The following is a 57,671-nucleotide window of genomic DNA, read 5'->3' on the forward strand; positions in this document are numbered from 1 at the left end:
GAACGAGGTCATCGTGACCCGTTGCGCTGCAATGACATCGGCGAGGTACTGCGGGTCGCGGTGCCCGTCGGGGCTCGCGACGACCAAGCTGCCACCGGTGCTCAGCGGGCCGAACAGCTCCCACACCGACACGTCGAAGGTGGCGGGCGTCTTGAACAGCACCACGTCGTCGGCACAGATGCCGTATTCCGCGGTGATCCAACGGATCTGGTTCACCACCGCCGAGTGCGGCACCGCCACACCCTTCGGGCGACCGGTGGAACCGGAGGTGAAGATGACGTAGGCCGGGTGCTGCGGGCGCAGCGGTGCGATGCGTTCGGCATCGGTGACCGGGGTGTCGGAGTAGGCGGACAGGTCGATCGCGTCGATGACCAGTGTGGTCGGCTCGTCGACGGCGAAACCGTCGCGGGTCGTGGTCAGGACGACGACGGGATCGGCGGTTTCGAGCACGTAGGCGATGCGGTCGGCGGGCTGGTCCAAGTCGAGCGGGACGTAGCCGCCGCCTGCTTCCTGCACCGCGTACGCCGCGACCACGAGGTCGATGCCGCGGCGCAGGCCGAGGGCGACCAGCTTCTCCGGGCCGACACCGGCCTCGATCAGGCGGTGCGCCAAACGGTGTACGCGCGAGGCGAATTCGGCGTAGGTGAGGGTTTCGCCGGTGGCCGGGTCGATGAGGGCGACCGCGTTCGGGGTGGCCGTTGCCTGGCGGGCGAACTCGTCGACGAGGGTGCCCGCGCCGGGCAGCTCGTGGGCGGTGTCGTTCCAGCCGCGAACGGCCAGCTGCACCTCGGCGGCATCCAGCAGTGGGATGTCGCCCACGGCGCGGTTCGGGGTGGCCGCGATGGCATTGAGCAGGCGGGTGAAGCGGGCGCCGAAGCGGTTCATGGTCGACGCGTCGAACAGGTCGGTCGCGTAGATCAGCTCGGCGACCATGCCGGCGGTGTCACCGGGCTTCTCGGTGAGCACCACCTGCAGGTCGAACTTGGCGACGTCGATCGGCAGGTCGACACCGCTGGCGGTGAGGCCGGGCAGTTCGAGGCTGGTCTGGCCGGTGTTCTGGAAGGCCAGCATCACCTGGAACATCGGGTGGCGCGCCTGCGAGCGGGCCGGGTTGATGATCTCGACCAACCGCTCGAACGGCAGATCGGCGTGGCCGAACGACGCGATGTCGCTCGTGCGCACCTGGGCGAGCAACTCGCTGAAGCTCGCCGCCCCGTCGACCTCGGTGCGCAGCACGAGGGTGTTGACGAACATGCCGATCAGGTCGTCGAGCGCGCGTTCACCACGGCCCGCGATGGGCGTGCCGATGGCGATGTCGGACTCACCGGACAGGCGTGCGAGCAGCAGGGCCAGGGCCGCGTGCGTGACCATGAACAGAGTGGCGCCACGGGTGCGGGCCAGCGCGGCCAGCGCGGCGTGGGTGCGGGCGTCGATCTCGAAGGTGTGGGTGGCGCCGCGACCGCTGGCGACGGCCGGACGTGGCCGGTCGGCGGGCAGGTCGAGCTGCTCGGGCAGGCCGCGCAGGTGCTCGCTCCAGAACGAGATCTGCTTGGCGATCACCGATGCGGCGTCGTCCTCGTCGCCGAGCACGGCACGCTGCCAGAGCGCGAAGTCGGCGTACTGGACCTCGAGGGGTCGCCAGGCCGGTTCGGCGCCTTCCACGCGGGCGCTGTAGGCGGTCATCACGTCGCGGGTGAGCGGGCCCATGGAGAAGCCGTCGGCCGAGATGTGGTGCACCACGAGGGCGAGCACGTGTTCGGTGGGGCTCACCTCGAACAGGGCGGCGCGGAACGGCACCTCGGCGGTGACGTCGAACGCGGTCAGCACCAGCTGCGAAAGACGCTGCGGCAGTTCGGCTTCGGTGGTCTCGATCGGGGCGAGGTCGGGGATGACCTTGCCGGTCGCGACGATCACCTGGTGGGCGGCGCCATCGGCCTCCGGGTAGTAAGTGCGCAGCGACTCGTGGCGGGCGAGCACGTCGGCCACGGCCACCTGCAGTGCCTGGCGGTCGAGCAGACCGGACAGGCGAACGGCGGCGGGGATGTTGTCGACGGCCGACTCGGGGTCGAAGCGGTTGAGGAACCACATGCGCTGCTGGGCCAGCGACAGCGGCACCCGCGCGGGGCGCTGCTGCGGAACCAGCGGCGCGCGCCGCTCGTCACCGGAATGCGTCTCGGCCCGCGCGGCCAGCGCGGCGACCGTGGACGCCTCGAACAGTTCGCGCACGCCGATATCGGATTCCAGGGCGGCCGACAGGCGCGCGGCGACCTGGGTGGCGGTCAGCGAGTTGCCGCCGAGGGCGAAGAAGTCGTCGTCGAGGCCCACCCGGTCCAGGCCGAGCACATCGGCGAAGGTGGCGGCGACGATCTCCTCGACCGGCGTGGTCGGCGCGCGGAACACCGCGGCCTCGAACACCGGGGCGGGCAGGGCCTTGCGGTCGAGCTTGCCGGAGGCGTTGAGCGGGAACTCGTCGAGGACGATGATCACCGACGGCACCATGTAGGCGGGCAGGTTGTTGCCCAGTTCCTCGCGGGCGTCCTCGATGTCGACCGTGCGGCCGACGGCGGGGATGACGTAGGCGACCAGCTGGTCGCCGGTGTGCTGGTCGCTGCGGACCACCACGACCGACTGGGCGACCTCGTCGAGGCCGGTGAGGGCCGACTCGATCTCGCCGAGCTCGATGCGCAGACCGCGCAGCTTCACCTGGAAGTCGGTGCGGCCCAGGTACTCCAGCTCGCCTTGCTCGGTCCAGGTGACGAGGTCACCGGTGCGGTACATGCGCTCGCCGTTCGCACCGAACGGATTCGCGACGAAGCGGTCGGCGGTGAGGTCGGGGCGGGCGACATAGCCGCGGGCCAGCTGGGTGCCCGCGAGGTAGAGCTCACCCGCTACACCGACCGGGACGGGCCGCAGGCGCGCGTCGAGGACGTAGACCTCGGTGTTGAACACCGGGGCGCCGATCGGCACGGTGTCGGTGTCGGTGTCGACGACCTCGTGGAAGGTGACGTCGACCGCGGCCTCGGTGGGGCCGTACAGGTTGTGCAGCGCCGCACCGGTGAGCTCGCGCAGGCGGTGCGCGGGCTTGGGCGGCAGCGCCTCACCGGAGGCGAACACCAAGCGCAGCGAATCACACTGCGCGGCAGCGGCATCGGCGACGAACACAGCGAGCATCGACGGCACGAAGTGGGTGACGGTGACGCCTTCGGCCGCGATGATCTCGGCCAGGTAGGCGGGATCACGATGACCGTCCGGCTTGGCAACGACCAGGCGCGCACCGATCTGCAAGGGCCAGAAGAACTCCCACACCGACACGTCGAACGTGGCGGGCGTCTTCTGCAGGACGACATCGGCCTCGGTCAGGCCGTACTGCGTCTGCATCCACACGAGGCGGTTGACGATCGCGCCGTGGCCGACGGCAACACCCTTCGGGCGGCCCGTCGAACCGGAGGTGAAGATCACGTACGCGGTGTTCGACGGACGCAGCGGGGAGGTGCGTTCGGCGTCGGTGAGGCGGGTGTCGGCGTAACCGGACAGGTCGAGCAGGTCGATGCGGACCTGCGCGGTGTCGATCTCCAGATCGGTGCCCGAGGTGAGCACACACACCGGGTCCGCCGTCGCCAGAATGTATTCCGTGCGCTCGGCCGGATGATCGGGGTCCAGCGGCACATAGGCGCCACCGGCCACGCTCACCGCGTACATGCCGACAACCAGGTCCAGCGAGCGGCGCATGCCGAGGGCCACATAGGTTTCCGGGCCGACACCACGATCCACGAGCCAGCGGGCCAGGCGATACACCTGTGCCGCGAACTCGGCGTAGGACAGACTCGTCCCCTCGAAGGTGAGGGCGGTGGCCTGCGGGGTACGGGCCAGCTGCTGCTCGAACATCGAGACCAGGGTGGCGCGCTGATCCACCTCGTGCGCGGTGGCGTTCCAGTCGCGCACGACGAGTGCGCGTTCGGCGGCGTCGAGCAGTTCGATATCGCCAACGGCCACCGTCGGTTCGGCGGTGATCGCGGTGAGCACCCGGATCAGGCGCTCGGCGATGCGGTGCACGGTCGCGGCGTCGAACAGGTCGCTCAGGTAGCCGGCGCGGATGCGCAGCTGGGTGTCGAGCTGAGCGATGAGCGAGAGCGGGTAGTGGGTGGCGTCGGCGGCGTCCAGGCCGGTGACGGCCATGCCGTCGATGTCGGCGGCCTGGGCCTTGATGCCCTCGGCGTCGACCGGGTAGGACTCGAAGACCACCAGCGAGTCGAACAGGCCACCGATCCCGGCGGCCGACTGGATCTCGGCCAGGCCGATGTAGTGGTGGTCGAGCAGGTCGGCCTGCTCGCCCTGGGTGCGGGTCAGCACGTCGCGCACCGATTCGGCGGCGTCGAAGCGGACGCGCACCGGCACGGTGTTGATGAACAGGCCGACCATGGATTCCACGCCCGACAGCTGCGCGGGGCGGCCGGAGACGGTGGTGCCGAAGAGCACGTCGTCGCGACCGGTCATCCGGCCGAGCACGATCGACCAGGCCACCTGCAGCACGGTGTTCGGGGTGACGCCGAGGTCGGCGGCCAGCGCGACCAGGCGGCCGGTGGTGATCTCGTCCAGATCGAACAGGTACTCGTCCGACAGGGCGGTGATCTCGCGGCTCGCGTCCGGGCGGGCGAGCAGCGTGGGCTCGGTGACCCCACGCAGCGCATCGGACCAGACGGCCACGGAAGCCGAATGATCCTGCTGGGCGACCCATTCCAGGAAGTGACGGTAGGAGCGGACGGCGGGCAGCGCGCTCGCGTCACCGTGCAGGGCGTAGAGCGCGAGCAGGTCGCGCATCACCAGCGGCATCGACCAGCCGTCGAGCAGGATGTGGTGGTTGGCCACCACGAAACGCCATTCGTGCTCGCCCACCTGGATCAGGGTGAAGCGGATGAGCGGCGGCTCGGCCAGGTCGAAGCGGGCGTTGCGGTCGGCCTCGACGAGGTCGGCGAACTCGCCCGTTTCGGTGCGGTCGTGTTCGGCCCAGACCACGCGGGCGTTGTCGAGGACGATCTGGACGGCGTTGCCGTCGTGATCGGTGACGAACGCGGTGCGCAGGGTCTCGTGCCGGTCGAGCAGTGCCTGGGCAGCGGCGCGCAGACGGGTGGCGTCGACATGACCGGTGAGTGTGAGCACGGCCTGGGCGGTGTAGACGTCGACCGAGCTCGCGGCGAGGCGGGCGTGGAAGAACAGGCCGGCCTGCAGCGCGGCCAGCGGCCACACCTGGGTCAGCTCGGGGTAGCGGCGCTCCCAGACGTCGATGTCGCGCTGGGTGGCGCGCACGAGCGCGAAGTCGGACGGCGTATGGCCGCCCGCGTCGGCGGAATTGGCATGCCGGGCAACGGCTTCCAGGGCAGTGACCCACAGGTCGGCGAATTCGCGGACCTCGGCCTCGCCCAGCAGGGTGCTCGGGTAACCGATATTGGCGCTGAGCTTGTCGCCGACGACGATCGCGTTGACATCGAGCGGTGCCATGGCGGGCATGTCGGCGTCGTAGGCACCGCCGAGGGAGGCCAGCTCCGCGGCCGGGATCCAGCCGAAACCGCGCAGCGCGTCGGGGACATCGCTGTCGGCGACCCGGCCGAGGTAGTTGAAGCTGATCTGGCCGGGCAGCTCGGTGGGCAGTTCGGCGGCGGTGTCGGCGTTCATGTACCGCAGCAGGCCGTACCCGATGCCCTTGTCGGGCACCGAGAGCAGCTGTTCCTTGACCGCCTTCACGGCTTGGCCGATCGCCGGACCACCGGCCAGGGCGGCGTCGAGATCGATGCCGGTCAGGTCCAGACGCACCGGGAAGATCGCGGTGAACCAGCCGACCGTGCGGGACAGGTCGGCGCCGGGCGCGACCTCTTCCTCGCGACCGTGGCCTTCCAGGCGAACCAGCAGGGCGTCGTTCGAGTCGTCCGACTTGCCCGCGACGCGACGGGTGCGCCACTTGGCGGCGGCCAGGGCGAGCGCGGTGAGCAGACCGTCGTTCACGCCGCCGTGGAACAGGGCGGGCACGGTGGTGAGCAGGGCCTTGGTGACCTCGGCGGACACCTCGACCGGCAGCTTCTCGATCACACCGGAGACGTCGACGGCCGGGTTCATCGGCCGCTCGGTGAGCAGCGGGTCCGGTGTTTCGACGACCTCACGCCAGAAGTCGAGCTCGGCGAGGCGGTCGGGGTTGCGTGCCTCGTCGGCCAGGGCGTGCGCCCAGGCGCGCATGGACGTGGCGGGGGCGACCAGCTCCGGTTGCTGGCCCGAGGACAGCTGACCCCAGGCGGAGACGAAGTCGGGCACCAGGATTCGCCACGACACACCGTCGACGACGAGGTGGTGGGCCACCACGATCAGTCGACCCGCACGGCGCGCGGACCTGTTCCCGGCGTCGGCGGACGAGGTTGCGCCACCAGCCGACGCGGTGCCGGGCAGCGAGATGGTCGGGGTGACCGGCTCGGTGGGTTCGAGCCACACGAAACGCACCACGACACCGGCGGCCGGGTCGAGCCGGTCCAGACTGGAGTCCAATGCGGCCGAGGCGATCTCGAACAGTTCGGCGTCGGAGACGTTCGGGTCGAAGGTGGTGTGGTCGATCAGGGTGTCGGCGTCCACGCTGCCCGCGGGGGCGGTGGTGACGACCCAGCGGCCGTCGACCTGGTGCAGACGCGAGCGCAGCATGTCGTGGCGGTCGACGACCGCGCCGACGGTGGCCGCGATCCCCGCCCGGTCGATGCCGACGGGCAGTTCCAGGGCCATGGTCTGGTTGAACCGGTCGAAGGAACCGGAGCGCTCGGCCATGAACCGCACCACCGGGGTCAGCGGCATCTCACCGACACCGCCACCGGGCAGCTCCGCCAGCGTCACGGCGGAAGCCGCAGCGACATCGGCGGTTTCGGCGACCGAGGCCAGACCGGCGACGGTGCGCTGTTCGAACACGTGGCGCGGGGTGAACAGCACGCCACGGGCCTTGGCCCGGGAGACGAGCTGGATGGAGACGATCGAGTCACCGCCGAGGGCGAAGAACGAGTCGTCGACACCGACGCGCTCCACACCGAGGACCTCGGCGAACACCTCGGCGATGGTCTGCTCGACCGGGGTGCGCGCGGCCCGGAAGGAGACCTCGGTGGCGAACACCGGCTCCGGCAGGGCCTTGCGGTCGAGCTTGCCGACCGGGGTGAGCGGCACCCGGTCGATCACCATGATCGACGACGGCACCATGTAGGCGGGCAGGCGTTCCTCGACTTGCGCGGTGAGTGCGGCCACATCGAGCGAACGGCCCGGCGCGGCAACGACATACGACACCAGCGAGACGGCGCCCGCGCTGCTCTTGTGGCCGAGGGTGACGGCGAAGTCGACGGTGTCGTGGGAGGCCAGCGCGGAGTCGATCTCGCCCAGTTCGATGCGGAAGCCGCGGATCTTCACCTGGAAGTCGGAGCGGCCCACGTACTCGACGGTGCGTTCCGGCGTCCAGCGCACGACGTCACCGGTGCGGTACATCCGCTCCCCCGGGACGAACGGGTCGGCCACGAACCGGTCGGCCGTGAGACCCGGACGGGCGTGGTAGCCGCGCGCCAACTGGATACCGGACAGGTACAGCTCACCAGCGACACCCACCGGAACTGGCTGGAGCTGGGCGTCGAGGATCAGCGAGCGCATGCCGCGCGTAGGGCCACCGATGGTGACCAGCTCGCCCGGCGCCAGCGCATCGCTGATGTTCGTCATGATCGTGGTCTCGGTCGGACCGTAGCCGTTGTGGAACGCACGAGTCGTGCCGTCCGCCAACGGAACCGCCCACTTGTGCACCAGGTCGGCAGGCACCGCCTCACCACCGGCAACCAGCACCCGCAGCGAGTCGAGCCCGCTCGGGTCGAAGGTGGCCAGGGCGGCGGGGGTGATGAAGGCGTGGGTGACCCGCTCGCTGCGGATCAGCTCGGACAGCTCGTCGCCGCCGTACACACCCGGCGGGACGACGACAAGCGCACCGCCACGTGCCAGGGCGAGCAGCAGTTCGAGGATCGACGCGTCGAACGAGGGCGACGCGAAATGCAGTGCGCGCGTGGACGAGTCGAGGTGGTAGCGCTTCGCCTGCTCCTCACCGAAGTTGGCGAGACCGGCATGGGTGACCACGACGCCCTTGGGCACACCGGTCGAACCGGAGGTGTAGATGACGTAGGCGGGCTGCTCGGGAGTTGTCGCCCGGACCAGCTCGCCGTCGGCGATCGGGCCGCCGTCGAAGCGACCGAGGTCGAGTTCGTCGAGCACCAGCCAACCGGCCGCCTTCGCGTCGGCGCCTGCCCCATCCGCGGCGATGTCGGGCAGACCGTCGGCCACCGACGCCACGGTGATGCCCAGCGGCGAACCGGAGTCGGTGACCATGTGGGCGATGCGGTCGGCGGGGTAGGTCGGGTCGACCGGGACGAAGGCGGCGCCGGTCTTGGCGACGGCCCAGGCGGCGAGGACCGAGTCGGCCGAGCGGGGGACGCCGATGGCGACGAGGTCCTCGGCGCCGATGCCGCGCTCGATCAGCAAGCGCGCCAAGCGGTTCGACCGTTCGTCGAGTTCGGCGTAAGAGAGAGTCGTCCCCTGGAACACGACGGCGTCGCCGGTCGGGTTCTGGGCGACGGCGGCGGACAGGAGTTCGCGCAGGGTGCGGGCGGGCACGGGGGGTTCGCCGACGCGGAACACGAGGTCGGCCCGCTCGGCGGCATCGAGGACGTCGATGGCACCGATGGTCACCGCGGCATCGGCGGCAACTGCCTCGAGCACGCGCTCCCAACGGGTCGCGATGGTGTCGACGGTGGTCTCGTCGAACAGTTCGGTGGCGTAGTTCAGCGACAGCGCCATCCCACCGTTGCCGGGCTCACCCAGCTCCGACAGGGTGAACTGCAGGTCGAAGCGGGCGACGCTCTCGTCGAGATCGAGCGCCGACACGGCCAGACCGGGCAGTTCAAGGGTGGTGCGGTCCAGGTTCTGGAAGGCCAGCATCACCTGGAACAGCGGGTTGCGGGCCTGCGACCGCTCGGGTGCGAGCAGTTCGACCAGGCGCTCGAACGGCACGTCGGCATTGCCGTAGGCGTCGAGGTCGGTCTTGCGGGCCTGCTCGAGCAGGTCGGTGAACGACTCACCGGGGCGCACACCGGTGCGCAGCACCAGGGTGTTGACGAACATGCCGACGAGGTCGTCGAGGGCCTGCTCACCACGACCGGCGATGGGGGTGCCGATGGCGATGTCGTCGGAACCGGACAGGCGGGCCAGCAGCACCGCGAGCGCGGTGTGCATGACCATGAACAGCGAGGCACCCTGCCGTCGGGCCACCTCGTCGAGGCGGGCGATCAGCTCGGGCGAGAGCTCGCGGTGCACCGACGCGCCGCGCAGCGAGGCGACGGCCGGTCGCGGCCGGTCGAAGGGCAGGGTCAGTTCGTCGGGGACACCGGCGAGCTGACGCTGCCAGTAGGCCACCTGACGCGCCATCAGCGATTCGGTGTCGTCCTCGGTGCCGAGGACGGCGCGCTGCCAGATCGCGAAGTCGGCGTACTGCACCGGCAGCGGCGCCCAGCCGGGCGCGGTGCCCTGGGCGCGAGCCGTGTAGGCCAGCATCACGTCGCGAGTCAGCGGGGCGATGGAGAAGCCGTCGGCGGCGATGTGGTGGACCACCACGACAAGCACGTGCTCGGCGGCCGCACCGGAACCGGCGAGCTGGGCCGCGCTCGGGGCGTGCGCACCGTCGCGGGCGGACGCGGCGCCGTTCGCGTGCGCACCGTCGTTCCCGGGCGCGACGCGGAACAACCGGGCGCGCAACGGCACCTCTTCCGCCACATCGAATCCGGTGGAGACGAACTCGGTGACAGTCTCGAAGAGCTGATCGGCAGCGACGGTGACCGGGCGCAGGTCCAACGAAATACGTTCGGCCGCAACGACTTGCTGCACCGGCGTGCCGCCGTGCTCGGGGTAGCGGGTGCGCAGCGACTCGTGCCTGCGCACGAGGTCGGCCAGCGCCAGCGACAGCGCCTCGACGTCGAGGTCGCCGGTGAGGCGGATCGCGACGGGCAGGTTGTAGGCCGAGGAGGTGGTGTCGTACTTGTTGAGGAACCACATCCGCTGCTGGGCGAACGACAGCGGGACCAGTTCGCCGTCGGTGCGCTCACGGGCCACGAGCGCCGCCCGAGCGGTTCCGCCGGTGTGCGATTCCACCCGAGCCGCGAGGGCTTCCACGGTCGACGCCTCGAACAGGGCACGCACGGGCACCGTCGCACCGAGCGCGGCGCCGATGCGGGCGACGACGCGGGTGGCGATCAGCGAGTTGCCGCCGAGGTCGAAGAAGTCGTCGTCGACGCCGACCCGGTCCAGGCCGAGCACGTCGGCGAACACCGAGGCCACGGTTTCCTGCACCGGCGTGACCGGGGCGCGGAAGGCGCGCGCCTGCACCGCCGGGGCGGGCAGGGCACGACGGTCGAGCTTGCCGTTGACGGTGAGCGGGATCCACTCGAGCCGCACCAGCGCGGCCGGGACCATGTAGGCGGGCAGCTGCTCCGCGGCGCCGGTGCGAACGGCATCGAGATCGGGCTCGATATCGGCATCGGCGACCACGTAGGCGACGATGCGCTGGTCACCGGGGGTGTCCTCACGCACGATGACCGCCGCCTGCGCGATACCGGGCTGGGCGAGCACGGCGGCTTCGATCTCACCGAGCTCGATGCGGAAACCGCGCACCTTCACCTGGTCGTCGGCGCGGCCGAGGTATTCGAGTTCGCCGAAACGGTTCCAGCGCGCGAGGTCGCCGGAACGGTACAGCCGCGAACCGGCCTGGTTCGGGCCTGCGAGGGGGTTGGCGACGAAACGCGTGGCCGTCAGGTCGGGTCGGCCCAGGTAGCCGCGCGCCAATTGCGGTCCCGCGACATACATCTCACCCGCGACACCCACCGGCACCGGACGCAGACGCGAGTCGAGCACGAACACGCTCAGGCCCGCGATGGCCCGGCCGACGACCGAACCGGCCGCCGCCGCGATGGTCTTCGCGTCCAGCGCGCGGAACGACACGTGCACCGTGGTCTCGGTGATGCCGTACATGTTCACCAGCGTCGGCGACGAATCACCGTGGCGGGCAACCCAATCCGACAGGCGGCGCAGTTCGAGCGCCTCACCGCCGAACACCACGTAGCGCAGGGCCAGCGGCGCGACGCCCGGTCCGGCGTTCCGGTCGGCCTCGGCCAGCTGGTAGAACGCCGACGGCGTCTGGTTGAGCACCGTCACCTGCTCCACCCGCAGCAGTTCCAGGAACTGCTCGGGCGAACGCGAGGTGTAGTAGTCCACGACGATCAGCGAGCCGCCGAACAGCAGCGGACCCCACAGCTCCCAGACGGAGAAGTCGAAGGCGTAGGAGTGGAACAGGGTCCACACATCGCGCGGGCCGAAGCCGAAGTCGCGATCGGTATTGGCGAACAGCCGCACCACATTCCGGTGCGCGACGGCGACGCCCTTGGGGCGGCCGGTCGAGCCGGAGGTGTAGATGACGTAGGCGACATTGTCCGGTGACAGCGGTGCGAGGCGATCGGCATCGGTGATGGGCGCGTCGTCGGCGTCCTCCACATTGCCGGTCTCCACGGCGAACCCGTCGAGGACCACCGAGGGCAGGTGCGCGGGCACCGTCACCTGAACGGTGGAGTCGAGCACGACGCTGGTCGGGCGCGAATCCTCGAGCACGTAGGCGATGCGCTCGGCCGGGTACGTCGGGTCGACCGGCACGTAACCGGCACCGGTCTTCACCACCGCGAGCAGGGCGACGACCAGATCCAGCGAACGCGGCAGGATCACCGCGACCAGCGACTCCGGGCCCGCGCCGTCGTCGATCAGCCTGCGCGCCAGCACATTCGCGCGCCGGTCGAGTTCGGCGTAGGTGAGCGATTCGACGCCGAACTTGGCGGCGATCCGATCCGGGTAGGCGGCAGCGGCCGCGTCGAACAGGTCGACGAGGGTGGTGTGCCGGTTGCCGAACAGCCCGCGCCGGTAGCCGGCGGGGGTGCTGGCATCGTGCACCACGGGCAGGGCGATGGCGTCGGCGCCCGAGGACACCCAGCGCTGGGCGACATCGCGCTGTTCGGCCTCACCGAGCAGGTCGATGTCACCGACGATCACGTCGGGGTTCTCGGCCACGGTACGCAGGATGCGGACCAGGCGGTCGCCGAAGGCGGCGACCGTCTCGGCGTCGAACAGATCGGTGGCGTAGTTCCAGGACATGGCGAGCGAGCCGTCGGCGGCCTCGCCCACGGTGAGCTGCACGTCGAATTTGGCTGTGCCCGGGTCGAAGTCGACCACGTCGAGATCCAGACCCGGCAGCGCCACGGTGCCGGTGTCGGCGGCGGTGGCCGCCTCGAAGGTGAGCGCCACCTGGAACAGCGGGTGGTGCGCCTGCGAGCGAGTGGGGCTGAGTACCTCGACGAGGCGTTCGAACGGCACATCGGCATTGGCGAAGGCCGACAGGTCGACCTTGCGGACCTGCTCGAGCAGGTCACCGAAGCGCCCGCCGAGGTCGACCTCGCTGCGCAGCACGAGGGTGTTGACGAACATGCCGACCAGGTCGTCGAGCGAGCGTTCGCCACGGCCGGCGATCGGGGTGCCGATCGCGATGTCGGTGCTGTTGGACAGGCGCGCGGCCCAGGTGGCCAGGGCCGCGTGCATCACCATGAACAGGGTGACGCCGCGGGCACGGGCGATCTCGGTGAGCGCCCGATGCAGTTCGGCGTCGATCGAGAACCGGTACAGGTCACCGGTATTGGTCGCGATCTCGGGACGCGGCCGGTCGGCGGGCAGCTCGATCTGGTCGGGCAGGTCGCGCAGCTGCTCGGTCCAGTAGGCGAGCTGACCCGCGGCGACCGAGTCGGGATCGGACTCCTCGCCGAGCACCTCACGCTGCCACAGCGTGTAGTCGGCGTACTGCACCTCCAGGGGCGCCCAGGCGGGCACCTCACCGCGCGCGCGTTCGGTGTAGGCGACCACCACGTCACGCAGCAGTGGACGCAGCGAGAAGCCGTCACCGCTGATGTGGTGCATCACCAGGACGGCGACATGCGTGCGCTCATCGATGCGCAGCAGGCTCGCGCGGAACGGCACCTCGCGGGTGACGTCGAACTGGACGCTCGCCAGCTCGACCACGCGGGCGACGACGTCCTCGGCGGCGACCGGCTGGGCGGGCAGCGCGAAACGGACCTCGTCGACGGGCAGGATCTGCTGGTAGCCCGCGCCCTCGATCACCGCGTCGCGGTCGGCGGGCCCAAAGGCGGTAGCGGAGCGTGACCACGCAGGGCCCTCGGCCGCGACGCCATCGAACACAGGGTAGAAGGTGCGCAGTGACTCGTGCCGGGCCATCACGTCGGCGATGGCGGATTCCAGTGCGGCCGTGTCGAGTTCACCGGTGAGCCGGACGGCGATCGGGATGTTGTTGACGGCGGTGCGGTTGTCGAAGCGGTTGAGGAACCACATCCGCTGCTGTGCCTGCGACAGCGGGACCAGCTCGGGGCGCGGACGCGGCGTAAGCGGCACACGGGCACCACGGCCGGACGCGGTCTCCACGCGGGCCGCGAGCGCGGCGACGGTGGGCGCCTCGAACAGCGCGCGCAGCGGCACCTGGGCGTCGAGGGCTTCCGACAGGCGCGCGGCGACCCGGGTGGCGACCAGCGAGTTGCCGCCGAGTTCGAAGAAGTCGTCGTCGAGGCCGACCTGGCCCGCGCCGAGCACCTCGGCGAAGGTGGCGGCGACGATCTGCTGCACCGGGGTGACCGGCGCCTGGAACACCCGCGCGGCGAACACCGGGGCGGGCAGCGCCTTGCGGTCGAGCTTGCCGGAAGCGTTGAGCGGGAAGGCGTTCAGCACCATGAACGCGGCGGGCACCATGTACACCGGCAGTTCGGCGGACAGGGCGGCCTTCGTCGCGTCGGTGTCGACACTCTGTCCGGTCTCCGGGATCACGTAGGCGACCAGCTGGTCGCCGGTGTGCTCGTCGGCGCGCACCACCACGACCGCCTGCGCGATCTGCGGCAGCGCGGTGAGCGCGGACTCGATTTCGCCGAGTTCGATGCGCAGGCCGCGCAGCTTCACCTGGAAGTCGGTGCGGCCCAGGTACTCCAGCTCGCCGTCAGGGGTCCAGGTGACGAGGTCACCGGTGCGGTACATGCGCTCGCCGGGGGCGAACGGGTCGGCGACGAAGCGGTCCATCGTGAGGTCGGGGCGACCGACGTAGCCGTGGGCCAGCTGCACACCCGCCAGATACAGCTCACCCGCGACACCCACCGGAACAGGTCGCAGGCGCGAATCCAGCACGTACAGACGGGTGTTGAACACCGGCGCGCCGATCGGCACGGTATCGGTGTCGGCCTCGGTGACCTCGTGGAAGGTCACGTCGACCGCGGCCTCGGTCGGGCCGTACAGGTTGTGCAGCGCGGCACCGGTGAGTTCGCGCAAGCGCTGCGCGGTCGGCGCGGGCAGCGCCTCACCGGAGGCGAACACATTGCGCAGCGAAACACAATCGGCGGCAAGCGGTTCGGTGACGAACACGGCCATCATCGACGGCACGAAGTGCACCGTGGTGACCTGCTCGGCCACGATCAGCCGGGCCAGGTAGGCCGGGTCGCGGTGCCCGTCGGGCTTGGCGACCACCAGGCGCGCACCGACCTGCAGCGGCCAGAAGAACTCCCACACCGACACGTCGAAGGTGGCGGGCGTCTTCTGCAGCACCACGTCGTCGGCGGCCAGCCCGTAGGCGGCGTGCATCCACACGAGGCGGTTGACGATGGCCGCGTGGCTGACCGCGACACCCTTGGGGCGACCGGTCGAACCGGAGGTGAAGATGACGTAGGCGGTGTTGCCCGAGCGCAGCGGGCGATGCCGGTCGGCGTCGGTGACCGGCTCGGCCGAGTGGCCGGACAGGTCGAGCTGGTCGATGCGTACCTCGCGACCGGCGGCCGCGGGCAGGCTCTCCCCCGAGGTCAGCACGCACACCGGCTGGGCGGTGTCGAGGATGTGTTCGATGCGCTCGGCCGGGTGATCGGGGTCGAGCGGCACGTACGCGCCACCGGCGGCGGACACGGCGTACATGCCGACCAGCAGGTCGATCGAGCGCCGCATACCAAGGGCCACATACGATTCCGGGCCGACACCGGCGTCCTTGAGCCAGCGGGCGAGCTTGCGCACGCGCACCGCGAACTCGGCATAGGACAGACTTGTCCCCTCGAACGTGAGAGCTGTCGCGTCGGGCGTGCGCGCGACCTGCGCCTCGAACAGCGCGTTCAGGGTGGCCGGGTCGTCGTCGCTGGGGGTGCTCAGCGCGGCGTCGACGGCGAATTCGGTGTCGTTCCACCGGTCCAGCACCAGGGTGCGCTCGGCGTTGTCCAGCAGTTCGATGTCGCCGACGGCCACGGTGGGGTCGGCCACGATCGCGGCGAGCACACGCAGCAGACGGGCGCCGAAGGTGGTGGCGAACGCGGCGTCGAAAAGGTCGGTGGCGTAGACGAGTTCGGCGTCGAGGTGGCTGTCGTCGTCGGCCGGGACCTCGCTCAGCGCGAGCTGCAGGTCGAACTTGGCGGTGTGCTGGTCGATGCCCAGTTCCGACACGGTCAGGCCGGGCAGCTCCAGGGTGGTGCGGCCCAGGTTCTGGAACGACAGCATCACCTGGAACAGCGGGTGCCGCGACTGCGAGCGGGCCGGGTTGAGCACCTCGACGAGCCGCTCGAACGGCACGTCGGCGTGGGCGAAGGCGGCCAGGTCGTGTTCGCGCACCTGGCCGAGCAGCTCGGTGAACGCGACGCCTGGCTCGACCTGCGCGCGCAGCACCAGGGTGTTGACGAACATACCGACCAGGTCGTCGAGGGCCTGCTGACCACGACCGGCGACCGGGGTGCCGATGGCGATGTCGGACGTGCCCGACAGGCGTGCGAGCAGCACGGCGAAAGCGCTGTGCACGACCATGAACAGAGTGGTGCTGTGCTGGTGGGCCACCCGGTTGAGAGCGTCGACGAGTTCGCCCGGCACCTCGAAGCGGTGCGTGCCCGCCTGGTAGCTGGCCTGCGCGGGCCGCGACTTGTGGCCGAGGCGCAGCTCGTCGGGCAGGTCGGCCAGCGCGGTGCGCCAGTGGTCGAGCTGCTCGGAGATCAGCGAGGTCGGGTCGTTCTCGTCACCGAGAACCTCGCGCTGCCACAGCGCGTAGTCCACGTACTGCACGGCCAGCGGCGGCCAGCCGGGCTCGGCGTTGGCGGTGCGGGCGACGTAGGCGGTCATCAGGTCGCGCACCAGTGGGCGCAGCGAGAAACCGTCGGAGGCGATGTGGTGGACCACCATCACCAGCACGTGCTCGCGTTCGCTCAGCTCGTAGACCCGAAGGCGCACCGGCGGATTCGCGGTGACGTCGAAACCGCGACGGGCGAACTCGTAGAGCGAGGTCGCCATGTCGGTTTCGCCGGGGCGACCGGCGGGCTCGGAGGCGGTAGCGGAGCGTGACCACGCAGAGCCCTCGGGAGCCCCGAAGTCGGACACAGCCTCGACCAGTTCCACGTCCGGAATGGCGGCCGCGGCGGCTAGCACCTTCTGGTAGGCGGTGCCGTCGTGGGACGGGAAGACGGTGCGCAGCGACTCGTGGCGGGCGATCACGTCGGCGACCGCGCCGCGCAGCGCGGGGAAGTCGAGCAGGCCCTGCAGGCGCACCGCGACCGGAATGTTGTAGGTGCCGGTGTCCTCGGCGTCGAAGCGGTTGAGGAACCACATGCGCTGCTGAGCCAGCGACAGCGGCGGGTACTCCGGACGCGGACGCGCGGTGAGTTCGGCGCGCAGACCGCTGCCCGCGTGCGATTCCACCCGCGCGGCGAGCGCGCCGACGGTCGGCGCCTCGAACAGGGTGCGCACGCCGACCTCGGCGTCGAGCGCCTTGCTCAGGCGGGCCGCGACCTGGGTGGCGACCAGCGAGTTGCCACCGAGGGCGAAGAAGTCGTCGTCCACGCCCACGCGCTCGGCACCGAGCAGGTCGGCGAAGATCTCGGCGACGATCTCCTCGATCGGCGTGGAGGGGGCACGGAACACCTTCGCCTCGAACACGGGCGCCGGCAGCGCCTTGCGATCCAGCTTGCCGGAGGCGTTGAGCGGGAACGCCTCGAGCACGACCAGCGCCGAGGGCACCATGTAGGCGGGCAGCTCGGCGGCGAGCCCGGCCTTGACCGCGGCCACATCGAGAGCCGAGCCCTGTTCGGGCACCACGTAACCCACGAGCTGATCGCCCGCGTGCGCGTCGGCACGGACGACGACGACCGACTGCGCGACACCGGGCTGGACCAGCAGCGTCGCCTCGATCTCGCCGAGCTCGATGCGCAGGCCGCGCAGCTTCACCTGGAAGTCGGTGCGGCCCAGGTAGTTCAGTTCACCGTCACGGGTCCAGGTGACCAGGTCGCCGGTGCGGTACATGCGCGAACCGGCGGGACCGTAGGGGTTGGCGACGAAGCGGTCGGCGGTGAGGTCGGCCCGGTTGAGGTAGCCGACGGCGAGCTGATCGCCCGCCAGGTACAGCTCACCGGCGACACCGGAGGCGACGGGGTGCAGCCGCGAATCCAGCACGAACACCTTGGTGTTCCACACCGGACGGCCGATCGGCACCGTCTCCACGTCGGCGTCGACGACCTCGTGATAGGTCACGTCGACGGCGGCCTCGGTGGGGCCGTACAGGTTGTGCAGGCGGGCGCCGGTCAGCTCACGCAGGCGCTGTGCGGTCGGCGCGGGCAGCGCCTCACCGGAGGCGAACACCTGACGCATGCGCACCGCGTCACCGTTGCCGTTGTTGCCGAGGGTCGACACGAACACCGACAGCATCGACGGCACGAAATGCGCTGTGGTGATGGACTGTTCGGCGATGATCTGCGCCAGGTACACCGGATCGCGATGACCGTCGGGCTTCGCGACCACCAGGCGCGCACCGGTCTGCAGGGGCCAGAAGAACTCCCACACCGACACGTCGAAAGTAGCGGGGGTCTTCTGCAGCACCGCGTCGGTGGCGTCGATCGGGTACTCGTGCTGCATCCACAGCAGCCGGTTCACGATCGCGGCGTGGTCGACGGCGACACCCTTGGGGCGGCCGGTCGAACCGGAGGTGAAGATGACGTAGGCGGTGTTGCTGTCGCGCAGCGGACGCACCCGCTCGGCGTCGGTGATCGGGGCACCGCTGAAATCAGCGGGCGCCTCGATGTTCTCGACGGCGTGCACGGTGACGCCCTCGACCTCGAAACCGTCGCGACGGCTGGTGAGCACCAGCCGCGGCTGAGCGGTCTCGATGATGTGGCCGATGCGGTCGGCGGGCTGATCGGGGTCGAGCGGCACGTAGGCCGCACCCGTCTGCAGCACCGCGTACATGGCGACGACGAGTTCGGTGGAACGCCGGATGGCAAGGGCCACATGCGAATCCGGGCCCACACCGTCGGCGATCAGCCTGCGGGCGATGCGGTTGGCGCGCTCCTGCAGCTCGCGGTAGGTGAGCTGTTCGGCTTCGAAGACCAGCGCGACCGCGTCAGGGGTGCGCTCCACCTGGGCGTCGAACAGCGAGACCAGGGTGGCGTGCGGCACCGCGTGCGCGGTGTCGTTCCAGTCGACCAGGACCTGCGCGTGCTCCTCGGGCGCGAGCAGGTCGATGTCGCCGACGGGCACCTCGGGGTCGGCGACGATCGCGGCGAAGATGTTGTCGAGGCGGCGGGCGAACGCGGCGACCGTCGATTCCTCGAAAAGATCGAGCGCGTAGGAGAACTCGGCCGACATGCCGCCGACCTCACCATCGGTGTCCTGCACCTCGGTCAGCGTCAGTTGCAGGTCGAACTTGGCCAGCTGGGCGTCGTAGTCGATACCGCTCACCGACAGGCCGGGCAGCTGCAGCGAGGCCTGCTTGGTGTTCTGGAACGACAGCATCACCTGGAACAGCGGGTGCCGCGCCTGCGAACGCGCCGGGTTGAGCACCTCGACGAGGCGCTCGAACGGCACGTCGGCGTGGGCGAAGGCCTGCAGATCGGTCTCGCGGGCCTGGTCGAGCAGGCTCGCGAAGGCGGTGGCGCCGTCCACCTCGGTGCGCAGCACCAGGGTGTTGACGAACATGCCGACGAGATCGTCGAGCGCCTGGTCACCACGACCGGCCACCGGGGTGCCGATGGCGATGTCGGACGATCCGCTCGAGCGCGCGAGCAGCACCGCGAGGGCGCTGTGCATCACCATGAACAGCGAGGCGTTGTAGCGGCGGCCCAATTCCATGAGGGCACGCTGGGTTTCGCCCGCGATGACGAAGCTGTAGGTGCCACCCCGGTAGCTGGCGGCGGGCGGACGCGGGTGGTCGGCCGGGAGCACCAGCTCGTCGGGCAGATCGGCGAGTTCGCGCTTCCAGTAGTCGATCTCCGAGGAGATCAGCGAGGTCGGGTCGTCCTCGGAGCCGAGCACCTCGCGCTGCCAGAGCGCGTAATCGGCGTACTGGACCGGCAATTCGGCCCAGGTCGGCGCCTCCCAGGAGGTGCGCGCGGCGTAGGCCATGATGACGTCGCGCGAGAGCGGCGCCATCGACCAGCCGTCGGCGGAGATGTGGTGCACCACCATGCCGAGCACGTACTCGGAATCGGAGATCTCGAAAAGCCGTGCGTGCAGCGGTACTTCGCTGGTCACGTCGAAGGCCATCGACGCGAGATCGATCAGGTGATCGATGAGGTTTTCCTCGGTGACCCGGTACGGGGTGAGGTCGGGCACGATCTGAGCGGCGTCGAGCACCACCTGCACCGGGCCGTTGCCGGAGTCGGGGAACACGGTGCGCAGCGACTCGTGCCGGTCGATGACGTCGATGACGGCCACCTGCAGCGCCGCCACGTCGAGGTCACCGGACAGGCGGATGGCGACCGGGATGTTGTTGACCGCCGAGGCGGTGTCGAAGCGGTTGAGGAACCACATGCGCTGCTGAGCCAGCGACAGCGGCACCTGTTCGGGCCGCTCGCGCGCCACCAGCGCCTTGTGGGCGCCGTCGCCGGCCTGCGATTCCACGCGCGCGGCCAGGGCGGCCACGGTGGACGCCTCGAACAGCATCCGCACCGGAACGCGGGTGTCCAGCGCGATGCCGACGCGCGAAACCACTTGGGTGGCGATCAGCGAGTTGCCGCCGAGTTCGAAGAAGTCGTCGTCGACGCCGATACGCGGCAGATCGAGCACGTCGGCGAAGACCTGCGCGATGATCTGTTCGATCGGCGTTGTCGGAGCACGGAATTCGCGCACCTCGAACACCGGGGCGGGCAGAGCGCGGCGGTCCAGCTTGCCGTTGACGGTCAGCGGAATGGCGTCGAGCTGCACGAACGCCGAGGGCACCATGTACGCGGGGAGCTGGTCGGCGGCGAACTGGCGGACCTCGTCGAGGTCGAGCTTGTGTGATTCGGCGACGACGTAGGCGACGATGCGCTGACCGCCGGGCTGGTCCTCGCGCACGATGACCGCGGCCTGCGCGATCTCCGGGTGCGAGAGCACGGCGGCTTCGATCTCACCGAGCTCGATGCGGAAACCGCGCACCTTCACCTGGTCGTCGGCGCGGCCGAGGTATTCGAGTTCGCCGAAACGGTTCCAGCGCGCGAGGTCGCCGGAACGGTAGAGGCGTTCGCCGTCGCCCATCGGGCTCGCGACGAACCGGGTGGCGGTCAGATCCGGGCGACCGAGGTAGCCGCGGGCCAACTGCGGTCCCGCGACATACATCTCACCCGCGACACCCACCGGAACCGGACGCAGACGCGAGTCGAGCACATACACGCTCAGACCGGCGATGGCGCGACCGACGATGGAACCCGAAGCGGCGGCGATGGTTTCGGCGTCGAGCGCGCGGTACGACACGTGCACCGTGGTCTCGGTGATGCCGTACATGTTGATCAGCGTCGGCGACGAATCACCGTGGCGGGCAACCCAATCCGAGAGGCGACGCAGCTCGAGGGCCTCGCCGCCGAACACCACGTAGCGCAGGCTCAGCGGCTCGACGCCGGGACCGGCATTGCGGTCGGCCTCGGCCAGCTGATAGAAGGCCGACGGGGTCTGGTTGAGCACGGTCACGCGCTCGGTGCGCAGCAGGTCCAGGAACTGCTCCGGGGAGCGCGAGGTGAAGTAGTCGACGACCACCACGGTGCCGCCGAACAGCAGCGGGCCCCACAGCTCCCACACCGAGAAGTCGAAGGCGTAGGAGTGGAACAGCGTCCACACATCGTCGGGGCCGAAACCGAAATCACGATCGGTGTTCGCGAACAGTCGCACCACATTCCGGTGCGCGACGGCGACGCCCTTGGGGCGACCGGTCGAACCGGAGGTGTAGATGACGTAGGCGACATTGTCCGGCGACAGCGGCGCGCGACGGTCGGCATCGGTGAGCGGCGCACCGTCGGCGTCGTCGAGGTCGCCGAGCACCAGCACGGGCAGGTCGTCGGCCAGCTCCACCTCGGAGTCGGCATCGATGACCACGCTCGTGGGGCGTGAATCCTCGAGCACGTAGGCGATGCGCTCGGCCGGGTAGGTCGGGTCGACCGGCACGTAACCGGCGCCCGTCTTCACGACCGCGAGCAGGGCCACGACCAGGTCCAGCGAACGCGGCAGGATCACCGCGACCAGCGACTCCGGGCCGGCGCCGTCGGCAATGAGCTTGCGCGCCAACGCGTTCGCGCGGCGGTCCAGCTCGGCGTAGGTCAGCGACTCGTTGCCGTAGCGGGCCGCGACATTGTCCGGATGCGCCGCGACGGCGGATTCGAACAGGTCGACCAGGGTGATCTCCCGGTCGGCGAACCGGCCGGTGCCACCGTCGGGGGCGAAGTTCACCCAGTCGCGCGACACATCGAGGCGTTCCTGCTCGCCGAGCAGATCGATGTCACCGACGGCCACCGACGGGTCGACGGTGATCGCGCGCAGGATCGACAGCAACCGGTCGATGAACGACTGCACGGTCTCGGCGTCGAACAGGTCGGTCGCGAACTGCGCGACCGCCGCGAGACCCTGCGGGGCACCACCGCTGCTGTGCTGTTCGGTGATGGTCCACTGCAGGTCGAACTTGGCGATCGCGACCTCGAGCTCGTCGGCGCTGACCGTGAGACCGGGCAGCTCCAGCTCGCCGTGCGCCATTTCCTGGAACGACAGCATCACCTGGAACAGCGGGTGGCGCGCCTGGGAGCGGGTCGGGTTGAGCACGTCGACGAGGCGCTCGAACGGCACGTCGGCGTTGCCGAACGAGGCCAGGTCGGTGTCGCGGGTGCGGGCCAGGAAATCGGCGAACGACAGGCCGGGATCCACGTCGGAACGCAACACCAGGGTGTTGACGAACATGCCGATCAGGTCGTCGAGCGCCTGCTCACCACGACCGGCGATGGGGGTGCCCACCGCGATGTCGCGGGTGTTGGACAGCCGCGACAGCAGCACCGCGAGCGCGGCGTGCAGCACCATGAACAGGGTGACGCCCTTGGCCCTGGCCAGGGCGATCAGGTCCGCGTGCAGCTCGGGGTCGATGTCGAAGGCCAGCTGCGCGCCACGGAAACTCTGCTGCTGCGGGCGGATCCGGTCGGCGGGCAGGTCGAGCTGATCGGGCAGCCCGTCCAGCGCCCGGCGCCAGTAGTCGATCTGGCGGGCCGCGATGGACTCCGGGTCCGACTCCGAGCCGAGCAGTTCCCGCTGCCACAGCGTGTAGTCGCGGTACTGCACCGGCAGCGGTTCCCACGCCGGGGCCAGCCCCGCCGCACGAGCGAGGTAGGCGGTGGCGACATCGCGGGCCAGCGGGCCGAAGGAGAAACCGTCGGCCGCGATGTGATGGACGACGAACGCGACCGCGTATTCCGGTGTGCCATTGGTGGTTCCGCCGGTGACCCGGTAGATCCGCACCCGGATCGGCAGTTCGAGGGTGACGTCGAAACCCTTGGACGCGAAGTCGACCAGCTCGGCGGGCAGCTCGGCCTGATCGATCGAGGACACGGTGATGCCGAGGTCGAACTCGTCGGCACCCAGCACCCGCTGGAAGCCGCCGTCGGCGTCGGGGAAGATCGTGCGCAGCGACTCCTGTCGCACCACAACGTCGTTGAGCGCCGCGATGAGCGCGTCCACCTCGACGCGGCCCCGCATCTGCACCACGAAGGGCAGGTTGTAGGTGGGCGCGGCGGGGTCGAACTGGTTGATGAACCACATCCGCTGCTGAGCCAGCGACAGCGGTACCCGATCCGGGTGCTCCTGGGCGACCAGCGGCGGGCGGGACGAGATCTCGGCGGGCGCAACGGCTTCCGCCCGCGCGGCCAAGCCGGCGACGGTCGGGGTCTCGAACAGGGCGCGCACGCCCAGCTGGATGCCGAACGCGGCACCGATGCGGGCCACGACCTGGGTGGCGACCAGCGAGTTGCCGCCGAGTTCGAAGAAGTTGTCGTCGGCGCCGACCCGTTCCTGGCTCAGCACATCGGCGAAGATGCCCGCGACGATCTGCTCGGCGGCGGTACGCGGAGCACGGAAATCGCCTGCGGCGGCGGTGAACACCGGCTCGGGCAGGGCCTTGCGGTCGAGCTTGCCGCTGGTGTTGAGCGGGAACGCGTCGAGCACCATGATCGACGCGGGCACCATGTAGCTCGGCAGCTTCTCGGCGACGAACCTGGTCAGTGTCGCCGGGTCGGCGGACTGCCCGGGGGCGGGCACCACGTAGGCCACCAGCTGCTGACCGGTCGCGGTGTCGACCACGAGCACCGCCGCCTGGCTGACGCTCGGATGCGCGAGCAGGTCGGTCTCGATCTCGCCGAGTTCGATGCGCTGACCACGGAACTTCACCTGGAAGTCGGTGCGGCCGATGTATTCGAGGACGCCGTCGCCGTTCCAGCGCACCAGGTCACCGGTGCGGTACATGCGTTCGCCGGGGCCGCCGACGGGGTTGGCGACGAAGCGGTCCGAGGTCAGGTCGGGGCGGCCGCGGTAGCAGCGGGCCAGCTGTCGACCGGCCAGATACAGCTCACCCGGTGCACCGATCGCGGCCGGGCGCAGCCGCGAATCCAGCACGTAGACTTCGACATTCCATTCGGGGATACCGATCGGCACCGTGACGGTGTCGGCTTCGGTCGCCTCCCAATAGGTCACCGAGACAGCGGCCTCGGTGGGGCCGTACAGGTTGTGCAGGCCGGCGCTGGAAATGGCGCGCAGACCGGCGGCGGTTTCCGGCGGCAGCGCCTCACCGATCACGAAAACCGCACGCAGACTTTCGCATTGGGCGGCGGTGGCGTGGGAGACGAAGACGGTGAGCATGGACGGCACGAAATCCGTCACGGTGACGCGGTGGCGTTCGATCATGTCCGCGACGTAGAGCGGGTCGCGGTGCCCGTCGGGCGAGGCGATGACCAGCTTGGCGCCGACCATCAGCGGCAGGAAGTAACCCCACAGCGACACGTCGAAGGTGGTGGCGGTCTTCTGCAGGTACACGTCGTCGGCGGTCAACCGGTACTCGTCGAGCATCCACAGCTCTTGGTTGACGATCGCGTGGTGGGTGACCGCGACGCCCTTGGGGCGGCCGGTGGAACCCGAGGTGTAGATGACGTAGGCGGTGTTGTCCGGGCGCAGCGGGGCGAGCCGGTCGGCATCGGATACAGGTGTGGCGTCGAAACCGGTGGTGTCGAGTCGATCGATCTCCACCCGGGCGACATCGGCGGGCAGGTCGAGCTCGTCGCGGCTGGTGGTGAGCACGCAGACCGGTGCCGCGGATTCGAGGATGTAGGCGGTGCGGTCGGCCGGGTGATCCGGGTCGATCGGCACGTACGCGCCACCGGCACGCAGTACGGCGTGCATGCCGATCACCAGCTCGAGCGAGCGGCGCATGCCGAGGGCGACGAGGGATTCCGGGCCGACACCGTCGGCGATCAGGAAACGCGCGAGCCGGTTCACCCGGTCGGCGAACTCGGCGTAGGTGAGCGTTTCGCCCTCGAAGTCGAGGGCGATGTTGGCCGGGGTGCGCGGGACCTGCGCGTCGAGCAGGGCGGGCAGCGTGGTCGCGGGGACCTCGTGCGCGGAGTCGTTCCACTCGGTGAGCGAGCGTTCCAGTTCCTCGGCGCCGGTGACCGGCAACGCCCACACGGGCAGTTCGGCGTCGGCGGCCAGGAAGCGGTCGAAGAACTCGAGGAAACGGGCGTGGTGGGTGCGCGCTTCGTCGGCCGAATACAGGTTCGGGTTGGTCTCGAAGTCGATGTGGGAGCGGGTGCCGCCGTGCGACTGGTAGAAGTTGACGCCCAGGTCTTCGATGCTGCCGGTGGACAGCACGTTCAGCGTGCCCTCCATGTCACCGAAGCGCAGCTGGTTGTCGAACAGCATGATGTTGACCCACGGACCGAAGAACTCCGTGGAGACCATGCCGTCACCCGCCGAATCACGGCGGATGTCCTCGTGCCGGTAGCGCTGATGACGCAGCGCGCCCGACACCTCGGTGGTGACCGAACGCAGCAGCTGGGCGACCGTGGTGTCGTGGCCGACACGCAGGCGCAGCGGCACGATATTGGAGGTCGCGCCACCGGAGCGGCGCATGGTCGCGGTGGTGCGGGCGGTGACCGGCAGGCTGAGGATGACGTCCTCGGTGCCGGTGATCTGAGCCAGGTAGGCGGCGAAGCCGGCGATCAGCAGCGGGGCGGCGGTGCTGTCGTGGCGGGCGATCGCGGCGGCTAGCAGGTCGTCCTGGTCCTGCGACAGCGCGGCGCTGGTGATGTCGTTGACCGGCGACGGCGGCGCCGAACGACCGGTGAGGCTGCTGCCCTCCTCCAGGCCAGCGACACGCTGGGCCCAGTGCTCCTTGTCGGACTGGAATCGGGTGCTGTCGCGGTAGGCGATCTCGGACTCGTAGAGCGAGCGCAGATCGGCGGCCTTGTTCGGCGGGGCCGGGATGCCGGTGACCTCGGCGGTGTAGAGCTGCGCCGTACGGTTGACGAAGTTGTTGGCGCCGAAACCGTCGAGCACGATGTGGTGGACGCGGGCATACCAGTACCAGCGCTCGTCCTCGAGCTGCAACGCGGCGGCCTGCACCAGGCGGTCGCGCACGATGTCGAGCGGGCGGCTGTACTCGGCGCGCATCCACTCCGCGGCGGCGGCCTCCGGGTCGGCCTCGCCACGCAGATCGACATAGATCAGCGTCGCGTCCTGGGTGGGGTCGATGGTTTGCATCGGCTCGCCGTCGATCTCGACGATGCGCAGCCAGCCCGATTCGAGGTCGGTGGCGGCACCGGCGCTCGCACGCTCGAGCGCGGCCACATCGAGGCGGCCACGCAGGTCGACGTACTGGGCGATATTGATCGGCACCAGCGGGTCGACGTGCTGCGCGTACCAGATACCCAGCTGTGCGGGCGAGAGCGGGAAGTACTCCGAAGAGCCTCCACGTCCGTCACCAGTTTCGCCGTTTCCGCCGAAATCCAGCCGGTCCAACCCAAACCTCGCTTCCGGAACACCCGTTCCAGGCGCTCCCCGACGACACCGGAACGCAGACGCCCAGCCAGAACCAGCGGTGGCGCCTGCGTCTCGGGTTCAATTCTCGAAATCAATCAGGCAAAAAATGTCCATAGGCACTATCTGTCGGCTCAGCCGATCTCGTTACATGGCCGAGACCATGCTTCGGACCGTCCGGCCGACCGCGCCGGTGTGCTCGTCGCAAACCATCGCACCAATCTACCGGTGCCGCTGCCCCGCAACCAACCACCTCCATAGCTGGCGGGCATCGACCCAGGTCAGTGCGGTGCCTCCCGTTTGCTGACCGTTCCACCCACCTCACACCCCACCACCGGTGGTAGTGCGTCGACCCGATTGAGGGATGGGTCACATACCGCGCCGCGCGGCTCCTGCCGTCCAGGCCACGATCGGGCGGGCGGGTCCTGGTTGCCGTTGCTACGTGGGGATTACCCGAGGTCGTGGGCCCGGTGTCAGCCGGTCCAGCCGCCGGCTCGCGCACGGGCCGGGTCGTAGAGGTGCGACTGGGCGCAGGTTTCGGGGACGGTCATCGCCGGGCCGACCAGGATGACCGCCGCCTGGCGCAGGCCCGCCGATTCGACCTTGGCCGCGATGTCGGCGAGGGTGCCGCGCAGGACGAGTTGTTCGGGTTGGCTCGCGCGATAGACAACGGCGACCGGGCAGGCCGGGCCGTATTCCTGCGACAGTTCCTCGGCGAGCGGATCGATCCTCGTGATCGCCAGGTGCAGGACCAGGGTGGCGCCGGTGGCGGCGAAGTTCGCCAGGGCCTCGCCTGCGGGCATCTTGGTCGAGCGGGCCTGGGTGCGGGTGAGGACCACCGACTGCACTACCTCGGGCACCGTGAGTTCGGTGCCGAGGATCGCCGCGGCCGCCGCGTAGGCGGGCACGCCGGGGGTGATGTCCCAGGGGACGCCGTGCGCGTCGAGGCGGCGGGTCTGTTCGGTGAGGGCCGAATAGATGGACGGGTCGCCCGAGCACAGCCGGGCGACATCCTTGCCTGCCTCGTGCGCCTGGACGAGATGGGCCGTGATCTGGTCCAGGTCGAGGCGCTGGGTGTCGATCAGTTCCGTGCCGGGGGCGCAATTGGCCAGGACCTCGGGATCGAGGTAGGTGCCCGCGTACAGGCAGACCGGGCTCTCGCGCAGCAGATTCACAGCGCGCACCGTGAGCAGGTCCGCCGCCCCGGGCCCCGCCCCGATGAAATGCACTGTCATGGGGAGGAGTCTAGGGTCGTGCGTTCGGCTCGATGCCTGCCCCGGGTGGCAGTAGGTTCGATGGTGAGCAGACCGAGGGGGAGTCGACCATGGAGTTGAGCAAAGGTGCGAACGCGCCGGTTCCGTCGAGCGAGGTGCGGGTCACGGTGGCGGCCGACACGGGCGCCGACCTCGCCGCGCTGCTGCTGACCGCCGCGGGGAAAGTGCGTTCCGACAGTGATTTCGTGTTCTACAACCAGCCGGTCGGGCCCGGCGTCGAGGTCGTCTCGGAGGAGGCCGTTCGCGTGTCGTTCGGCGCTGTGCCGGCCGAGATCGACCGGATCGTCTTCACCGCCAGCCTCGACGGCACCGGGCCCGCCGATTGGGGTCGGGCTGGGCCGCCACGGATCACGGTGGCTGACCACTCGAGCGGGGCGGTGTTCGCCGCCTTCACGCCGACCGGGCTCGGGCCGGAGACCGCTTTGATCGCGTGCGAGTTGTACCGGCGCGGTGACGGGTGGAAGGTCCGTGCGGTCGGGCAGGGTTATGCGCAGGGGCTGGCGGGTATCGCGACCGATTTCGGCATCACCGTCGATGACGAACCGACGCCGCCGGCCGCACTGCGATCGCAACCGGCGCCTCCGGTCCCGGTGCGATCGGCGCCACCGGCCGAGGTGCAACCGCAACCGCCCCAATTCGGGCGACCGACCGTCGACCTCTCGAAAGGGCATGTGTCCCTTCGCAAAAGCGAAACAGTCTCACTCACCAAGCCGGGCGCACCGGCGCTCACCCGGGTGCGGATGGGCTTGGGCTGGGACCCGGCGACGCGCGGCAGTCAGGTCGACCTCGATGCTTCCGTCATCGCCTACGACGACCGCGCGAAGAAGCTGACCAACGTCTGGTTCCTGCGGCGCGAGGCGTTCGACGGTGCCATCAGGCACTCCGGCGACAATCTGACCGGCCACGGTGACGGCGACGACGAGGTCATCACCGTCGACCTGACGGCGCTGCCCCCGCAGGTCTACGCCCTGGTCTTCACCGTGAACTCCTTCGCGGGCCACAAGTTCGATCAGGTCGGTCGCGCGCACTGTCGTCTGCTCGACGACCACACGGGCGCGGAGCTGGTCCGTTTCGAGCTGTCCCGAGGCGAACCGACCACTGGTGTCTTCCTGGCCATGCTCACCCGTGCGGCGAACGCCTGGAACATGACCGCGCTCGGTGAATACGCGAAAGGGGCGACCGTGCGCAAGATGGTCGATCCCGGCAAACGTTTCGTGACGACGAGTCGTCCCTCGGCGGGCTGACGGCAAGTAAGTTCGGTCTTGGACGGCGGGTGCCGCCACGACGAGGAGGAGCGGCCGCCATGCGAGTACGTGACAGGTTGGGTGTGGGTCTGATGGTGGTCGCCGCGGCAACGGCGTGCGACGACACCAAGGCCGGCCATCCCCTGCCCGCCATGAACCAGTTCGCGCCGACGCAGGACAACCCCGACCCCGCCAAGGCGATTGCCGGTGTGGTCACCGCCGAATTTCCGCTCGGCGGTCATGTGTCGAGCACGCAGCGCGTGGCCTACACATCGATCCCACCGATGGGCGGCACGCACGACGGGGTCTGGGCATCCTGCAACGGCGTCGTGTACCCGGAGGGCATCCGCACCGAGAACGCGGTACATTCGCTCGAACACGGCGCCGTGTGGATCGCCTACAACCCCGCGCGGGTGAGCGCCGACGACCAAGCGACACTCCGGACCAAGGTGCAGGGCGGAACATACATCTTCATGTCGCCCATCCCGAACATGGCCGACCCGCTCTCGCTGCAGTCGTGGGGCCACCAACTCGCCCTCGACAGCGCGACAGACCCGCGCATCGACCAATTCATCATGGCCCTGCGCAACAACCCCTACACCACACCGGAACCCGGAGCTTCCTGCAGCAACCCGATCTTCGACCGCGACCCCGCGCCCTACGACCCGTCCACCCCCGGTCCGGGCTCCGTCCCGATGGACAGCGATCCCACCTTCCCCACCGAGGCACCCGAGCTCCCGCCCGAAATGCCCGCGCCCCGCTGACCTACCCGGTCATATCGAAATGCGCGATGACCTTCGTCGGCCGAACCCGCACCACCAGCTCCCCCGGCACACCGTTGCGCTTACCGAATTCCTCGGCCCGATCCGCACCCATGTACCGGGCGGCGATCGCGGTCGCGGTCCGCACCAATTCCGCCGGATCCTCCGACAACTCGACCGTCCCCTGCACCTCCACCAGCCCATAGGGTGGCTCTTCCAGATCCACACACACCGCAACCCGGGGATCCCGCGCGAACGCCCGCCCCTTCGCGGTCTCCTTCCCGGTGTTGAACACCAGCTCATCGCCTTCCACGATGAACCAGATCGGCGTCACCAACGGCCGCCCGTCCTTGGCCGTGAACGCCACCTTGCCCGTCCGCGTGCCATGGGAAAGAAACTCACGCACCTGAGGATCCGTCAGGGAAGTCATGGTCCCAGGGTAGGCCCACAGCGCACTATGACCGCGCAATCGGGGCGTGCGGCGCTGAACTCGGCACGATTCTCATCAACTCGGTCTTCTGTCAGGATGGACCGATGGAAGGGGAAACATGTTGATCCGCAGGTCCTCGCGGTGCCACCCGAACAGGTCGGTGCGGACTACCGGCAAACGTTCTGTCGCCCCGACGTGGACTCCGAAACAATCCTTGCTCAACTGAACCTATGGAACACCTACATGGACAGCCTCGCTGGACGACCACTTCCCACCGATGAGGAGGACTGCTGGCTGTAGCGGTCGCGTTCCGAATCACGCGATACCTGCACGAGGAAATGCGGCAACGCGCGGACACGTTGCTCGACCGCGATCGTGCGGTACGACAAGTCGGCCAGAGGCTGGCCGCGATGCTGCACACCCTCAGCACCGCAATAGAATTCATGGCAGAGAAAGCCGACACGCTCGCCGACATCGCCGAAGCGATGCGAACCGAGGGCTACGAACTCACCCCGACCGGATTCTTCACAGTGCCCGACCACCCGCGCGACGCCGACCCGCAATCCGTCGAGCGCCGCCGCGTCGAGCTGTATACGAACCTCACCCGCGAGGTCGTGGAACGCGGAACAGTGCAGGTCGGCGCGATCGCACAGATGCGAGCCGAACTCGGCGGCGGCGCGACCGGAATCCCGTCGATCATCCAGGAATGCCAACGCTTCGGCATCGACCTGGTCAGCCCATTCCGCGACATCGCAGGCAGCATTCCGCCCTCGACGCTGCGCAGCGCCGTCGAGCAGTTCATCGGTGACGCCGAACTCGCCCAGCGCCTGGTCGACGACCCGGACTCCGGGATCGATTGCTACCGCCCGATCACCTGACCGCAGGCGAGTGCCTGCCCGGCTGCGACCTCTGACCTGCGCCGTTTCCACCCAGCTCACGAACGCTTGACCCCCCCCACCGAGAATTGATAGCTTCGTCCGGCATCGACAGCGTCGGGCGGCATCGAGGGGGACGGCAGGTGGGGGCTCAGCGGGCACACTGGAGTCGGCTTGTCGCTGTTGTCGGCGCGGCAATGATGTTGTGCGCGTGCGATTCCGCACCGAGCTCCGACCCGACTCCCACCAACGCTTCTCCTACCTTCGCGGCCGAGGTGCCGACCGGGTTCGATCCGTGCCATGACATTCCCGCAGCGGTGTTCGAGTCGGAAAATCTGCGGCCCGACCGTAATCCGGTGTCCAATCTCGATGCGCCAGGCGGGATAAAGTGGCGCGGTTGCGGGTGGGGATACAAGAACGGCAACGGCTACGGGACCGACATCAGGAATACCAACTTGACGGTGGAAATGATCCGGGCAAAGAATTTCACGGGAGCAGAGGAGTTCGTCGCCTCGGGTCGGCAGGTGATCGTGGCCCATCACGATGCCTCTTCTGATTATATGTGCAACGCCAATATCGCCCTGAATGGCGGCAGCCTCGACATCTTCGTTCACAACCCTCCCGAGACTTCACCGGCCACTGGCCACATCCCGTCCTGCACGATCGCTCGGACGCTCGTCGAGAAGATCATGCCGAGTGTCCCGGCCGATGCGTGAGTAGCGACTGAATCACCTGGGGAGGAAATCGATGACTGGGAATACACCGCTGGCCTCGCTGATCAGCGAGGCAAAAAGCGGCAATCTCACCGTCCGCATGGACCCTGAATCGTTCGCCAGAATCGAATACGAATGCGAAGCATTCAAAACAACAATCAAGAACATTCAAAGAAGCGTCGGTGATCTCACTAATATCCAGACATGGGGTTTCGGTGATCACGAAGGCTCCTTCCTGACTTCGGCACCGACAATGGCCGACCGCTTCCGCAAGATCGCCAAGGGCAGCGAATCCGGCAACGACTTTCACACTGTCCTGCAGGAACATTGGACAGCAGTCGAAGACATCCGCCTCCTCCACGTAGCCATCCGCGAACGTTTCGTCGCCGAGGACGAGTCCTTCGCCGCCCGCTTCAATGCCGAAACCGCCCGCTTGGACCAGACCCCAGGCGGGCGTTGATGGCCGGTACCGAGGATCCGAGGATTCCGCCCCGGACCGAGCGTCCACAAGAACTCTCGCACGCCAAGATCATCGAAGGTTTCGACCCGGTCGGCGTAGATCCCTCGTTCGGCGCGACCTCTGTCTTCTGGCAGGCGAAAATAGATTGGGAAGTCGGCCTCTACACATTCCGGCAGCGAATGAATGCGGCGATCTCCGAAGCGTGGGAAGGCAACGCCGCCGAAACATCGAAACAGGCAATCGCCGCCTACACCACCAAAGCCCAGGAACTCACGCCCACCTTCGAAACCGTCGCGCGGCTCATCTCCTCCTCCGCGCTGGCCGCAGCCGACACCAAGTCAGCAATCCCGCCCCGCAAGGATGACCCCAAGCTGTGGCACATCAACGACCGCTGGATCAACAACGACGAATTCGAAGACGGTCGCAGTGACGACGAAGAACAGGCTCGCGCGATCATGAAGACCAAATACGTCGAGGCTTTCGCGACCGTCGATGCGGGCCTGCCGGTGCTCGACCATCCGACAAGCCTCGTCGCGCCCGACTCGTTCGTCCCGGGCGGCAACGGCAACGGCGGTGGCGGCGACAACAACAGCGGCGGGGGTGGTGGCGATACGTCCGAGAATCCGTCAACCATCGAGGACGAAAACAGTGCGGCCCCCTCGGAGGACGAGACCACTACCGAAGACGACTCCACGAATCAGAACTCCGAAGACCAAGACACCTCGACGACCGAGGACGACGACACCTCCGAGCAGGACACAAACCCGGCCAACACCGACTCCCCCGCGACCACGCCGACGACCACTACACCAGGCACCGGCACACCGAACACCCCCGGGTCACCCGGCAGCCCTTCCGGCAGTCCCTCCGGCGGATCTCCCGCAGGCGGCGCCCCGGGCGCGTCCGTACCGGCGCCGGGCCGCACGGTACCCGGCGTCCCCAGCACTGTCGTTCCCGTCGCTACAGCCGCGGGCATAGCAGCAGGTGCCGGGGGCCGAGGCATGATGGGCGCCCCCGGCATGATGGGCGCAGGCGCGGGCCGCGGCAGCGGAAACGACGACGAGAGCATCCACGAGACCCCGGATTACCTGGTCAACGAGGCGAACACCAGGGAGCTCATCGGCGACATTCCCAAAGTCGCCCCGCAAGCGATCGGCTCGCACTTCCCCTCCGCGCAGAACCGCCCCACCGATGGTGCCGACGAATCATCATGAACGAGTGGACTTTCGACCCCGACGACTTCGCCATCCACTGGTACAGCGACGCCGTCGACCGCTTCCCCCGCCCCCTCCGCTACACCTCCCGCTTCGCCTACCAGGAAGCCTTCGACGACCACCGCGCGAAACTCCTCGCAAGCTACTCCCGCGATGAATTGCTGCTGATCCGCAGCGCGATGGATACTGCCGCCGAAGCCACCTTCCGCATCCAGATATCAGGCAGCACAACCAAAACCAGAGACCACACCACCGCCGCCTACCGAGTCCACGCCACCCGCAACGACTTCCAAGCCGTCGTGATCAGCCAGATCAACCGCGACAACATCGACGGTCCCATCACCGTCCGCCTCGTCCGCCCTGAAAACCTCCCGCGCGAGCTGATCAACTGCCTTCCCAAAGCATCACCAGGCGGCCAACCCGCGACAACATTCCACACCAGCGACATGGCACCCCGACGCGACACCTACCTCGAGGACGTCGCCCACAACTCACCCCAGGACCGCGCCCGCCGATTCTTCGACCGCCCCCTCGACGGCCGAGGCCGCGCAGCCCTCTACCTCGGCGCAGTCCTCGACCGCCCCAAACCCCACCACGCCGCAGAATGGCACGACTTCACCGACGACGGGCGCTACACCATCACCCGCAACCACAACGACCTGATCGTCGATCCGGCCACGCCACAGGGCCAAGCAGGCCAGTTCGCCCGATGGATCGACACCGCCGTCCAGCTCAATCAACCGGAACTTGACGAGATCTACGACGATCCATGGTGATCAAGCCATCTCACTCAATGACCCGACTACTGGTCAGCCAACCTTTCGCAGTACACTGCGTAGAATATATACGAATAGGACTTTCAATCGAATGACTGAAGTTTTTGAGGCCAACCCGGCCAAGATTGCTGGGGCATCGAATCTCTATCGCGAGATTTCAGGCGATCTCTCCGAATGCCACGGATACGGCAGCCAACATTTGAGCCCGAGCACTTCGGGACTCGGCGAAATTTTGAATTCCCTCATGCCCTCTATGCGGGAATTTGCTACTTACGCCAGCAACGCCGCCAAGAACTACTCCACGGCGGTAGGCAGCACTTCGACTAATCTTAATCGTGCCGCCTGGATGTACCATGATACCGATGTCCAGAATTACAATGCTCTCAATAGTCATACCCACACCATAAATGGTACCGGCGGCTCACCCGACCAAGCATCATCAGGAATCACCGAAGCGTATGCGGGCGCGGAAACATTCAACGCACCTCATACAATCTCGCTGGTCGCTCCGGACACTACCCAAGAAATGCTGGTGAAGACCATTGAGGACCACTCCGGCTGGCTCGGCGACCTGAACGAAGGCGTGCGCTACACCACGGACGAAAAGTGGAGCCCACTCGGACAACTATTTTCCCCTATCGATGGCAACTGGAGTGAAATACGGCGGCTCGGCGCCGCCTATCGGACCTTCGGCAACGCAATGGAAGACAGCTCGAAGAACATCACTTCCGGCATGAACCGGGTCAGCTCGAGCTGGGACGGCAAGGCTGCCATTGCGTTCGAAACGTACGCCCAGGATTTGAGCCGGTCCGTGGCATGGTGGGGACCCGTTGGGCGGTCGATCGACCATATCCTGACCATCACACTGGAGGAAGTAACCGCAGCATGCATGCGGATAGCCGTCAAACTCAAGGAGATGCTCGAAGCCGAGGTTGATATCTCCGACGGAAAAAGCCTGCTCAAGGTCGCGTTAAAGAAAATACCCGTGGTAGGCACGGCCGCTCAAGTTGCCTCACTCGGCAACATATGCCTGAAGACATGGGAAGCCATTGCACCCGTTGTCGACAAGATCCGAAGCTTGATCACTGCCGTCATGAATTTCATCGACAAGCTGTTGGGAAAGAACAAGGAGCCAGGCGTCTACAAAGAGATGGACGAAATGGTCAAGCCCTTTACAACCAGCGTCGTTTCCGTACAAAAAGGGGCAGCGCTCGCAACAGAGCTCCAACAGGTCAAGGCAGGCGAAGGAAGCCAGGAAGGCGACCAGAGCCGAAGCTACGCACCCGGCACCGGCACGAACCCATGGGAGAACGGTTAAATGGATCCGAATCTCGACCCCGACGTGGCAGCGTACCTGTCGGTAGCCCTATCGGCAGTCGCGGACCTCGCAACCGCAAGTAAGCAGCTGGAAAACCTGACATTCGACGATATCGTCACCCCACAAACCGTGGACGCCGCCTTTCTTGATGCATGGGCAGCCCGATCCGATTCCTCACCCGAATTTCAGCGTTGCGCGCAACTGGTGGCGACAGGGGCTTACAAGTGGGAGGACGTCGAAAGATGGGCCGTCCCCTTCCCACCCGAACTCGCGGAAATGCGCAATTCGCCGTCCTACCTATGGACGTTCCCAAAAGCCGATTCCCATCCAGGCACATTTGAGGAACATGGTTTCAGCGGGTCCGAGCCCGGCTTCAGCCGCCCGATCAAGGGAGGCAGAAATGATGTTGTCGGTCCGAGTGACTGGTCCGACGATGACGACGAATACACCGAGATCAGGAGTTGGCTTGTCTGAGTTCCAGTCGATCCTGAAACGCGGTCTGCTCGGAGCGCTCGTTCCACTACTACTAATTTCCTGTTCGTCAGGCGGTAGTTCGGACCATGAGGAGGGCGGAGGACACACCTCGACTCCAGCGGCGCCCCTCGTTACCAGCACCGATCATGACCTTTGCGCGACCGTCAGCTCTGAGGAGGTCGCAGCAGCCACCGGGGCCGATAGCCTTCAGTCCAAGGCGACCAAGAAATCGGACTCCGACCGTACAACCGCAGAATCGTGCACGTGGGGCGGCGAGAAAATCGGTCTCTTCGACGTAAGCTGGTGGTCCGATCCGCCGCCCACTTCCAGCACTAATCCGCGGTCTGCCGAACTGAGTGCCCGAACAGGGATGGATTCAACTCTGCGGGCTTGGGATGGGCGGAGTTGTACCGCATCAGCCATCGCAAAACCAGACAAATCGGTGGGTATACACATAATTCCGTCGGATTCATCTTTGGCACAGGATCCACCTACAGGCGACGACGACATATGCGCCCGAAATATGGAATTGTTCGTGAAAACTCTGCCCGCCGTGGCCAAGGCTATCACCTGAAATCTTTGGCTACTTCGGCACGCCAAGAGTGCCTGCGGGCTGGTCGCCGGCAGGCACATATGGCAAGGAGCAATCGTATGGATTTCACCCCGATCCGTTTAAGGACGGGGGTGTTGACTGTTGCAATAGCCGCGGCCGCTGCCGGATGCTCCGACAACAGCGAGTCGGCTCCCGTTGCCGAACCGAGCACTACCGTCGTCGAAAGTTCCACCGCTCCAGCACCTTCGGCGTGGTATCAGCCGCCCGCCGCCTTCGAAGGACTCGACCCGTGCTCGCTGGCCACACCCGAGGAAGTTTCCGCGCTCGCGGGCCAACCCGGCCTGGTACCGTCACGCAACGAAGGCTTGCAACCCGACATGGCCGTTGTCGGGAAAATCGACACCTGCAGCTGGATGCGGGATCGCGTCGATCCGGTGGCTGTGTCGCTCGGCATCGAAGACCAGCCGCGAGCGCAGGGTCAGGATGCCGAATCCCAGTGGATGTCGGAACAACTCGGCCGTCCGGTTCTGGTGACCTTCGGCAGGAAGCCCGCCGAACTCGGAGTGCGAGACTGCGTGGCGTTTGTGGGCTACAGCGACGATCGTTCGGTGAGCGTCCTGCTTCGATTGCCCGCGGATGCTTCCACCCCGGCACCGACCGACACCGACAACCTCTGCACCCAGAATCGGACGACCTTGCGCGACATCTTTTCTCGCGTGCCCTGGAAATGAGTCGAAGTCTCGATCAGGCGCCGGGTTCGTGTCGACTAGCTGATGCTGCCCGGGGCCGCGATCCATTGAGTGGGTTGCCCGGTGACCTTGGCGACGGTCTCGAAATCGTTGTCGTAGTGCAGGATCGTGACACGGCTCGCTTCCGCGGTGGCCGCGATCACCAGATCCGCGACACCCGCGCTGCGGTGCTGACCGTGTTCGGTGAGCAACTGCTGGACCTGGTGTGTGCGGGACCAGACGCCGTCGGGCGTGGGGACCCAGCCGAACAGATCGCCGAACAACTCCTTCTTGCGTAGCCGGTCCGCGAGTGATGTTGCCCCGTAGAGGAGTTCGAGTTCTACCGCATCACATACGGCAACAGTTCCCGCCGTGACGGTCTCTTGCCACGCGCGGCGAACCGCCGGATTCGCGATGAACCTGACAGCGGCGGACGTGTCTATCAGATACCTGATCACCGCCGGTAGTTGGACTTGTCGAGCAGCACATCGAAGTCGCCCTGTTCGGCCATGTCCGCCAGACCGTTCAGCGCCTTCACCCTCTTGAGTCGCCGCGCGACTTCGGCAAGAGCAGCATTGACGGTGTCCTTCTTGGTCGAGGTCCCGAGCAGCTGTTGCGCCTCGGCGAGGGCCTCGTCGTCGACCTCGATCAGTAGCCTGGACATGCGAGACTCCCAAGATAGTGGCTATATATGGACTAGATACATAGTATATCAATGCAGGCCGCAGCGGCAGATGACCCAAACGACCATCTACGGGAGCGAGCGATGAGTGATGCACGGCGGTTGGTCGTCATCGATGCTGCCAACGTCATCGGATCGCGCCCCGATGGGTGGTGGAAGGACCGGGCCGGGGCTGCGCGGCGGTTGATTGCCGAACTCGCTGGGCTGGCCGAGGCCGCCGACGTCACCGTGGTGCTGGAAGGTGCCGCAAAAGGCGCTGCCGACGAAACGGTCGGCTCGAACCTGAGAGTTGCTCTGGCCGACGGGTCGGGCGACGACGAGATCGTCGACGTGGTCGCCGCGAGCACCGGATACGAACGGATCACCGTCGTCACCTCCGACCGTGAACTACGCGCCCGAGTAGCAACCCACGGCGCCGAATCAGTCGGCCCGAGCTGGCTATGGGATCAGATCGCCTGATCGCGCGCGACCTGGCTGGAATCCCCGAACCGCGCTAATGTAGGTACATACCTACCAACCCGGGGAGCCGTCGTGTCCACCATGAGCGCTCGCGAACTCAACCAGGATGTCAGCGCGGCTAAGCGCGCCGCATTGCAAGGCCCCGTAGTGATTACCGACCGCGGCGAAGAGGCGTTCGTGTTGCTGTCCATCGCGGAGTACCGGCGGCTGCGCGCCGACAGTCAAGACCTCGTGAGCCGACTGAGCATGGACGATGACGACATCGATTTCGAACCGACTCCGCTCGATGTGAACCTGAAGGTCCCGGAGCTGTGACCTACCTCCTCGACACCAACGTACTGAGCGAGTTGAGGAGGTCCGCGCGAGCCGCGGATCCGCGGGTGCGGGCCTGGGTTGCGGCCCGGCGACCATCGGAGCTCTATCTGAGCGTTGTCACGCTCATGGAACTCGACATCGGCATCGGGCGGGTCGAGCGCCGAGACTCCGAACAGGGCAAACGTCTACGGACCTGGCTCGACGAGACGGTGCTCGACGCGTTCGACGGCCGGATTCTCGCCATCGATCTACCCGTCGCACGACGTGCCGCACGCATGCACGTACCCGATCCCCGCCCTGAGCGCGACACTCTGATCGCGGCCACAGCCGACGAGCACGGGATGACGGTGGTCACCCGCAACGTGAAGGACTTCGCGCCGACGGGCGTACCGGTGGTCGATCCGTGGCAATGACGACCGAGTCGCCGATTATCTGCGCTGATCGTCGACCAGGTCGGACACGGTCCCACTGGTTTGAACAGGTTCGGCGGCAGGTCGTTTAGAAGTGCGGGCGGGCTGTATTCGGCCGTCGGCGCGCAACTGTTCCAGACGTGTGGGGGCTGAGCCCAGCGCCGCCAAAGCCATCTGCCGCAGCACCGGACGCGCTTTGGCCGCGCTGGCCGCCGATGCGCTGTGGGGCGTGGAGTTGATGAGGCCGAAGGCGGCGTGCGCTTGGATGCGGGCGGTTTCCTCGGGGAGGTCGGGGGTCAGTTCGCACAGGACCGAGACCCAGACTTCGACGTACTGACGCTGGGTGCGGCGCAGGACTCGGCGTTCCGGTGTGGGGACCTTGTCGAGGTCGCGGTCCTGGATGCGGATGAGTTCGGGGTTGCCGAAGGCGAAGTCGAGGTGGAAGTCGACCAGGCCGACGAGGGCTTCGGCGGCCGTCGACGATTCGGCGACCACGGCGCGGCCGCCGGCGAGCAGATGCTCGCTGATGCCGACGAGCAGTTCGACCAGCAATGCCTCTTTGTTCGCGAAGTGCCGGTAGACGGCGGGCCCGCTGATACCGACGGCGGCGCCCAGGTCGTCGAGGCGCACACCGAGAAAACCCCGGTCGGCGATCAACCGGGCGCCTGCCGTGAGCAACTGCTCCCGACGCTGGGCCTTGAGCTGCTCGCGCCGGGTCGCCTGGACGGGTTCGGCCACCGGCGCTCCTTCCACCTCTGGACAACTTGGTTAATCAACATTAACCTGAATTTCAGTTATTGGCGATTAACCGGATGGCAGGATGGCCCGATGACGGTGACACACGACCTCGGCAATGACACCGAGGCCGCCACGAGCAATCGAGACGCGCACCTCGCCCTGGTGGCGGACCTGCGGCAACGGCTGGCCACGACCGCGCTCGGCGGCCCGCAGAAGTCGCGCGAACGCCACGTCGCCCGGGGCAAGCTCCTCCCCCGCGACCGCATCGACGAACTACTCGATCCGGGCAGCCCGTTCCTCGAGCTGGCGCCGCTGGCGGGCAACGGCATGTACGACGACGAGTGCCCCGGCGCGGGCGTGATCGCGGGCATCGGCCGGATCGCGGGCCGGGAGTGCCTGGTGCTGGCCAACGACCCGACGGTCAAGGGCGGTACCTACTACCCGATCACGGTGAAGAAGCACCTGCGCGCCCAGGAGGTGGCCGCGCAGAACAACCTGCCGTGCGTGTACCTGGTGGAGTCCGGCGGCGGGTTCCTACCCCGCCAGGACGAGGTGTTCCCCGACCGCGACCACTTCGGCCGCATCTTCTACAACCAGGCGAACATGAGCGCGCGCGGCATCGCGCAGATCGCGGCGGTCCTCGGCTCGTGCACCGCCGGTGGCGCCTATGTGCCCGCGATGGCCGACGAGGCCGTGATCGTGCGCGACCAGGGCACCATCTTCCTCGGCGGCCCGCCGCTGGTGAAGGCCGCGACCGGTGAGGTCGTCACCGCCGAGGAACTGGGCGGTGGACTGCTGCATTCGCGCACTTCCGGCGTCACCGATCATCTCGCCGACGACGACCGCGACGCGCTGCGCATCGTGCGCAATATCGTCTCGACGCTCGGTCCGCGCCCCGAGGCCCCGTGGGAGGTGCTGCCGAGCACCCCGCCCGCCAAGCCCGAGGACGGGCTCTACGACGTGGTCCCCGTCGACCCGCGCACGCCGTATGACGTGCGCGAGGTGATCGACCGGATCATCGACGGCGAGAGCGGTTTCCAGGAATTCAAGGCCGAGTACGGCAACACCCTGGTCACCGGTTTCGCCCGCATCCACGGTCATCCGGTGGGTATCGTCGCCAACAACGGCGTGCTGTTCAGCGAATCCGCCATGAAGGGCGCGCATTTCATCGAACTGTGCGACAAGCGCAAGATCCCGCTGCTGTTCCTGCAGAACATCACCGGCTTCATGGTCGGCCGTGACTACGAGGCCGGTGGTATCGCCAAGCACGGCGCGAAGATGGTCACCGCGGTGGCGTGCGCGCGGGTGCCGAAGCTGACAGTGGTGATCGGCGGTTCCTACGGTGCGGGCAACTACTCCATGTGTGGGCGCGCGTATTCGCCGCGCTTCCTGTGGATGTGGCCGAACGCGCGCATTTCGGTGATGGGTGGCGAGCAGGCCGCCTCGGTGCTGGCCACGGTGCGCGGCGACCAGCTCGACAGCGCGGGCAAGCCCTGGTCGGCCGAGGATCAGGAGGCGTTCAAGGCCCCGATCCGCGAGCAGTACGAAACCCAGGGCAACCCCTACTACGCGACGGCGCGCATCTGGGACGACGGCGTGATCGACCCCGTCGACACCAGAACAGTGCTCGGACTTGCCCTTTCGGTGTGTGCGCAAGCGCCACTCGAACCCGTTTCCTACGGCGTCTTCCGGATGTGAGCGACATGCTGAACAACTCCCACCCCGTCTCGTTCGACACCGTCCTGGTTGCCAATCGCGGTGAGATCGCGGTGCGCGTCATCAAGACGTTGCGCGCCATGGGCATTCGTTCCGTCGCGGTGTACAGCGACGCCGACAAGAACGCACGCCATGTGCGCGAGGCCGATGTCGCGGTGCGGCTCGGCCCGGCGTCCGCGCGCGAGAGTTACCTGTCGATCGAGAAGGTCGTCGATGCCGCGGTGCGTTCCGGCGCACAGGCTGTGCATCCGGGTTATGGCTTCCTGTCGGAGAATTCGGCGTTCGCGGCAGCTTTGGCCGATGCGGGCATCGTCTTCCTCGGACCGCCCGCCAAGGCCATCGAGGTGATGGGCGACAAGATCACCGCGAAGAAGACGGTGACGGCGTTTGGTGTGCCGGTGGTTCCCGGCATCGCCGAACCCGGACTCACCGACGACGAATTGATCGCCGCCGCGACCGATATCGGCTACCCGGTGCTGGTGAAGCCGTCGGCCGGTGGTGGCGGCAAGGGCATGCGACTGGTCGAGCGGCCCGAGGACCTGCCCGCCGCGTTGGTGAGCGCCCGCCGCGAAGCCGGTGCCGCATTCGGCGACGACACCCTGTTCCTGGAACGCTTCGTCACCCGGCCGCGCCACATCGAAGTACAGGTCCTGGCAGACACTTTCGGCAATGTGGTGCACCTGGGTGAGCGCGAATGCAGCCTGCAGCGCAGGCATCAGAAGGTGATCGAGGAAGCGCCGTCGCCGCTGCTCGACGCAGCGACCAGGGCCCGGATCGGCACCGCGGCCTGCAATACCGCGCGCAGCGTCGACTACGTGGGCGCGGGCACCGTGGAGTTCATCGTGTCCGCGGATCGGCCCGACGAGTTCTTCTTCATGGAGATGAACACGCGGCTGCAGGTGGAGCACCCGGTGACCGAGATGGTCACCGGTATCGACCTGGTGGAATGCCAGGTCCGGGTGGCCGCCGGGCAGAAGCTGGCCCGCACCCAAGACGAGATCCATCTCGTCGGGCACGCGATCGAGGCCCGCGTGTACGCCGAGGACCCGGGTCGCGGATTCCTGCCGACCGGTGGCACCGTGCTGGCCCTGACCGAGCCGGAAGGCGAAGGCATCCGGGTGGATTCGGGGCTGTCGGTCGGCACCGTGGTCGGCAGTGACTACGATCCGATGCTGTCGAAGGTGATCGCGCGCGGCGACACCCGCGCCGATGCCCTCGCCGCGCTCGACCGGGCACTGGAACAGACGGTGCTGCTCGGCGTCACCAGCAATATCGAATTCCTGCGTTTCCTGCTCGCCGACGACGACGTGCAGGCCGGCCGCCTCGACACCGCGCTGCTCGACCGCCGGGTCGCCGACTTCGTCCCCGCCGAGCCCAGCGATGAGGACTTCATCGCCGCCGCCGCGTATCACTGGCTGCGCCGCTGGCCGGAACCGAGCGCGGATCTGTGGTCGATTCCGTCGGGCTGGCGACTGGGTTCGCCCGCGCCCACCGCGATCCGCCTCGCATCGGGCGATCAGGTGCGCCACGTGTTCATCACGGGCACACCGGATTCCGCGAGGGTGCGACTGGAAAACGATCGGACCGGTTTGGCCGGTGGTGCTGCAGAGGTCGGCCGGACACCGTCGGATGAGGCTGGTTCAAGCACACTGATCGCCGCCCTGCTCGGCGACGACCTCATACTCACCATCGACGGCCTGCGCCGCAAGCTACGAGTCGCCGAGGCCGACGACCAACTATGGGTGAGCGACAACGGTCGCGTCTTCGTGCTGCGCGAAGTGGCTGAGGCGAGTGTGCGCGGGGAGGCCGCGCACGTCGGTGACGCCGAGATCCGCAGTCCCATGCCGGGTTCGGTGATCGCGGCGCCGGTCACGAACGGCGCGACGGTGGCCGTCGGCGATCCGGTGATCGTGATCGAGGCCATGAAGATGGAGCACACGCTCACCGCCCCGGTGGCGGGCACGGTGGAAGTGCTGGCCGCGCCGGGCGCACAGGTGAAGCTGGACCAGGTGCTGGTGCGCGTCGTCGCCCATCCCGCCGAGACCTCCGAGCCCCGCAGTGCTGCCGACGACAAGACCACCACTGATACCGGCACCGGCGACCCGACCCCGAATTCAGCCGACCCGGCCGCAGCACCCGCCGTGCCCGGCACGGCGACAGAGCGTGAAGGAACCCCCGCATGACCGACTACCTGTCCACCGGGTCTCTGCCGGAGGAATACCGCCGCCTCGCCCTGACCGTGCGCGACTTCGCCCGGCAGGTCGTGGCGCCGGTGTCCGCGAAACACGATGCGGAGCACAGCTTTCCGTACGAGGTCGTCGCCGGGATGGCCGACATGGGCCTGTTCGGCCTGCCGTTCCCCGAGGAGTTCGGCGGCATGGGCGGCGACTACTTCGCGCTGTGTCTGGCGCTGGAGGAACTCGGCAAGGTCGACCAGAGCGTGGCCATCACCCTGGAGGCGGGCGTCTCGCTCGGCGCCATGCCGATCTACCGTTTCGGCGACGACAAGCAGCGCAACGAGTGGCTGCCCCAGCTCACCAGCGGTCGCGCCCTGGCCGGTTTCGGCCTCACCGAGCCCGACGCGGGCAGCGACGCGGGTGGCACCCGGACCACCGCTGTCGAAGACGGCGAGAGCTGGGTGATCAACGGCAGCAAGCAGTTCATCACCAACTCGGGCACCGATATCACCCGCGTGGTCACCGTCACGGCGGTCACCGGGAACAACGGTGGCAAGAAGGAGATCTCCACGATCCTCGTGCCGACCGGCACACCGGGTTTCGTGGCCGAGCCCGCCTACAACAAGGTGGGCTGGAATGCCTCCGACACCCACCCGCTGAGCTTCACCGATGTGCGGGTGCCGCGCGAGAACCTGCTCGGCGAGCGCGGTCGCGGTTACGCCAACTTCCTGCGCATCCTCGACGAGGGCCGCATCGCCATCGCCGCGCTCGCGGTGGGTGCGGCACAGGGTTGTGTGGACGAGAGCGTGCGCTACGCGGGCGAGCGCCAGGCCTTCGGCCAGGCCATCGGCCGCAACCAGGCCATCGCGTTCAAGATCGCCCGCATGGAGGCCCGCGCCCACACCGCGCGCACCGCCTACTACGACGCGGCCGCCCTCATGCTGGCGGGCAAACCGTTCAAGAAGCAGGCCTCGATCGCGAAGATGGTGGCCAGTGAGGCGGCCATGGACAACGCCCGCGACGCCACCCAGATCTTCGGCGGCAACGGCTTCATGAACGAGTATGTCGTGTCCAGGCACTACCGTGACAGCAAGATCCTGGAAATCGGTGAGGGCACAACGGAGGTGCAGCTGATGCTGATCGCAAGGGAACTCGGACTGTGAGCGCGCCTGATCACGGCGGCCCGGAGGCGGCAGCGGAGCGTAACCACGCAGGGCCTCGCGAGCAGGCGCCGTCGAGCGCAGCGAAGCGCGTGGTGCAGCGCGGACTGTGGTTCGAGGAGTTCGAGATCGGCACGATCTACGAGCACCGGCCCGGGCGCACCATCACCGAGGCCGACAACGTCCTGTTCACCACGCTCACCATGAACACCCAGGCTCTGCACCTCGACGCCGCCTTCGCCGAGGCCCAGCCGCCGTTCAACCAGCGGCTGGTGAATTCGATGTTCACGCTGTCGACGCTGGTCGGGCTCTCGGTGGCCCAGCTCACCCAGGGCACCCTGGTGGCCAACCTCGGCTTCTCCGAGATGACCGTGCCCGCCCCGCTGTTCCACGGCGACACCATGTACGCCGAAACCCTGGTCACCGGCAAACGCGAGTCCAAGAGCCGACCCGGCGAGGGCATCGTGAGCCTGACGCACACGGCGCGCAACCAGAACGGTGTGGTGGTGGCGACAGCGGTCCGCCAGACCCTGGTACGTAAGGCGCCAACCACATGAGCGGCTGGCAACCGACGGGCCCGGCCTGGCTGTTCTGCCCCGCCGACCGTCCCGAACGTTTCGCCAAAGCCGCCGCGGCCGCCGACGTGGTGATCCTCGACCTCGAGGACGGCGTGGCCCCCGCCGACAAGGCCGCGGCCCGGCAGGCACTGCTCGACACCCCGCTCGACCCGCAACACACCGTGATCCGTGTGAACGCCGCGGGCACCGACGACCACATCGACGACCTGGCGGTGCTCGCCACGACCGACTACCGGCGGGTGATGCTGCCCAAGTGCGAGTCCGCCGAGCAGGTGCGCAATCTCGCCGAGTGCGAGGTGATCGTGCTGGTCGAATCTCCGCTGGGCGCGGTGCGCGTCGCCGAAACGGTGCAGGTGGACAACGCCATCGGCGTGATGTGGGGCGCGGAGGACCTGATCGCCGGGCTCGGCGGCAATGCCAGCAGGCACGCCGACGGCAGCTACCGCGACATCGCCCGGCACGTGCGCTCCACCAGTCTGCTCGCCGCCAAGGCGTTCGGCCGGTTCGCGCTGGATTCGGTGTATCTGAACATCGAGGATCTGGACGGCCTGGCGGCGGAAACGCTCGACGCGGTCGCGGTCGGCTTCGACGGCAAGGTTGCCATCCACCCGAGTCAGGTTCCGGTGATCCGCGCCGGGTACGCGCCTTCGGAGGCCGAAACCGACTGGGCGCGACGTGTTCTCGCCGAAGTTCCGAACCACCGTGGCGTATTCGCCTTCGAAGGGCGCATGGTGGACGCACCGGTATTGCGTCATGCCGAGCAGATCGTGCGCCGCGCCGACCTGTCCTGAACCGAGGAGGACCACGCCAGTGCAACCACAATGGGTACCGACCGACGACGACATCGCGGCTGCCCGGATCACCGATTTCGCCGCGTTCGTCACCGCCCGCACCGGCGTCTCCTATCCGGACTACCGGTCCCTGTGGCAGTGGTCGGTCGACGACCTCGAGGGGTTCTGGCAGGCGCTGTGGGACTACTTCGAACTCGGCGAGACGGCGGGCGAGGTTCTCGGTTCCCGGGAAATGCCTGGGGCACAGTGGTTCCCGGGCACCCGGTTGAACTACGTCGACCAGATCATCCGGATGGCCCAGTTCGGCAGGCCCGCGATCATCGCCCTGCACGAGGACGCCGAACCGCGCGAGATCCTGTGGTCCGACCTCATCGAGCAGGTCACCGTTTTCGCCCGCACCCTGCGCGAACAGGGGGTCGAGGCGGGTGACCGGGTGGTGGGTTATCTGCCCAACATCCCGGAGGCGGTCGTCGCCTTCCTCGCGACCGCGAGCATCGGCGCGGTGTGGAGCGCCTGTGGACAGGACTACTCCGCCAAGGCCGCGCTCGACCGGCTCGGGCAACTCGATCCGACGGTGCTCGTCACCGCCGACGGCTACCGTTTCGGCGGCAAGGACCACGACAAGCGAGCCGATATCGCCGCGCTGAAAGAAGGGCTGCCCGGTCTGCGCGCGACCGTCGTCGTGCCCCAGCTCGGCCTCTCGGTGCCCGACGCACTCGCCTGGGCCGACACGGTGACCGACGAGAACTTCGGCATCATCGAAACCACCCCGGTCGATTTCGATCATCCGCTGTGGATCGTGTTCTCCTCCGGCACGACCGGACTGCCCAAGGGCATCGTCCACGGCCACGGTGGTGTGCTGCTCGAGCACATCAAAGCCGTTGCCCTGCAATCCGATATCGGCACCGATGATGTCTTCTTCTGGTACACCAGTCCGAGCTGGATGATGTGGAACTTCCAGGTCGCCGGGTTGCTGGCAGGCGCGACCATCGTCACCTACGACGGCAGCCCCACCGCGAGCGGACCGGATACGTTGTGGCGCATCGCCGCCCAGGTCGGCGCCACCGTATTCGGTACCAGCCCAGGGTATGTGCTCGGCTGCATCAAGGCAGGCGCCGTGCCGCGCACCGATCACGACCTGTCGGCCCTGCGCACCGTCGGCATCACCGGTTCGGCGCTGCCGGAGACGAGCGCGCGGTGGCTGAGCGAGAACGTCGGCCCGCGTGTGCAGGTGAGTTCGATCAGCGGTGGCACGGATGTGGTGTCGGCCTTCGCCGGTGGCGCGCCGACCGTACCGGTGTGGCCGGGTGAGCTGTCGGCACCGTATCTCGGGGTGGCTCTCGACGCGTTCGACGAACAGGGCAAACCGGTGCGCGGCGAGGTCGGTGAGCTCGTGGTGACCCAGCCGATGCCGTCGATGCCGGTCCATTTCTGGCGCGACGAGGACGGAAAGCGCTACCGCGACGCCTATTTCGACACCTACCCCGGTGTGTGGCGCCACGGCGACTGGATCACGCTCACCGAGCACGGCAGCGTGGTGGTGCACGGACGCTCCGACTCCACCCTCAACCGGCACGGTATCCGGATGGGCAGCGCCGACATCTACCAGGTGGTCGAGCAGTTCCCGGAGATCGCCGAGGCCTTGGTGATCGGCGCCGAACAACCCGACGGCGGCTACTGGATGCCGCTGTTCGTCGTACTCGCTCCCGGCGCCGAACTCACCGACGACCTGAAAACCCGGATCAATGCCGCCATCCGCAGCGACGTCTCGCCCCGGCACGTGCCCGACGAGATCCGCGAGGCGCCGGGCATTCCACACACCCGCACCGGCAAGAAGCTCGAGGTGCCCATCAAGAAGCTCTTCCAGGGCGCCGATCCGGCTCGCGTCGTGGAGCGCAGCGCGGTCGACGACCCGGCGCTGCTCGACTGGTATGCCCGGATCACGCGCTCCGACATCGTTTAATACACTTCGGGTATGAATGTCGGCGAGTCTCGTGTGGCACGTGGGTCGGTAATCGATGGTGTGCGGCGCAGGCCGAAGAATCGGCGTGCGCAGATCGCGGCCACCTCGGCGGCGGCGTTCGGGGCCGCCGGGTATCACGGGGTGAGCATGGAGGACATCGCGGCCGCACTCGGCATCAGCTCGGCCGCGCTGTACCGGCACTACCCCAGCAAGTACGCGTTGTTCCGGGAGGAATTGCTGCGGGTCGGCCAGGCTTTCACCACCGCCGTCGAGGTGCCCGCCGAGGTCCGCTCGGCGCCGGAACGGTTGCGGCACAGGATCGCCGGGCTCATCGGCGCCACCCTCGAGAACCGGGCTACCGTCACGTTGGTGCGCTGGGAGGGGCGTTATCTCGAGCCCGCCGACCGGGCGGTTCTCGATCGGCAGCAGGGTTCCGTCCTCGCCGGGCTCGACCGTGAACTCGCCGTCCTGCGTCCGGAGCTGAGCGCCGAGGAGCTACGGCTGGTGTCCACGGCCATGTTCGGCGTGGTCACCAGCCTCGCCGACCATCACGCCGCGCTCCCCGCGCGGGCGGTGCACAAGCTGCTCGGCTCGGCGTGCATGTCGTTGCTCGAGTGCGAACTTCCGCCTGCCGCAACGGTTTCCGAGCAGTCGGTGCGGGCGCAGATTCCCGCCTCGTTCAAACACGAACTGCTGCTGCGCAAAGCGGTCGAGCTGTTCCACGAACGTGGCTACCCGAACGTGAGCGTGGAAGACATCGCCTCTGCCGCAGGGCTTTCCGCCGCCTCGGCGGTCTACCGCTTCTACCGAGGGAAGAGCGACATCCTCGCCGCCGCGTTCCGCCGCGCCGCCGACCGGGTGTCCGGCGCCATCGGTCCCGCCGTCGCGAGCACCCCACACAGTGCCGCCGCCCTCGATGTGCTGATCGACCAGTTCGTCGCCGACACCTTCGACGAACGCGCCCTCGCGGTGGTCTACTACGCCGAATTCGGCCACGTCCCCGCCGAAGAACGCGCCGTCCTGCGCAATATCCAGCGCCTCAGCGTCCAGGAATGGGCCCGCCTCGTCCGCGAGGTCCGCCCCGCCCTGACCCCCGCCGAGGCCCGCTTCCTCGTCCACGCGGCCTTCGCCATGGTCATCGACCTCGGCCAAGCCTTCGGCAACACCCCCCTGGCCGGTCGCGCCCGAGTCGGCTTCCTCATGCGCCGGGTACTGCTCGGCTGAGCAGTACCGCCGAAGCCGTGCCCGCGGCGGTGGCGGACCTACTCGGGGCGGGGGTCGTTGGCCATGGCGGCGATGAGGGAGTTGGGGCGCATGTCGAGCCAGTGGGATTCGACGTAGTGCAGGCACGAGGTACGGGGGGCGGCGCCGAAGGCCACGGTCCAGCCGCCGGGGACGGCGGCGAAGGTCGGCCAGAGGGAGTGTTCACCTTCGGAGTTCACGAGAACGTAGAACTGGGCGTTGTCGTCGTCGAACGGGTTGGTCACGGGAGTGCCTTCCTGGTGGGGTTGGTAGTGCCGAGGCGGACCAGAGCGGCGGTGGTTCCGTCGATTTCCCAGCGGGCTCGTTCGCCGGTGCGGAACATACGTTCACCGGGGATGCCGAAGGGATTGGCGACGAAGCGTTCGGCGGTGACGGTTGGATCGTCGCGGTAGCCGCGGGCCAGTTGCGCACCCGACAGGTACAGCTCACCCGCGACGCCCGGACTGGCCGGGCGCAGTCGCGCATCGAGCACGTAGACGCGGCGGTTCCATTCCCGAACCCGCACCGGCGGGGGTTCCCCCAGGTCGACGCGAGGTTCCTCGGGATAGGTGAGGGTGACGGTCGCTTCGGCGCGACCGTAGTCGTGGTGCAGGTGCGCGGCGCAGACGGCGGCGAAGTCGCGGATCTGTGCGGCGGTGAGCGGGGCGCCGAGAACGACGGCGCTGCGCAGAGTCGGCACACCGTCGGGGACGCCGGTGAGGTGCTCGGTGAATTCGCTGAGCCGCTGCGGGGTGAAGTCGGCGGCGGTGATGCCGTAGGTGGTGATCAGGTCGGTCAACCGGGCCGGATCAGGAGGTTCGGTGAGGACAACGGTGGCGCCGACGCGCAACGGCAGCACATATCCGTGCCATTCGGTGGCCTGGTGCAGGTACACGTCGCGGCCGGTGAGCCCGTGCCTGCTCTGCATGGCGGTGATCCGGTGCACCGCCGCCGCGTGACTCACGGTGACGCCCTGCCCGGCGCCGCGCGGATACAGCACGAAGGCCGGATGCTGCGGGAGTACGGGCGCGCGCCGCTCACCGGGCGTGATGGGTTCGTCGGAGTAGTCCGACAGCGTCACGTCATCGATGACCACCCGCGGAATGTCGTACACCGCGGTGTGTTCACGCGCGGCCACGGTGACGATCAGCGCGGGACCGACGACCGGCGGCAGCACCCCGGCCTCGACCGGCACCACCGCGCCACCCGCCTTCAGCACGGCGTATACACCGACGACCAGCTCGATCGAGCACGGAATATCTACCAGCACCGGGCATTCCGGTCCGATGCCGAGCGCGGCCAGGTGCCGGGCGAGCTGATTGGTCCGCCGGTCGAGGTCACCGTAGGTGATGATCGAACCGGAACCCGCCGCGTGGACGACGGCCGGATCGAAAGGCGTCGCGGCGGCCTGGGCTTCGAACTCGTCGAGCAGGAGTTCACCCGGCAGTCCGCCGCGGGCCGGGACGACCGCGTACCGGTCGGCGCGATCGTCCACCCGCCCCACGTATTCGAGTTCGGCGGCCCACCCCTCCCCCGGCGGCCTGCGGCGCACCAGGTCGCCGGTGGCGAACATGCGGTCGTCGACGGGTCCGATGGGGTTGGCGAGGAAGGTGGCGGCCGTCGCCTGCCTGCCGAGGTAGCCGCGCGCCAATTGCACGCCGGAGATGTACAGTTCGCCCACTTCACCGTCGGCGACGGGTTCGAGGTGTTCGTCGAGAACGAGCAGTTCCACGTCGTCGGCTGCGCATCCGAGTGGCACCACTTCGAGGTCGGCGCCGGTCACCTCGTGGGCGACGACCTCGCCCGCGGTTTCCGGTCTGCCGTACACCTGCCACAGGGTGGCGCCACTCACGGAGCGCAGGGCCGCGGCGGTTCTCGCCGGGAGGGTCGCGCCACGGGCCAGCACCACGCGTAGCGAGTCGAGCAATTCCTCGGCGTCGGGTAGCTCGGTCAGTTCCGCGAGCTGAGCCGGGTCGAACGCGGCTGTGGTCACGCGGGTTTCGGCGATCGCCTCGGCGAGGGTGTCACCGACCGGCAGTACGAGTGCCGCGCCCGACTGCAGGGCGAGCAGGAGTTCACCGATCGCGGCCTGGGAGCCGAGCGGTGCGTGCCACAGCACGGAATCGCCTGCCCCGATGCCGCACATCCGGTACCGCCACACCGCATTGGCGTGGGCCGCGCGGTGTCCGATGACCACGGCGGTCGAGGCGGTCGGGTCGACGACGAGGTAGGCGGGATTGTCGGCACCCGGGCCCGCAAGAGCACGGGAACCGTCAGCGGGAGGGTTGTCCGCGCCGGTCAGCACCTGAACCGAAACACACTGTTCGACAACAGCATCGGTTGCCGAACCGGTGTCGAGGCCCGGGTCGGCGGACGTGGGAACGGTCCCGGTGAGTAACAGGGTGGGCGCCGCCAGCGCAAGGGTGCGGGCGCGCAGGTCGGCGGGTGCGTCGGGATCGAGCAGAACGAACGCCGCCCCCGAGGCGATCACGGCGTGCACGGCCACCACCAGTTCGGCGGAACGTGGCAGGCACACCGCGACCGTGGTCTCGGGACCGGCACCGCGTTCCACCAGTACCGCCGCCAGCTCCTCGGCGCCCTCGGCGACCTCGGCGTAGGTGAGGGCGCGTTCGCGGTCGACGACAGCGAACGCATCGGGGTCGGCGGCGACCTGGTCGATGAATGCGGCGAGCAGGGTCGCCGGGTCACGCCCGTCTTCGTTCGGGAGCTCACGCCCCAGCGTGTCGAACGGGACGGCGGCCGTGACCGAATTCGTGTGCGACATCAGAGTTGTCCTTCCGAGTCGTCAGCCGACCCCGCCCCGGCGATCACCGCGGCGGCATCGGTCACCAGTGTGTGCAAAGTGGTGGCTAGACCCGCCGCGCCGAGGGCGCCGAGCACGCCGGGCACCAGCCCGGCCAGCGCGACGTTGATCAGCGCTTCGGGTTTCATCTTCGCGCCCATCGAGCGGCTCACGGCGGTGAGCTTGGCGTCGAGCTCGGCGAAGGAGATGGCGTGCTCGCCGTGGACGAATGCCACGGTCGCCGGCGCCACCCGAGCCGCCGAGCCGATCAGGCTCGGCAGGTCGGCGGTGGTCGGTGCGGTGGGTGCCTGCTCGGCGTCGGTGCGCACGTCGATGGCCCGAACCACCACGGCGGGATCGGCGGCGACGGCGGCGAGCACCTTGCGGAATCGCTCGGTGAGCACCCGGATGGTGTTGTCGTCGAAAAGATCTGTGGCGTAACCGAAATGCATGTCGATGCCGTCGAGTTCGCCGTCGGCGTCGTAACGCTGCACGGCGGTCAGGTGCAGGTCGAATTTCGCTTCGGTCAGGCCCGGATCGAGCGGCTGCACGCGGAGGCCGGGTAGGTCGATGCTGCCCGGTGGCATGTTCTGGAACGTGAGCATCACCTGGAACAGCGGCGTGTAAGCGCCCGATCTGGTGCGCCCGAGCGCGTCGACCACCTGCTCGAACGGGACATCGGCATGCGCGATGGCGGCCAGGTCGCGGCGGCGGGCCTGGGCGAGCAGGTCGGTGAACGGGGCACGGGAGTCGACCTCGGTGCGCAGCACGACGGTGTTGACGAACATGCCGACGAGATCGTCGAGTTCGCGCGCACCGCGACCGGCCACGGGAGCACCGACGGTGATATCGCTGCTGCCCGACTGCTTGGCGAGCAGCACGGCGAGAGCGCTGTGGACGACGGTGAACAAGGTGGTGCTGTTGCTGCGTGCCACCTCGTCGAGGCGTCGGGTCAGCGCCGAATCGATCGCGAATTCGACAGCCGCGCCGTGCATCTCGCGTCGCGTGGATCGGGGTCGGTCGGTCGGGAGCGACAGAAGTTCCGGTGCGCCCGCGAGCTCCTGCGACCAGTACCGCAGCTGCTGGGACACCACACTGTCCGGGTCGTGCTCGTCACCGAGCATGGTGCGCTGCCAGACGCTGAAGTCGCTGTACTGGATTTCCAGTGGTGCCCAGCCTGGTTCGTTGTCCTGCGCACGATCGACGTAAGCGCGCACCAGATCCCGGGTGAGAGGTGCGATCGAGTAACCGTCGCCGCTGATGTGGTGGACGACGACGACCAGCACGTGCTCGTTCTCGCCGAGTTCGTAGAGCGCCACGCGCACCGGCGGTGCGGCGGTGATGTCGAACGGCTGGGCGACCAGGGCGGCGATCCGGGCCTCGACGTCGTCGGCGGCGACCGGGATGGGCGTCAGGTCGACCGCCGACGACCACGCGGGCAGTACCTGCTGCACCGGGCCGTCCGAGGTGTCCGGGTACCGGGTGCGCAGGCTCTCGTGGCGGGCCAGCAGGTCGGCGATCGCGGCCTGCAGGGCGGACAGGTCGAGTTCGCCGGTGAGGCGGATGGCGGCGGGGATGTGGTACGCCGACGACTGCGGGGACAGCTGGTGCAGCACCCACATGCGCTGCTGCGCGGGTGAGAGGACGGCGGGTCCGGCCTCAATACGCCGGGTGAGCGGCGGGCGCGCGCCCGTGCGCTCGACGGCGGCCAGCCGTTCGGCGAGGGCCGCGACGGTCGGTGCCTCGAAAACGGCCGCTACCGGCACCTGGGCGCCGAGTGCCGCACCGAGCCGGGCGGCGAGCCGGGTCGCCATCAGCGAGTTGCCGCCGAGGGCGAAGAAGTCGTCGTCGAGGCCGGCGCTCGGACAGTCGATCACCTCGGTGAAGACCTGCGCGACAAGCTGTTCCAGCGCGGTGACCGGTGCGCGGAAGGCCGCCTCGGTGAAGGCCGGTGCGGGCAGCCGGGCCCGGTCGACCTTGCCGTTGGCATTGAGCGGCAGGCTGTCGAGCACCACGACGACGGCGGGGACCATGTAGGCGGGCAGGTGCCCGGCGAGTTCGCCACGCAGGCGAGACGCGATGGTCTGCTCGTCGCCAGGGATCGGATCGGAGACCTCCGCGTAGGCGATCAGGCGGGTGCCCGCGCGGTCGTCGTCCTTGGCGAGCGCGACCGCCGCGCGCACATCGGTGCAGCGCAGCAGGGCTGTTTCGACCTCACCGAGCTCGATCCGGAAGCCACCGATCTTGACCTGGAAGTCGGCGCGTTCCAGGTATTCGAGGGTGCCGTCGTCGCGCCAGCGGACGATGTCGCCGGTGCGGTACATCCGCGTCCCGGCCGGCTCGAAGGGGTTGGCGACGAAGCGATCGGCGGTCAGGGCGTAGCGGCCGTGGTAGCCGCGGGCCAGCTGGGCGCCGGCCAGATACAGCTCGCCCGCCACCCCGATCGGCACGGGGTTGAGTCGGGTATCCAGCACGTAGACCGCGCTGTTCCACTCGGGCGAACCGATCGGAACCACATGCGAAGGAGGCCGCGCGACTTCGTGTTCGGTGATCGAGACAGCGGCCTCGGTCGGCCCGTACAGGTTGTGCAGACGAGCCGAGGTGCCGGACGCCAGGAACCGGGCGGCGGTCGCGGCGGGGAGCGCTTCGCCGATGGCGAGGACCGCTCGCAGCGACACGGGTAGGACCGCACTGGCACTGGCGAGGAGCATGCCGATCAGTGATGGGACGGCGTGCAGCACCGTGACGCCGTAGCGGGTCATGATGTCGCGCAGGCGTTGCGGCTCGCGTTCGTCACCTGGTCGCGTGACGATCAGTGCGCCACCGCTGGTGAGGGGAGACCAGAATTCCCAGACCGACAGGTCGAAGGTGGCCGGTGTCTTCAGCAGGACACGGTCGGCGCCGGTCATGGTGAAACGGTCGTGCAGCCAGGCCAGCTGGTTGACTACGGCCGCGTGCGCGACGGTGACACCCTTGGGCAGGCCGGTGGAGCCGGAGGTGAAGACGACGTACGCGGGGTGCTCCGGGCGCAACGGGGTGATGCGCTCGGCATCGGTGATCGGCGCGTTCGTCACTTCCAGCGCACGATGATCCAGCTCGAAGACGGGAACGTTCACTGTGACGGGCACACCGTCCGCAACGGTGGTGAGCACACATATCGGCGCGGCGGTCTCGATGATGTAGGCGATGCGGTCGGCCGGGTGGTCGGGGTCGATCGGCACGTAGGCGCCACCGGCACGGACCACGGCGTGCATGGCGATCACCAGGTCGAGCCCTCGGCGCATGGCGAGCACCACGGTGCGTTCCGGGCCGACACCTTCGGCGATGAGCAGCCGGGCGATGCGGTTCACCCGGGCGTCGAAGGTGCGGTAGTCCAGGGATTCCCCGGTATCGGCGTCGATCAGGGCGGTCGCGTCCGGGGTCCGCTCCGCTTGCCGGGCGCCGAGGTCGGCCAGCGTGGCCGGGGCGACCGGGTGCGCGGTGGCGTTCCATGTCTCGAGCACACGAACGCGGTCGGCACCGAGCAGGTCGAGGTCGCCGACGCGGGTTTCGGGTGCGGCGGTGACGGCTTCGAGAATGCTGCGCAGCGACCGGGCGAACCGTTCGGCGGTGGTGTCGTCGAACAGGTCGGTCGCGTAGCCGAGCACCATGTCGATGCCCGAAGGTGACCCGTCGGCGGTGTAGTTGTCCAGGGCGAACAAGTGCAGATCGAATTGCGCTATGCCGGAATCGAATTCGAGTTCGGTCACGGTGAGGCCCGGCAGCTCCAGGTTTCCACGATCGTGGTTCTGGAAGGAGTAGCCGACCTGGAACAGCGGGTGCCGGGCGGTGGAGCGGGCTGGGTTGAGCACCTCCACCAGCCGCTCGAACGGCACATCGGCGTGGGCGAACGCGGCGATGTCGGCGGTGCGGGCCGCGGTCAGCAGCTCGGTGAACGGCGCCGCGGGCGTCACCGGGGTGCGCAACACCAGGGTGTTGACGAACATGCCGATGACCTCGTCGAGTTCGGCCTCACCGCGACCGGCGGTCGGGGTGCCGACGACGATGTCGCCGGTTCCGGAGAGCCGCGCGAGCAGGGCGGCGAAGGCCGCGTGCACCACCATGAACAGGGTGGCGCCGTGCGCGCGGCCGAGCGCGGCGAGTCCGGCGTGCAGGTCGGCATCGACGGTGAAGGTCACCTTGTCGCCGCGCAGGCTCTGCCGGGCCGGGCGCGGACGATCGGTCGGCAGCGCCAGCTGATCCGGGAGGCCCGCGAGCTGTCGCTGCCAGAAGGCGAGTTGCTGGGCGGCAACCGATTCGGGGTCGCTATCGTCGCCGAGGAGTTCACGCTGCCAGAGGGCGTAGTCGGCGAACTGGACGGCGGGCGGCGTCCAGCCGGGCGCGGTGTCGGCGAGCCGGGCGGTGTAGGCGCGCATCAGATCGGCGACGAACGGTGCGATCGACGAACCGTCGGCGGCGATGTGATGCAGGACGGCCGCCAGCACGAACTCGGACTCGCCGAGGCGGAAGAGCCGCAGCCGGACCGGGATTTCGGCGGTGACATCGAAGGTTGTTTCGGCCAGTTCCCGAACAGCGTGCGGCACAGACGCGGCGGTGACCTCCACCGCGACCAGCGCCGGGATGGCTCCGGCCCGCGCAGGAGTCGAATCGACGGTCGCGGCTGAGACGTGATCGACCGCCGGGGCGACGCGGGTATCGGTCACGTCGAACGGCGCGGCGGCTGGGAGCCCGTCGGCGGGGGTGATCGCGTGCGCGGCGGGGACGATCGACTGGGTGGGGGTGCCGTCGACCTCGGGGTAGATGGTGCGCAGGGACTCGTGGCGGGCGATCAGGTCGGCGACGGCGGCCTGAAGTGCGGAGATGTTCAGGTCGCCGGTGAGGCGGAGGGCGAACGGGATGTTGTAGGCCACCGAGGTGCGGTCGAAGCGGTTGAGGAACCACATGCGCTGCTGGGCGGGTGAGAGCGGCAGGCGGTCGGGGCGTGCGCGGCCGACCAGGGCGGGACGGTCCACCTTCGCCTGCGCGTCCACGGCGGCGGCCAGGTCGCCGACGCGCGGTGCCTCGAACAGCGTGCGCACCCCGACCCTGCGGTCGAGTGCCGCGCCGATGCGGGCCACGGCCTTGGCGGCGAGCAGGGAGCTGCCGCCGAGGGCGAAGAAGTCGTCGTCGGCGCCGACCGGCTGGTCACCGGTGCCGAGTACCTCGGCGTAGACCGCGGCCACGATCTCCTCGGTGACGGTGGCGGGCTTGCGGTACACGGTGGCCTCGAAGACCGGCGCGGGCAGCGCGGCCCGGTCGAGTTTGCCGTTGACCGTCAACGGAATTCGTTCGACGGGCACGACCGCGGCCGGGAGCATGTGCTCGGGCAGCGTGCG

28 protein-coding genes and 1 pseudogene (2 of these 29 cut by a window edge) are annotated in these 57,671 nt (G+C 68.3%); 20 read left to right on the forward strand and 9 right to left on the reverse strand.

The window, feature by feature from the left end:
• A protein-coding gene (locus AB0I35_RS25295) for a non-ribosomal peptide synthase/polyketide synthase (protein ID WP_357398769.1) crosses the window boundary here: on the reverse strand, positions 1-26,424 show its 5' portion. 17,571 nt of this gene lie to the left of the window's left edge; only the first 26,424 of its 43,995 coding nucleotides appear in the window; the start codon lies at positions 26,422-26,424; the stop codon falls past the left edge of the window.
• A gap of 491 nt (positions 26,425-26,915) precedes the next feature.
• Positions 26,916-27,677 carry a precorrin-4 C(11)-methyltransferase gene (cobM, locus tag AB0I35_RS25300; RefSeq protein WP_357398771.1) on the reverse strand — a complete coding sequence of 254 codons (762 nt, stop codon included), beginning with the start codon at positions 27,675-27,677 and terminating at the stop codon, positions 26,916-26,918.
• A gap of 89 nt (positions 27,678-27,766) precedes the next feature.
• Here cobM and AB0I35_RS25305 point away from each other — a divergent pair, with 89 nt between their 5' ends.
• A complete protein-coding gene (locus tag AB0I35_RS25305) occupies positions 27,767-28,960 on the forward strand; it encodes a TerD family protein (RefSeq protein WP_357398772.1) in 1,194 nt (397 codons plus the stop codon).
• A gap of 59 nt (positions 28,961-29,019) precedes the next feature.
• The gene (locus AB0I35_RS25310) at positions 29,020-29,724 is read left to right on the forward strand and encodes a DUF3105 domain-containing protein (protein ID WP_357398774.1); all 705 of its coding nucleotides are present in this window, start codon (positions 29,020-29,022) and stop codon (positions 29,722-29,724) included.
• A 1-nt stretch (position 29,725) separates the two neighbouring features.
• Here AB0I35_RS25310 and AB0I35_RS25315 read toward each other — a convergent pair whose 3' ends face one another.
• Positions 29,726-30,151, reverse strand: a complete 426-nt coding sequence (locus AB0I35_RS25315) for a PPOX class F420-dependent oxidoreductase (RefSeq protein ID WP_067485274.1) — start codon at positions 30,149-30,151, stop codon at positions 29,726-29,728.
• Positions 30,152-30,594: 443 nt separating this feature from the next.
• On the opposite strand from AB0I35_RS25315, the gene AB0I35_RS25320 reads away from it, so the two are divergent.
• The 8 genes from AB0I35_RS25320 to AB0I35_RS25355 all read left to right on the forward strand — a co-directional run bounded on the left by AB0I35_RS25320 (position 30,595) and on the right by AB0I35_RS25355 (position 37,265).
• Positions 30,595-31,029, forward strand: coding sequence for a hypothetical protein (locus AB0I35_RS25320; RefSeq protein WP_357398775.1), 435 nt, complete (start codon positions 30,595-30,597; stop codon positions 31,027-31,029).
• Between the two features lie 197 nt (positions 31,030-31,226).
• A complete protein-coding gene (locus AB0I35_RS25325) occupies positions 31,227-31,742 on the forward strand; it encodes a DUF3558 domain-containing protein (protein ID WP_357398815.1) in 516 nt (171 codons plus the stop codon).
• A gap of 31 nt (positions 31,743-31,773) precedes the next feature.
• Positions 31,774-32,199 carry a hypothetical protein gene (locus AB0I35_RS25330; RefSeq protein ID WP_357398778.1) on the forward strand — a complete coding sequence of 142 codons (426 nt, stop codon included), beginning with the start codon at positions 31,774-31,776 and terminating at the stop codon, positions 32,197-32,199.
• Positions 32,199-33,413, forward strand: coding sequence for a hypothetical protein (locus tag AB0I35_RS25335; protein ID WP_357398780.1), 1,215 nt, complete (start codon positions 32,199-32,201; stop codon positions 33,411-33,413). Before AB0I35_RS25330 ends, AB0I35_RS25335 begins: the two co-directional genes overlap by 1 nt.
• Complete coding sequence (locus tag AB0I35_RS25340; RefSeq protein ID WP_357398781.1) at positions 33,410-34,189, forward strand: ESX secretion-associated protein EspG; 780 nt, start codon at positions 33,410-33,412, stop codon at positions 34,187-34,189. The genes AB0I35_RS25335 and AB0I35_RS25340 overlap by 4 nt, the downstream gene beginning before the upstream one ends.
• A gap of 91 nt (positions 34,190-34,280) precedes the next feature.
• Positions 34,281-35,507 (forward strand): hypothetical protein, encoded by a 1,227-nt coding sequence (locus AB0I35_RS25345; protein WP_357398782.1) that lies wholly within the window; start codon positions 34,281-34,283, stop codon positions 35,505-35,507.
• Positions 35,508-35,981 carry a hypothetical protein gene (locus tag AB0I35_RS25350; RefSeq protein WP_357398784.1) on the forward strand — a complete coding sequence of 158 codons (474 nt, stop codon included), beginning with the start codon at positions 35,508-35,510 and terminating at the stop codon, positions 35,979-35,981.
• Positions 35,982-36,371: 390 nt separating this feature from the next.
• Positions 36,372-37,265 (forward strand): DUF3558 family protein, encoded by an 894-nt coding sequence (locus tag AB0I35_RS25355; protein ID WP_357398785.1) that lies wholly within the window; start codon positions 36,372-36,374, stop codon positions 37,263-37,265.
• Between the two features lie 35 nt (positions 37,266-37,300).
• Here AB0I35_RS25355 and AB0I35_RS25360 read toward each other — a convergent pair whose 3' ends face one another.
• Complete coding sequence (locus tag AB0I35_RS25360) at positions 37,301-37,720, reverse strand: PIN domain nuclease (RefSeq protein ID WP_357398787.1); 420 nt, start codon at positions 37,718-37,720, stop codon at positions 37,301-37,303.
• The gene (locus AB0I35_RS25365) at positions 37,717-37,926 is read right to left on the reverse strand and encodes a type II toxin-antitoxin system VapB family antitoxin (protein ID WP_357398788.1); all 210 of its coding nucleotides are present in this window, start codon (positions 37,924-37,926) and stop codon (positions 37,717-37,719) included. Before AB0I35_RS25365 ends, AB0I35_RS25360 begins: the two co-directional genes overlap by 4 nt.
• 102 nt (positions 37,927-38,028) lie before the next feature.
• Here AB0I35_RS25365 and AB0I35_RS25370 point away from each other — a divergent pair, with 102 nt between their 5' ends.
• The 3 genes from AB0I35_RS25370 to AB0I35_RS25380 all read left to right on the forward strand — a co-directional run bounded on the left by AB0I35_RS25370 (position 38,029) and on the right by AB0I35_RS25380 (position 39,131).
• Entirely contained in the window at positions 38,029-38,403 is a 375-nt protein-coding gene (locus AB0I35_RS25370; protein WP_357398816.1) for an NYN domain-containing protein, read from the forward strand.
• A gap of 72 nt (positions 38,404-38,475) precedes the next feature.
• Positions 38,476-38,718 (forward strand): type II toxin-antitoxin system Phd/YefM family antitoxin, encoded by a 243-nt coding sequence (locus AB0I35_RS25375; protein WP_357398789.1) that lies wholly within the window; start codon positions 38,476-38,478, stop codon positions 38,716-38,718.
• The gene (locus tag AB0I35_RS25380; protein WP_357398790.1) at positions 38,715-39,131 is read left to right on the forward strand and encodes a type II toxin-antitoxin system VapC family toxin; all 417 of its coding nucleotides are present in this window, start codon (positions 38,715-38,717) and stop codon (positions 39,129-39,131) included. The genes AB0I35_RS25375 and AB0I35_RS25380 overlap by 4 nt, the downstream gene beginning before the upstream one ends.
• A gap of 153 nt (positions 39,132-39,284) precedes the next feature.
• Here the strand turns inward: AB0I35_RS25380 and AB0I35_RS25385 are convergent.
• Positions 39,285-39,866: pseudogene (locus tag AB0I35_RS25385) on the reverse strand (helix-turn-helix domain-containing protein); the annotation flags it as partial.
• A 90-nt stretch (positions 39,867-39,956) separates the two neighbouring features.
• Here AB0I35_RS25385 and AB0I35_RS25390 point away from each other — a divergent pair.
• From AB0I35_RS25390 to AB0I35_RS25420, 7 genes are all read left to right on the forward strand, one after another.
• A complete protein-coding gene (locus AB0I35_RS25390; RefSeq protein ID WP_357398791.1) occupies positions 39,957-41,564 on the forward strand; it encodes a carboxyl transferase domain-containing protein in 1,608 nt (535 codons plus the stop codon).
• Positions 41,565-41,569: 5 nt separating this feature from the next.
• Positions 41,570-43,765 (forward strand): biotin carboxylase N-terminal domain-containing protein, encoded by a 2,196-nt coding sequence (locus AB0I35_RS25395; protein WP_357398792.1) that lies wholly within the window; start codon positions 41,570-41,572, stop codon positions 43,763-43,765.
• Positions 43,762-44,922 carry an acyl-CoA dehydrogenase family protein gene (locus tag AB0I35_RS25400; RefSeq protein WP_357398793.1) on the forward strand — a complete coding sequence of 387 codons (1,161 nt, stop codon included), beginning with the start codon at positions 43,762-43,764 and terminating at the stop codon, positions 44,920-44,922. The genes AB0I35_RS25395 and AB0I35_RS25400 overlap by 4 nt, the downstream gene beginning before the upstream one ends.
• 89 nt (positions 44,923-45,011) lie before the next feature.
• Positions 45,012-45,476: a MaoC family dehydratase gene (locus AB0I35_RS25405; protein ID WP_357398817.1), complete on the forward strand. Its 465-nt coding sequence runs from the start codon at positions 45,012-45,014 to the stop codon at positions 45,474-45,476.
• Positions 45,473-46,288 carry a CoA ester lyase gene (locus tag AB0I35_RS25410; protein ID WP_357398794.1) on the forward strand — a complete coding sequence of 272 codons (816 nt, stop codon included), beginning with the start codon at positions 45,473-45,475 and terminating at the stop codon, positions 46,286-46,288. The genes AB0I35_RS25405 and AB0I35_RS25410 overlap by 4 nt, the downstream gene beginning before the upstream one ends.
• A 19-nt stretch (positions 46,289-46,307) precedes the next feature.
• Positions 46,308-48,251: an acetoacetate--CoA ligase gene (locus AB0I35_RS25415; protein WP_357398795.1), complete on the forward strand. Its 1,944-nt coding sequence runs from the start codon at positions 46,308-46,310 to the stop codon at positions 48,249-48,251.
• A 12-nt stretch (positions 48,252-48,263) separates the two neighbouring features.
• Complete coding sequence (locus tag AB0I35_RS25420; protein WP_357398796.1) at positions 48,264-49,475, forward strand: helix-turn-helix domain-containing protein; 1,212 nt, start codon at positions 48,264-48,266, stop codon at positions 49,473-49,475.
• A 38-nt stretch (positions 49,476-49,513) separates the two neighbouring features.
• Here AB0I35_RS25420 and AB0I35_RS25425 read toward each other — a convergent pair whose 3' ends face one another.
• The 3 genes in view from AB0I35_RS25425 to AB0I35_RS25435 are tightly spaced (each overlapping or abutting the next) and all read right to left on the reverse strand, a layout consistent with a single transcriptional unit that may run on beyond the window.
• A complete protein-coding gene (locus AB0I35_RS25425; protein ID WP_067485237.1) occupies positions 49,514-49,738 on the reverse strand; it encodes an MbtH family protein in 225 nt (74 codons plus the stop codon).
• Positions 49,735-52,278 (reverse strand): AMP-binding protein, encoded by a 2,544-nt coding sequence (locus AB0I35_RS25430; protein ID WP_357398797.1) that lies wholly within the window; start codon positions 52,276-52,278, stop codon positions 49,735-49,737. The genes AB0I35_RS25425 and AB0I35_RS25430 overlap by 4 nt, the downstream gene beginning before the upstream one ends.
• Positions 52,278-57,671, reverse strand: the end of a protein-coding gene (locus tag AB0I35_RS25435) for a non-ribosomal peptide synthase/polyketide synthase (protein ID WP_357398799.1). 12,705 nt of this gene lie beyond the right edge of the window; 5,394 of the gene's 18,099 nt are visible here — the last part of the coding sequence; its start codon lies off the right edge, out of view; the stop codon is at positions 52,278-52,280. The genes AB0I35_RS25430 and AB0I35_RS25435 overlap by 1 nt, the downstream gene beginning before the upstream one ends.

It is taken from the genome of Nocardia sp. NPDC050378 (assembly GCF_040655675.1).
Classification (GTDB): domain Bacteria; phylum Actinomycetota; class Actinomycetes; order Mycobacteriales; family Mycobacteriaceae; genus Nocardia; species Nocardia coubleae.

Bases quoted from the DNA above. Each gene is read 5' to 3' on its own strand.
- cobM (WP_357398771.1), bottom strand. From the start codon at position 27,677: ATGACAGTGCATTTCATCGGGGCGGGGCCCGGGGCGGCGGACCTGCTC.
- AB0I35_RS25305 (WP_357398772.1), top strand. From the start codon at position 27,767: ATGGAGTTGAGCAAAGGTGCGAACGCGCCGGTTCCGTCGAGCGAGGTG.
- AB0I35_RS25310 (WP_357398774.1), top strand. From the start codon at position 29,020: ATGCGAGTACGTGACAGGTTGGGTGTGGGTCTGATGGTGGTCGCCGCG.
- AB0I35_RS25315 (WP_067485274.1), bottom strand. From the start codon at position 30,151: ATGACTTCCCTGACGGATCCTCAGGTGCGTGAGTTTCTTTCCCATGGC.
- AB0I35_RS25320 (WP_357398775.1), top strand. From the start codon at position 30,595: ATGGCAGAGAAAGCCGACACGCTCGCCGACATCGCCGAAGCGATGCGA.
- AB0I35_RS25325 (WP_357398815.1), top strand. From the start codon at position 31,227: ATGTTGTGCGCGTGCGATTCCGCACCGAGCTCCGACCCGACTCCCACC.
- AB0I35_RS25330 (WP_357398778.1), top strand. From the start codon at position 31,774: ATGACTGGGAATACACCGCTGGCCTCGCTGATCAGCGAGGCAAAAAGC.
- AB0I35_RS25335 (WP_357398780.1), top strand. From the start codon at position 32,199: ATGGCCGGTACCGAGGATCCGAGGATTCCGCCCCGGACCGAGCGTCCA.
- AB0I35_RS25340 (WP_357398781.1), top strand. From the start codon at position 33,410: ATGAACGAGTGGACTTTCGACCCCGACGACTTCGCCATCCACTGGTAC.
- AB0I35_RS25345 (WP_357398782.1), top strand. From the start codon at position 34,281: ATGACTGAAGTTTTTGAGGCCAACCCGGCCAAGATTGCTGGGGCATCG.
- AB0I35_RS25350 (WP_357398784.1), top strand. From the start codon at position 35,508: ATGGATCCGAATCTCGACCCCGACGTGGCAGCGTACCTGTCGGTAGCC.
- AB0I35_RS25365 (WP_357398788.1), bottom strand. From the start codon at position 37,926: ATGTCCAGGCTACTGATCGAGGTCGACGACGAGGCCCTCGCCGAGGCG.
- AB0I35_RS25370 (WP_357398816.1), top strand. From the start codon at position 38,029: ATGAGTGATGCACGGCGGTTGGTCGTCATCGATGCTGCCAACGTCATC.
- AB0I35_RS25390 (WP_357398791.1), top strand. From the start codon at position 39,957: ATGACGGTGACACACGACCTCGGCAATGACACCGAGGCCGCCACGAGC.
- AB0I35_RS25395 (WP_357398792.1), top strand. From the start codon at position 41,570: ATGCTGAACAACTCCCACCCCGTCTCGTTCGACACCGTCCTGGTTGCC.
- AB0I35_RS25400 (WP_357398793.1), top strand. From the start codon at position 43,762: ATGACCGACTACCTGTCCACCGGGTCTCTGCCGGAGGAATACCGCCGC.
- AB0I35_RS25410 (WP_357398794.1), top strand. From the start codon at position 45,473: ATGAGCGGCTGGCAACCGACGGGCCCGGCCTGGCTGTTCTGCCCCGCC.
- AB0I35_RS25420 (WP_357398796.1), top strand. From the start codon at position 48,264: ATGAATGTCGGCGAGTCTCGTGTGGCACGTGGGTCGGTAATCGATGGT.
- AB0I35_RS25430 (WP_357398797.1), bottom strand. From the start codon at position 52,278: ATGTCGCACACGAATTCGGTCACGGCCGCCGTCCCGTTCGACACGCTG.